Origin of the sequence: Clostridium sp. JN-1, assembly GCF_003718715.1 — a bacterium.
Taxonomy (GTDB): Bacteria; Bacillota; Clostridia; order Clostridiales; family Clostridiaceae; genus Clostridium_AV.
Genome location: NZ_CP033465.1, coordinates 1,384,118 through 1,441,788 on the forward strand (window position 1 = coordinate 1,384,118; position 57,671 = coordinate 1,441,788).

Below are 57,671 nucleotides of genomic sequence, written 5' to 3' on the forward strand. Positions count from 1 at the left end.
GAACCTTAACATAAGATGTATTTAAATGTTATTGATTTGATTTTTGCTTCTGCTTCGGTTTTGTTGAACCTTAACATAAGATGTATTTAAATCAATGAAAACAAAGAATCATGTAAAGATTGAAGAAAGTTGAACCTTAACATAAGATGTATTTAAATTAATATATAAATTTTACTTTATATCCAACACTTGGTTGAACCTTAACATAAGATGTATTTAAATATGTAAATACTGATAAAATAAATAATAAAGTATCTGTTGAACCTTAACATAAGATGTATTTAAATCAACAACCAGTATAAATACTGGAGCTGCTAAAAAGTTGAACCTTAACATAAGATGTATTTAAATGTATTTTTAGATGTATCTACATTTAGGCTATTGACAGGTTGAACCTTAACATAAGATGTATTTAAATGGGTAAAAAATATCCCAATAAAACCATATCAAATATGTTGAACCTTAACATAAGATGTATTTAAATTAAATATGGTAACGATTATTGTCATGGCAATCTTTTGTTGAACCTTAACATAAGATGTATTTAAATTTTACTCTTTGCATTACTGAGCTTATTGTTCTTCCTGTTGAACCTTAACATAAGATGTATTTAAATATACAAGGCTATAAAAGCATATCACTTTAGAAATAGTTGAACCTTAACATAAGATGTATTTAAATTATCTTTACCTCTAACTTTTATATTTAGAGTTGTATGTTGAACCTTAACATAAGATGTATTTAAATAGAATATAATTTTTCTTATACAGGGAATACATTTAGTTGAACCTTAACATAAGATGTATTTAAATGAGGAACAAATAATATTTAAAAATTTAACTATGGATAGGTTGAACCTTAACATAAGATGTATTTAAATTTAATACCTACATTTTCTTTTAACATATAATACATCGTTGAACCTTAACATAAGATGTATTTAAATTACAAAATTCACCTCCTTTCATTACAATTTTTATGGTTGAACCTTAACATAAGATGTATTTAAATTCTAATCCCTGAATTCTTTTTCTACCAATACATTGTAGTTGAACCTTAACATAAGATGTATTTAAATTAGTGTTATAGGATATAATACTACTAATAATAATGTTGAACCTTAACATAAGATGTATTTAAATTATGTTATTACCTCTTATTTATTTTATATATTTATGTTGAACCTTAACATAAGATGTATTTAAATGGATCACTGGCTTCATATAAAGCTTTTGCTTTATACGTTGAACCTTAACATAAGATGTATTTAAATTTGCCAAAAAGATCTTGAAAATATAATGGATATGACGTTGAACCTTAACATAAGATGTATTTAAATATTATTTTATTAATATCTTTGTTACGAACTTCAAGGTTGAACCTTAACATAAGATGTATTTAAATGTAATATAGCTATTATCTTCTTCAACATGTATATTGTTGAACCTTAACATAAGATGTATTTAAATAGTTTCTATCAACCATACCTTCTATAATACTAGTGAGTTGAACCTTAACATAAGATGTATTTAAATTTTAACATAAAACCCATCTCCCGTAAATTTTTATTAGTTGAACCTTAACATAAGATGTATTTAAATATTTCTTTTTTATTTTGAAGTGATTGAATTTTATTTGTTGAACCTTAACATAAGATGTATTTAAATTTTTGTTTATTGTATTTATCTAAGTCATCTATATTAGTTGAACCTTAACATAAGATGTATTTAAATACAAACATAGAACACTGATAGCAAAATTCAAGGTCGGTTGAACCTTAACATAAGATGTATTTAAATATACATGCTTTTCTTACACCCATCCATACAATTCCTGTTGAACCTTAACATAAGATGTATTTAAATTTTATTTTTATAACTTTTTAATCATCTTCTGGACGGTTGAACCTTAACATAAGATGTATTTAAATAGTATATACTGTATATATTCAATATGCACAGTTAAGTTGAACCTTAACATAAGATGTATTTAAATTATATAGCCTTTTGAGGCATTATTTATTTTTTATGTGTTGAACCTTAACATAAGATGTATTTAAATGCATAAAAGAATAAAGCATCCCCTACTTGTTGTTCAGGTTGAACCTTAACATAAGATGTATTTAAATTATATAGCCTCTATTATAGGCGTTATTTATTTTTTAGTTGAACCTTAACATAAGATGTATTTAAATTAAGCAAAGTCTGGCATATTTGCCTTAGAATATCTAGTTGAACCTTAACATAAGATGTATTTAAATTTAAATTAAATCTTTTTAAAGTTTCACCTAATATTGGTTGAACCTTAACATAAGATGTATTTAAATGATTTAAGAAAGCAGTCATTTTTGCATCGTTTTCTGTTGAACCTTAACATAAGATGTATTTAAATATAATTTCAACTTCATCTTGAATATCATAATATATGTTGAACCTTAACATAAGATGTATTTAAATGATGAAGAAATCAAAAAAGAAATAAGAGATATGGAAGTTGAACCTTAACATAAGATGTATTTAAATCAAAGTTCGCCATAACAGCAACCAATGTATAGTTTAGTTGAACCTTAACATAAGATGTATTTAAATAATATAAAATTATATCCTTTGCTACAATTATTAAATGTTGAACCTTAACATAAGATGTATTTAAATAAAGTTGATAGTGCAATGAAAGCTAATAGAGAAAAAGTTGAACCTTAACATAAGATGTATTTAAATTATCAAACAATACATTTCAATAGTGCCGCAATGGCGTTGAACCTTAACATAAGATGTATTTAAATGCATATGCAGGTGATAAGGCAGTAATTAGAAATGGGTTGAACCTTAACATAAGATGTATTTAAATTTTTTTGAAAAAGTAATCTGTTTCCATTTTCTCTTTGTTGAACCTTAACATAAGATGTATTTAAATTCAGAGAACATTCAGGATTCAACATATACTGATTCTGTTGAACCTTAACATAAGATGTATTTAAATAGATTTCTCTTTCAGGTAAACCGATTAATGATAAGGGTTGAACCTTAACATAAGATGTATTTAAATATATAGGAGCTATCACATTCTCTAATATTGTACTTTGTTGAACCTTAACATAAGATGTATTTAAATGGATATTTTTCTCTTGCTTTGTTAAGAAATTCATTTGTTGAACCTTAACATAAGATGTATTTAAATTATAATGGATATCTTAAAATTCTATTTTGTGAAAAGGTTGAACCTTAACATAAGATGTATTTAAATTATTTATATGTTTTTCATCCATAGGTATATTTATAGTTGAACCTTAACATAAGATGTATTTAAATATAGATAATATTTTATTTTTTAAATCAATCACTTTTGTTGAACCTTAACATAAGATGTATTTAAATGCTTTATATTGTATCATCTGAATAAAATGTTGATGAGTTGAACCTTAACATAAGATGTATTTAAATTGTTATTACCGTAAATTCGTTTAAAATAGCCATTCTGTTGAACCTTAACATAAGATGTATTTAAATAACTTTAGATAATGATGCTGAGAAAGTAAAACTTAAAGTTGAACCTTAACATAAGATGTATTTAAATTCCTTGATTCTGAATATATCTCTCTATTGTTTCTTTGTTGAACCTTAACATAAGATGTATTTAAATAAAATAAAGAGTTAATTACCTTAATTGATAATTTGTTGAACCTTAACATAAGATGTATTTAAATATATTTTCTATTAAGATTAAAAGCTTTTTCAATTGTTGAACCTTAACATAAGATGTATTTAAATACACAGTAATAGTTTACGAGAATCAATTTAAATCTTGTTGAACCTTAACATAAGATGTATTTAAATTTGCCTTTTTTATGGTTCCAGGCTTCAAAGGTAATCGTTGAACCTTAACATAAGATGTATTTAAATATTGTAAACCTCCTTTCTTTACAAAATAAAAAAGTGTTGAACCTTAACATAAGATGTATTTAAATGAATCATTAAAAAATTCTCCTTCTTTAACAAGAGGGTTGAACCTTAACATAAGATGTATTTAAATTCATAGATATTTTCATCTAATCCTTTTAGTTGTTCAGTTGAACCTTAACATAAGATGTATTTAAATAGCTTTTGCTTTTTTGTGCCTAAATGTTGACATACCGTTGAACCTTAACATAAGATGTATTTAAATGCATATCAATAATACTTTCTTCTAGTTCTCCATCTGGTTGAACCTTAACATAAGATGTATTTAAATAATTCGAAAAGTGTTGATATATTCATAGATACTAGGGTTGAACCTTAACATAAGATGTATTTAAGTTATTCAATCAGTCGAGATAATGGAGTAACATTTACGTTGAACCTTAACATAAGATGTATTTAAATTTTTTAAGAGAAATTATAGAAATACATTTAGATAGAAGTTGAACCTTAACATAAGATGTATTTAAATTTGCTCTATAGCTTTTTCCACACTTTTTAAAACTTGGTTGAACCTTAACATAAGATGTATTTAAATTATGTTGCTATAGTTGGTAGTCCCATGGAAGATAACGTTGAACCTTAACATAAGATGTATTTAAATTATGTTGCTATAGTTGGTAGTCCCATGGAAGATAACGTTGAACCTTAACATAAGATGTATTTAAATTAGCCTTAACAGATTTTATTTCCTCTGTTTTAGCTTTGTTGAACCTTAACATAAGATGTATTTAAATTCAGGTAGACTATCTAATGCTAATGTAATTTTTGCAGTTGAACCTTAACATAAGATGTATTTAAATGCCTGCAGATCTTGAGCTTTATCTCTCCCAGCTTTGTTGAACCTTAACATAAGATGTATTTAAATATATTAAGAGGTCAGACAGCAAGAGCAATAGTAGAGTTGAACCTTAACATAAGATGTATTTAAATACTATGCAGTAATGGATTCCATTTTTGTACAAAGGGTTGAACCTTAACATAAGATGTATTTAAATTGTGAAATCTTATCCAGAAAGTGCAGGGGCTATATTGTTGAACCTTAACATAAGATGTATTTAAATAGATATTAAGGAAAGTAAAACATCTATAAGAATTTGTTGAACCTTAACATAAGATGTATTTAAATAGATAAGTGTACTATATTTTGTTAATATTATATAATGTTGAACCTTAACATAAGATGTATTTAAATAAAGCTGTTAGTAAAAAAGGAGCAGTAGTTGAAAAGGTTGAACCTTAACATAAGATGTATTTAAATAAGTTGATCCTAAAGAACTTATGGATAGTTACTATTGTTGAACCTTAACATAAGATGTATTTAAATGCTTAAATATCTCCATTCTAAGCCGTTAGAAAAAGGGTTGAACCTTTAACATAAGATGTATTTAAATAATACTGTAGGAAATTTGGCAACGGCTTTTAGCAATGTTTAACCATAACATGGAATGTATTTAAATATATACAATGAAGTAGCTAATGTAGCTAGAGAGATGTTGAACCATAACATAAAATGTACACTTACAGTGGGTTTGGGCTTTAGCCCATTCATTCCCCAAGTAATAGTAAAGAATATTTGTAATTGAATATAAATGATATCATAAGAATGATTCTTTCCACTCTTAGTTGAAAACTTAAATTTTTACATAAATAAAGCAAGTTTGCTGCACAAAATGATTGCAAATATATTTTAATATCAACTAACTCTGGAAAGAACCATTCTTAAGTGGTAACCCCCGCCCTATGTGGTTAATATTATGTATTATAGCAATTTAATGGAGTAGTGCATGGTAAATGGTATACCAATTTATATAAATCAAGCTTTAGTGTTAGACTTGGCTGCATTAATGTTTGACGGATTTGAAGAAAGTAGAAATGTTAGGAATCGTGAAGAGGCAGAAGTTAATTTTAGAAAAACGCAAGAGAATAGATCTCAGGAAACTATACAAAAAAAAGCTGTTGTTAATAACGAAAATGATTCAGGAAATTTTCAGGGCGAAATAGAATTTGAAAAAGATGTTAATTCGAGAATAATATTTACGGATTTCTCTAGATTTAATAGAGTTAGAACTATGATGCTTGACAAAAATATGATTAAACCAATAATGGAACAAGATATTTTTGATAGTAAAATAAAGTTTGGGGAATATGTGGAATTTACTGCAAATATGATAACAACATCGCTTTTGTCATCGATTAATACATTGATAGGTGTAATAAAGTCCTATGATACTAAAATTTTAGATAACCTAATAAGGGAAAAGTTACCCGGGATAACTAATATTACATCTATGTTAAATCAATTAGAATTTTTAAGAAATTCTTTAAGTATGAATAATACAACTGATATAGTTTTAAAAATAAATTCTTTTAATGTGGTATTAACTGTAAACTTAAATAACTTTTCAAATAAAAATGCTTATGTATATGATTTAGCACATTCAGAATTAAGGGTTTTGGGGAAGGTTTCAAGAATTGTAGATAAGGATAATTATGTTGATTTACTAAGAAAAACAGCTATGAGCGATTATTATAATATATTTCTAGAATCTTTAGCCCCTTACTTAGCGATACTAAATAGTAATGGAATATTGGTACCAGATAATTTTACTACGAAGGTAAATGGACCAGGAATTAATGTTATACCTGTTGCCATTTATGTTTAATACTTAAAGTAGAGAGCGTGTTATATAAAACTCCCTGCTTTGTTGAAGTTGAATTGTTAAAAGCTCTTACATCATATTTCTTATCTACATGTTGATTTTAAATATTCATGTGGTATTATGGAAATATACTACAAAACTTCAAGTAAATTTAGGAATAATACACTGCAGAGGAAGTGAATATTTAATGGATTATAAATATATGTATGATAAGATCTTATTAACAAAAGGTGATATAACAAAACAAGATGCTGATGCAATTGTTAATGCAGCAAACAGCAGTCTGCTTGGCGGCGGTGGAGTAGATGGAGCTATACATGCAGCAGGTGGAAGGCAAATACTTGAAGAATGCACAGCTATTGTGAAAAAAATAGGAGAATTAAAGACTGGTAAGTCGGTTATAACATCAGGAGGAAATCTTAAATCAAAATATGTTATTCATACAGTAGGACCTATATGGAGGGGCGGAAATAATAATGAAGAAACCCTTTTAGCTAATTGTTATAGAAACAGCTTAAAGCTGGCAGCAGAAAATGGAATTGAAACTATTGCATTTTCTAATATAAGCACAGGTGTATATGGTTTTCCAAAAGAATTAGCTGCTAAAATAGCTTTTGACACTGTGAAGTCTGTAATGCCTAATTATAAGAGTTTAAAAGAAGTTAGATTTGTTTGCTTTAATGATGAAAATTATAATTTATATTTGAGGCTAATTAACAATGAAAATTCTGTTCATTCTGCACAGAAGTAAGAAACCATCACAAAATCATAGGTTTTGAATATCTGATTAATAAAAAGCAGAAATACTGTCTTTTTACTGCGGTATTTTTACTGTGGATAGTTACAGGGCAAACGCATCTTTATATTGAAAAAAATATGGAGATGTGTTTACCCTAATTTAATTTGAAGTTATTTTTCTAAATTATTTTAAAAGTTGATTTTGTAAATAGAAAAGAATATTATAATAAAAGTAAATGCTCATAAAATATTTACGAAAGTTGGGAATATAGCATAATGTTTATAATTGAATTATTAATAAAAACTTGTATAGAAACAGTATATTTTGTAGGAATAATTGTTTTAGTTGGATTGCTTCTTGAAGTGTTACGAAATAAGTCTATAATAAATTTCCAGAGAAGTTTTGGAAGTAAGGCAGTAATGATAACAGGGATTATTGGTGTTCCAATACATGAATTGAGTCATGCTATTTTTGCTTTGTTATTTGGACATAGGATTACTAAGATAAAACTAATTCAAAAGCCTGATGAAAACGGAGTAATGGGATATGTACAGCACAGCTATAAACAAGGCAGTGTTTATCAGCAAGTAGGGAACTTTTTTATAGGTACAGCACCCATATTTGGGGGAACTTTTTCTATAATAGCTTTAATGAGGTTTATAATACCACAAGCTTATAACAGGTTTATGAATATAATGGTTGAAAGTTTACATGTTACAGTACTAAATAAAAGCACAATTCAAGGAATAATAAATTCTTATTCAGGATTGTTGAAAGTTATTTTTTCTCCGAAGAACTTTGAAAATCCATACTTTTATGTATTTTTATTTATAGCTATATGTATATCATCCCATATATCTTTAAGTTCTGCCGATATAAAGGGAGCTTTTACAGGACTGTGGGTTATATTTCTAATATTATTTATCCTTAATGCTGTAAATTTATCAAAATATATATTAACCATTGATTTAATAAGATATAATATTTTAATAACAGGAGTTCTAATGATAGCAGTAATACTTTCTACCGCAACATTTTTAATAAGTTTGATTTCAATTAGTATAAATTAGGAATAAGAATGCCTCCTATTAATAGATAGGAGGCATATTTACACTCAATCTAATTTTTTAAATTTCTCTTGTATACACCTTTAACCAATCTCGCTCTTCGTGAGTTAAGTGAGGGGCTATTTTCTGGTATACAAGTTTATGATAGCTATTTAAATACAGTTTCTCATCACGATTAAGATCTTCTGGATCTATGGCATCTAAGTCAATTGGAGCATATGTTACAGTATCAAAGTACATGAACTGTCCGAATTCGTTTTCAATACCTTTTCTAACAATAAGTTCATTCTCTGTACGGATACCATGAGATCCATCTATATAAATGCCAGGCTCATCAGTTATAACCATGCCTTCTTCCAATTGATGGGTTTCGTGCTTGGATGGTACCACACACCATCTAAAGCCGGTAGGTGCTTCATGAATAGTTGACAAATAACCAACACCATGACCAGTTCCACACTTAAAATCCGTATTTAGATTCCACATAGGTTCTCTAGCTAATACATCCAAGTTGTAGCCTTTACATCCATATAAGAATTTAGCACGTGCTAGATTCATCATGCTTCTGGCAACAGCTGTGAAGTGATGCTTAAGTTCTTTGTTTACTTCGCCAAGGGCAATTGTTCTGGTGATATCTGTTGATCCTTCAAAGTAGTTTCCACCAGTATCTGTTAATAAGAAGTTTCCTTCTGCAAGTTCCACATCTGTTTCAGGTGTAGATGTATAGTGCATCATAGCTGCATGTTCCTTGAAAGCACAAATTGGTTCAAAGCTCTGCCACAAGTAATTATCCTGCATTTTTCTGAACTCTTCTAGTTTTTGAGAAGCGCTCATTTCTGTAATTTTCATTTTTCCTACATTTGTTTTTAACCAATGCATGAACTTCGTAATAGCAACCCCATCTTTAACATGAGCTTTTTCAATATTGGCAAGCTCCACAGGGTTTTTAATGGCTTTGAACAGTACAATAGGGTTTTCCATTTTTATTTTTTTTGTATAAGCTGGAATATCTTTATATAGCGCATAATTAATACGATCTGGGTCAATAAGTACTACATCTTCAGCCTTGAAATCTTTAACATATTCATAAATGTTGTTGTAAGGTCTTAGCATTACACCATCCTTAGTTAAAGTTTCCTTAACCTTAGCATCAATTCGGCTTTCTTCAATGAACAAATATACATTTTCCATGGAGACAACCGCATAACAAAGAATCAATGGTGAATACATAATGTCATTTCCACGTATATTGAGCAGCCATGCGATTTCATCCAAGGTTGCGAGGACATGATAATTTGCGCCTGCTTCTTTCATAACGTCTCTTACCCTGCCAAGTTTAGATGCAGTACTTTCGCCAGAATACTTTTCTTCAAGAAGAAAAACAGGTTCATTTGCCAACTTAGGACGGTTTTCCCATACCTCATTAACAAGATCATGGTTATACTCAACCACCACATTTTTATGAGCAAGTCTCTGAACGAACTCTTCCCCTTCTTGCATGGCAATGAGACGTCCATCAAATCCTAGTTTTCCATTATTGGGCATTTCAGCTTCCAAGTATTCCAATATAGTAGGTACGCCTGGATTACCCATTTTAAAGAGCTTGATTCCACTGTCTTTAAGCTGATACTCAGCTTGAAGGAAGAATCTTCCGTCAGTCCAAAGCCCCGCTTCATTTTTTGTAATGACAACTGTTCCAGCATCACCTGTAAACCCTGATACATAGGCTCTTGCCTTAAAAAATTCTCCTACATACTCACTTTGATGATTATCTGAAGATGGAATAATATAAGCATCCAATCCCTTTTCTTCCATAATCGCTCTCAATTTTGAAATTATCTCTTTTTCATTTTTCCCCATATTTATCCCCCTCTTTCATATTCTTTTAGAGTGTCTAGTTGAAAATTTTTAAAAGAATATATCTAAAATTCAGAATATAACTCTATTATATATCAATTTTAAGTTGTTTTGTGTAATTTTACAACAAAAGTTTGTTTAAAGTTTTAGTGGGCAATTTTTTTTGAAATTTCCAAGTTGTTTACATATTAACTTGATGACATTGGGAGTAGGCTAGGAAAGGTTAATATTAATGAATCTTTGCAAGGGGCTAGACCCCTTACAAAGATTGGAAGAATAATAATTGAGCTTTGTTTTTAGGAGACTATATCACATTGAGAATCATCTCATGCTGTGATAGATTAGTCATTTTTATTCAGCCATTTATTAAGAACTTTTATATATTTTTCATTTTCTTCTACAAATGGCATATGGCGGCTGAATTCAAATAATTCCCACTCTGAATTAGGAATTTTGTCATACATTGTTTTTGCAATAAGCGGTGAGCAAAGATCAAGTAAACCGCTTATAATTAAGCAGGGTTCTTGAATATCTTCAATCTCTTTCATAAAATCAAAGTTTTTTAATGTACCAGATGGAGTGAATTCATTTTGACCCCATGCAGTTATATAAGCCTCCGTTCCAGCAGCCTTTGGACGTCTTAGGCATTCTGGTGAATCTGGTCCTACTTGGCCTGCGCAGTGGCGGCGCATAAATTCTGCTTCTGCCTTTTGATATTCTTTTGACGAGTAATCTCCGGATTTTTCTGCTTTTGCAATAGCATCCTGCATTTCTTGCGGAAGGTATGCAACTCTTCTGCGCTGTTCTTTTTCCCATATTGCAGCAGATGGTAAAGTACTGGATAAAATATAGCTTTTTATTCCTTCTGGTTTGTATTCGCAAGCGTATTGAATTGCCTGCATTCCACCCCAAGATTGTCCTAATAAATGAATCTCGTCCAATCCTAAGTGCTTACGCAGCTGGATTAATTCTTCAATCCATGTCTTGGCACACCATAAATCAGGACGGGAAGGTGTTGTGGACAGTCCGCATCCTAGTTGGTCGTACATAATAACCGCACGTCCATCTTCTGAAACTTTATCAAGTAATTCAAAATAATTATGTGTAGAGCCAGGTCCGCCGTGTAATAAAACCAGCGGCTTCTTATTTCCAGTGCATTCACCCACTATACGATAATAAGTTTTATATTCTAGATATGGCATATAGCCTTCAGTAATCTTCATAAGTAACCTCCTTTTGTCTATTTGGATTCAGGAACAATAATTATGTCCTTTGGATATTTATTTAATACCTCGCAGCCGTCTTCAGTTGTGATAACAAGGTCTTCAATACGAACGCCTATTCCTTCTTCTGGAAGATAAATTCCTGGTTCAATAGAGAAGCATTGTCCTGGTTTTATAATGTCCTCATTTACAGAAGAAACATCACCGAATTCATGGTCTTCCAAACCACAGGAATGGCCAGTTCTGTGTGTGAAATATTTTCCGTATCCTTTTTCTTCAATGTACTTTCTTGCGGCTAAGTCTACGTCACACATTCTGTTCCCAGGTTTTGCAGCAGCAATACCTCTTAAGTTTGCTTCTAAAACAATGTCATAGATTTCTTTCTGTCTTTCGGAAATTTCACCGATAAATACAGTTCTTGTTATATCAGATGCGTAGTTCTTGTAGAATCCGCCGATATCAAGGATAACACAGTCTCCGTGATTTCCTTTTGAATCATCTGTTACATGGTGTGGATCTGCGGCTCCTTTAGCATATGCTGTAATAGGATCGAAAGATACTTCGTTAATACCATGTTTTTTGTAAATTTCACGAACCTTAGCGTTTAATTCTTTTTCGGACAAACCTTTTACCACCCATGGAATCAATTCATCCATTACGAGGTCATTCAATCTTGAAGATTCTCTTAAAAGGGCAATTTCTTTTTCATCTTTAATCATTCTCACATAATCAACGATTAAAGAGCCGTTTACGAATTTGCTTCCTCCGCCAAGTTCTTGTAATCTTAATAAGAATTTAGATGGCCATACTTTATCGATACCCATCACCTTATCTTTTTCTACAAACTTGGATAAAATTTCTACTCCGTCCTGAATATCATTATACCATACGATTTCCACACCAAGATCTTCTTCTTGTGGGAATAATTCATTAATAACGATTTTGTGGTTTCCGTTAACATTTAAATATAATGCTAATAATCTTTCTCCTGGAAGAATCCATTTTCCAGTTAAATAAAAAATAGTTGTTGGATCAGAGATAATCATTTGTGGAATCTCATGCTCCTCCATTGATTTTAGTATTCTGTTTAGCTTTTTTGTATCCATAGTTAGTTCCTCCTAATCAAGTTATTAAATACTAATATAATACTTTTAGTCATTGTAAACAATGGCTTGTTTATTAACTATGCCTGCAATTCTTCATGTTCGCTTTGTAATTCTTCATCTTTCACAACTAAACTGTTTAAAGTTTTATCTAATGACCAAAGAATAATGCCAGCTGCAATAGCAATACCTGCAATTACAAAGTATACAGTTGAAAATTTGAATTTTAATGTAAATTCATATAGCCATCCATAAGATTTTGCTGCAAAGAATACAGCAAGTACCCAGACACTCATCATTTGTGATAATAATCTAGGTGGAGCAAATTTACTAATAAAAGAGTTTCCAAGTGGTGAAAATACCATTTCACCAAAAGATAAAACTATACCAAATGCAATAATCCAACCTAGTGGTGCAAGATTGCTACCTCTTGTAACATCTGCCATTGCAAAGATTATATAAGATAAACCTAATAATAGCATACCTAAAGCAGTTTTCTTAAACATACTTAAGTCACCTTGAGGTCTCTTAGCTAATTTTGTCCACAATCCGCCAAGAATCGGCCCTAGCGAGATACACATAAATGCATTTAATGAGTCAAACCAAACTGATGGAACTTTAAAGTTGCCTATCATCCAGTTAGCAGCTGCATGGTCTCCATCCCAGTAGAAGTATACAGGCATATATGCTAAGTACCAGAATATCCAAAAGATTATAGAAAATACAGATATTAAAATAATGGCTGCAACTCTCTTTTTTTCCATTGTTGTAAGAGGTTTCTTTTCCTCTGTTTGTTGCTTTTCTTTTACTTTTTTGTGTTCATCAACCTTGAATGGTTTTTTACCTGTTTCTCCTAAGAATCTCCATCCAAAGATGAACCAAGCAGCATCAATAAACATCATAATTCCACAAATTAAGAAACAGAAGGCGTATCCTTTAGTCCCAGCAAGTACACCTATAATTGTTGTACCAAAGAAAGAACCGAAGTTAACGAAAGAGTATTGAGTAGAGAATGCGCTATCTAATTGTCTAGGGTCATCGAAAAGTCTACCTGTAATAGCATTTGTCTGACACTTGAATAAACCTGTACCTATAGAAACTAAAACAATCATTAAATTAATCATAGCAGCACTTGAAGCCTGCCATCCTACTAAGTAACCTGCTCCCATGAAAATCATTCCTATAGGAACAAGGTATCTAGCACCTATGATACGGTCAGAAATATATGCTCCAATTAATGGTGCAAGATAGGTGAATGCAACTAAGTTTGCAGACATTTTTGCTGCATCCCCGGCAGTAAGACCAAGTCCTCCATTTGCTACTTTGGCAACTACAAATACTGCAATTAACCATTTTGCTGAGTAGAATGCAAATCTTTCTAATGAGAAAGCGAATGAGCATACATAAAAGCCAAATGGTCTTCTGTTTGTGTTTTCCATTTTTTCATCCCCTTTGTAAAAATTTAAAATAAAAATATTAGATTTGTATTTTAAAAACCATGTGTTCCCATCTTTGTTAAGATGATGTGCAATAGTTTCAAATACCATAATTAAATCATTTCCTTTGAGAGTGTATAGTTGAAAATTTCATAGTGAAAATATAGTCGAAATATAGAATATGTTTCTATTATACATTAGTTTCAGAATTTTTTATATAATTTTTTAGAGAAATTTTGTGTTAAATTAAATTTTAAACTTAAAGTATAACTTTAGTAGGTAAAGATAGTAGTAATTACTGCTTAAAAAATAAAGTGAGATACAAAAAATACCTCACACATACATAAAAAATCCATTATAATGTATAATGAAGATTTTCAAATTATTTTCATTATTTTAAAATTTTTACTATAAATAGAACCGCATGTTATTTACTTTTTTGATGTAAGTTATAAAAAAGAGGTGTAATAAAAAGATTAAACAAAATAATAGTGCATTGATTTGCATAATTGTGAAAAAAGTATGAGTATATATGCAATAATTCTAAAATAAGATAGAAAAAATTTAAGTATAAGTAAAACTTTAAAAAATATATTGAAAAATTACAAATTTTATGAAACAATTGAATTGTGATTGTATCAAATGTAATTCAATACTAAGTTATACATATATGTAAAATAATCCGAGGATTGTATTGTAATAAAAACTAAAACAATCATATGTAATAGTATTTGTGATATGATATGAGCTTTTAACTCAGTCATTATTTATTATCTAGAACTAGAAATGGAGGAGTTTTTATGAATGGACAAACTACGCAATTAGAGCCGAAGCTAGCGCAGCCTAAGGCTCTGTACGGATTAGGATTAACGTTTACCTTTGAGAGATTTGCGTACTATGGAGGTAAACCAATCTTAGTACTTTTCTTATCATGGTCCATAGCAAGAGGCGGACTTGGTATTTCAAAGGCAGACGCAGCAATTATAGCAGCAAACTTAGGAGCTTTTACTTATCTAGCTCCAATATTTGGAGGAATAATTGCAGACAGATGGCTAGGAACAAGATATTGTATAATATTAGGTACAATTCTTATGGCTATAGGTTGGGCACTAGGTTATTTCGCTACCAGCGTTGCATGGATTAACGCACTTATCGTAGTAGTATCTATTGGAACAGGTTTCTTTAAAGGTAACTTAAATGCCTTAGTTGGTGATTTATATGAAAAAGATGATCCGCGTAAGGATATGGGATATTCAATTATTTACTCATTTGTTAATATTGGAGCATTCGTTGGTTCAATTGCATTAGGTGCACTATACATTACACACGGATTTAGATTATGTTACTTATTAGCAGGAATATTTGCTCTAATATCAGGAATTGTATTTTTATTTACCTGTAAGGGTCTAGGCGATCTAGGAAAAAGACCTAATAAATATGCTATTGCTTCTAGCAAAGGAAAAGAAGATATTAAAAAAGTAGATGCTAATAGACCATTAACTAAAAGAGAAAGAAATCAGGTTGTTGTTATATTAATTTTAGCATTATTTACAGTATTTTTCTGGGTATTCTATAATCAAACAGAAGGATCACTATTATTGTATATTGATCAGTATACTAACTTTAGTGTTGGCAGCCTTACGATACCTGCTACATGGACTACAACATCCTTTAATTCATTAATTTGTATAATATTAGCACCAGTGATGGCTGCATTTTGGATGAAACTTTCTAAGAAAAGAAAAAATGGAGACCTTACTATGACACAAAAAATAGCTCTAGGATATATATTACTAGGTATTGGATTCTTAGTTATGGCAATAGCTGAAATTGTAAGGGGTGGAAGAACAACTGCTAGCTTAAGCATGATGTGGATATTAATGTTTACATTATTCCAAAGCTTAGGAGAAATATGTTTCTCACCACTAGGAAATTCAGTAGTAAGTAAAAATGCACCACCTAAATATTTGGCATTACTAATGGGTGTATGGAGCTTAGCTACCTTTATATCTCAAAAGGCAGCAGGATATGTACAAGGAATTATGGAAAATCTAGGAACCTTGCAAGTATTTATAGCTATACCATGTATTCTTTTTGTTGGAGCAATTATATTGTTTGCTTGCAATAAGAAGATTACAGAACTTACTGATTAATTTAATAAATAGATGTACAAGCAATTTGTTAATATGTTAAGAACAAAATGAAAAGAACAGACAATTGAGGTTGTCAGCGGCGAAAGATGAATAATAGCAGAATGCTTATTAAAGAAATCATTGTTTACAATATATAAAATTTTTGATTAACCCAGGTGATTTTAAAAGCCTGGGTTTTCATTAAAAATGAAATGCTTGAAAGTTTACATATATTAAGATTGAAAAATTCTAGAGAGCCCTTTTCCTCTATTACTAATGCCTTTAGGGTTATAATAGAAATAAAAAATCGCTATTTTATGCAGGGGTTGAACCATAACATTTAGTGTATTTAAATTCAAACTATAATGGATAAGCGGTACACTCAACATGGAGTGTCCATATATAAAAAAGTTAGAAAAGCTAAGTAAATTAAAGAATAATGCGTATAGTTTTGGATAATAATAGTATTAAGAAATCCATAGGATAATGAAAGGTGATAAGATAACACATGTCGCTTGAGAGATTCGGGCGGCGAACCAAAAGAGCTTTTAATATGAAAATTAATAACTTTATGAAAGTTAAGAATAATTTTAAAAAAGTTCTTGACAGTTTGAAATTCACATGATAAACTGTAAAAGCTGTTTGAGTGAAACAGCGATGAACCTTGAAAATCAAACAGAGAAGAGAATAATAAACCAGCAATTCTTTTGAAAGCTGTGAAAACAGCTTAAAAGTATAAAAGTAAATGAGCTTAAATTGAACTTGAAACTCTGAAAAGAGTTTATATATAAGAAATTAAATTGAGAGTTTGATCCTGGCTCAGGACGAACGCTGGCGGTGTGCCTAACACATGCAAGTCGAGCGAGAGAAATTCCTTCGGGAATGGATCTAGCGGCGGACGGGTGAGTAACACGTGGGCAACCTGCCTCAAAGAGGGGGATAGCCTCCCGAAAGGGAGATTAATACCGCATAAAGTTATTTTATCGCATGGTAAAATAACCAAAGGAGAAATCCACTTTGAGATGGGCCCGCGGCGCATTAGCTAGTTGGTAAGGTAACGGCTTACCAAGGCAGCGATGCGCAGCCGACCTGAGAGGGTAATCGGCCACATTGGAACTGAGAGACGGTCCAGACTCCTACGGGAGGCAGCAGTGGGGAATATTGCACAATGGGCGAAAGCCTGATGCAGCAACGCCGCGTGGGTGATGAAGGTTTTCGGATTGTAAAGCCCTGTCTTTTGGGACGATAATGACGGTACCAAAGGAGGAAGCCACGGCTAACTACGTGCCAGCAGCCGCGGTAATACGTAGGTGGCGAGCGTTGTCCGGATTTACTGGGCGTAAAGGGTGCGCAGGCGGATATTTAAGTGGGATGTGAAAACCCCGGGCTCAACCTGGGGACTGCATTTCAAACTGGATATCTAGAGTGCAGGAGAGGAAAGCGGAATTCCTAGTGTAGCGGTGAAATGCGTAGAGATTAGGAAGAACACCAGCGGCGAAGGCGGCTTTCTGGACTGTAACTGACGCTGAGGCACGAAAGCGTGGGTAGCAAACAGGATTAGATACCCTGGTAGTCCACGCCGTAAACGATGAGTACTAGGTGTAGGAGGTATCGACCCCTTCTGTGCCGCAGTAAACGCAGTAAGTACTCCGCCTGGGAAGTACGATCGCAAGATTAAAACTCAAAGGAATTGACGGGGGCCCGCACAAGCAGCGGAGCATGTGGTTTAATTCGAAGCAACGCGAAGAACCTTACCTAGACTTGACATCCCCTGAATTACCTGTAATTAGGGAAGCCCTTCGGGGCAGGGAGACAGGTGGTGCATGGTTGTCGTCAGCTCGTGTCGTGAGATGTTAGGTTAAGTCCTGCAACGAGCGCAACCCTTATCATTAGTTGCTACCATTAAGTTGAGCACTCTAGTGAGACTGCCCGGGTTAACCGGGAGGAAGGTGGGGATGACGTCAAATCATCATGCCCCTTATGTCTAGGGCTACACACGTGCTACAATGGTGAATACAGAGAGATGCAAACCCGCGAGGGTGAGCCAAACTTCAAAATTCACCTCAGTTCGGATTGCAGGCTGAAACCCGCCTGCATGAAGCTGGAGTTGCTAGTAATCGCGAATCAGAATGCCGCGGTGAATGCGTTCCCGGGCCTTGTACACACCGCCCGTCACACCATGAGAGTTGGCAACACCCGAAGTCCGTGGGGCAACCGTAAGGGGCCAGCGGCCGAAGGTGGGGTTAATAATTGGGGTGAAGTCGTAACAAGGTAGCCGTAGGAGAACCTGCGGCTGGATCACCTCCTTTCTAAGGAGTCGTAAGATAGTTAATTCTATCTTAAAAGACTGGTTTTATTATACTCTGTTTGATTTTGAGGGGTTAAAAACTTAAATAGTTTTTAACGCATAATTTAGCTAAACGAAGTTTAGAGTTAAAATTATGCCGGGCCGAAAGGCTAAACCTAAATAGTTTTTAACAGATAATGAATTAATTATCTGTCATCACTCTCAAAATTGTTCTTTGAAAATTGCACAGAGAAAATAAGTTAAAAGTAAAGCATATTCATGTATATTTATTCCAAAAAGAATATTTATACTGAATAAAGATTAATATAATTAATCGTACTTTGTAGAATTAAAAGATTCTTATAGTTATAGTTGGTGTAATAATATATCAACTAACAAACAAAAATTAATAATAGTGTATAACTTATTATTAATGAAATAAAAATTGATAGAAACGAACAGTACAAGGAAATGCCTGAGCGAGGAACGGAGCTTACTTAAGGTAAGTGAGTACTGCAGGGATGGCATTGACGCAGTAATGTGAAGTTTATAGCAATTTTTAACTTAAAGGTCAAGCTACAAAGGGCGCATGGTGAATGCCATGGCACCAGGAGTCGAAGAAGGACGTGATAAGCTGCGATAAGCTTCGGGTAGGCGCAAATAGCCTGTGATCCGGAGATTTCCGAATGGGGAAACCCACATGACTAACGTCATGTACTTTAAACTGAATTCATAGGTTTATAGAGACAAACCCGGGGAACTGAAACATCTAAGTACCCGGAGGAAGAGAAAGAAAAATCGATTTCTTAAGTAGTGGCGAGCGAAAGAGAAAGAGCCCAAACCAGGAACTTGTTCCTGGGGTTGCGGGTAGATCATAAACACTTTTATTTCCTAATTGAAGAGAGCTGGAAGGCTCCGCCGCAGAAGGTAAAAGCCCTGTAAATAAAAAGAAATTTAAGTTAGATCTATTCCAGAGTACCACGAGACACGTGAAACCTTGTGGGAAGCTGGGAGGACCACCTCCCAAGGCTAAATACTACCTGGTGACCGATAGTGAAGCAGTACCGTGAGGGAAAGGTGAAAAGAACCCCGGAAGGGGAGTGAAATAGAACCTGAAACCGTGTGTCCACAACCGGTCGAAGCACATTTAAGTGCGACGGCGTGCTTTTTGTAGAACGAGCCAGCGAGTTGCGGTATGCAGCAAGGTTAAATACTTAAGGTATGGAGCCGAAGGGAAACCGAGTCTGAATAGGGCGACTAGTTGCATGCTGCAGACCCGAAACCGAGTGACCTATCCATGGACAGGATGAAGCGGAAGTAAAATTCCGTGGAGGTCCGAACCGCGTTGGTGTTGAAAAACCATGGGATGAGCTGTGGATAGCGGAGAAATTCCAATCGAACTCGGAGATAGCTGGTTCTCCTCGAAATAGCTTTAGGGCTAGCGTCGAGATTGAGTAATGGAGGTAGAGCACTGAATAGGCTAAGGGCTGAAAACAGTTACTGAACCTTATCAAACTCCGAATGCCATATACTCGTATCTCGGCAGTCAGACTGCGAATGATAAGATCCGCGGTCAAAAGGGAAACAGCCCAGATCATCAGCTAAGGTCCCAAAGTGTAAGTTAAGTGGTAAAGGATGTGGGATTTCTAAGACAACTAGGATGTTGGCTTAGAAGCAGCCACTCATTTAAAGAGTGCGTAATAGCTCACTAGTCGAGAGATCCTGCGCCGAAAATGTCCGGGACTAAAACTTACCACCGAAGCTATGGACTCGAAAGAGTGGTAGAGGAGCTTCCTGTATGGATTGAAGCTGTACCGTAAGGAGCGGTGGACTGTACAGGAGTGAGTATGCTGGCATAAGTAGCGAGAAATAAGTGAGAATCTTATTGGTCGAAAACCTAAGGTTTCCTGGGGAAGGCTCGTCCTCCCAGGGTTAGTCGGGACCTAAGCCGAGGCCGAAAGGCGTAGGTGATGGACAATTGGCTGACATTCCAATACCGCCAGCTTCCATTTGACAGATGGGATGACGCAGGAGGATAGGATGTGCACACTGTTGGATGTGTGTCTAAGTACTTAGACGTGCCCAGAAGGTAAATCCGCTGGGATTAGTTGAGGTGTTACAGGGATTTCTTTTCTAAGAAAGAAGTATCCGATTCCACGCTGCCAAGAAAAGTCTCTATGGAGGAAACTGGTGCCCGTACCGCAAACCGACACAGGTAGGTGAGGAGAGAATCCTAAGACCATCGGAAGAATTGCTGTTAAGGAACTCGGCAAATTGACCCCGTAACTTCGGGATAAGGGGTGCCGTCCTTACGGACGGCCGCAGAGAATAGGCCCAAGCAACTGTTTAGCAAAAACACAGGTCTCTGCTAAAGCGAAAGCTGAAGTATAGGGGCTGACGCCTGCCCGGTGCTGGAAGGTTAAGGGGAATACTTAGCACAAGCGAAGGTATGAACTTAAGCCCCAGTAAACGGCGGCCGTAACTATAACGGTCCTAAGGTAGCGAAATTCCTTGTCGGGTAAGTTCCGACCCGCACGAATGGCGTAATGATTTGGGCACTGTCTCAACAGCAAATCCGGCGAAATTGTAGTGCAAGTGAAGATGCTTGCTACCCGCAGTTGGACGGAAAGACCCCGTAGAGCTTTACTGCAGCTTAACATTGAGTTTCGGTATTGTCTGTACAGGATAGGTGGGAGACTTAGAAACTAGGGCGTCAGCCCTAGCGGAGTCATCCTTGGGATACCACCCTGACAGTACTGAGATTCTAACTGGAGGCCATGAAACTGGCCACGGGACATTGTTAGGCGGGCAGTTTGACTGGGGCGGTCGCCTCCTAAAAAGTAACGGAGGCGCCCAAAGGTTCCCTCAGAACGGTTAGAAATCGTTCGAAGAGTGCAAAGGCAGAAGGGAGCCTGACTGCGACACATACAGGTGGAGCAGGGACGAAAGTCGGGCTTAGTGATCCGGTGGTACCTCGTGGGAGGGCCATCGCTCAACGGATAAAAGCTACCTCGGGGATAACAGGCTGATCTCCCCCAAGAGTCCACATCGACGGGGAGGTTTGGCACCTCGATGTCGGCTCGTCGCATCCTGGGGCTGAAGTAGGTCCCAAGGGTTGGGCCGTTCGCCCATTAAAGCGGCACGCGAGCTGGGTTCAGAACGTCGTGAGACAGTTCGGTCCCTATCCGCTGCGGGCGCAGGAAATTTGAGAGGAGCTGTCCTTAGTACGAGAGGACCGGGATGGACTGACCTCTGGTGTACCAGTTGTTCCGCCAGGAGCACGGCTGGGTAGCTATGTCGGGACGGGATAAACGCTGAAAGCATCTAAGCGTGAAGCCCACCTCAAGATTAGATTTCCCATAGCGCAAGCTAGTAAGACCCCTTGAAGAACACAAGGTTGATAGGTCAGAGGTGTAAGCATGGCAACATGTTCAGCTGACTGATACTAATAGGTCGAGGGCTTGACCAAATTAACTTAAATCATTTAATTTGACTTTTAACTTAACTATACTGTGCAATTTTGAGAGAACAATTTCTCAAATCTGGTGACGATAACGTAAAGGCAACACTCCTTCCCATACCGAACAGGTAGGTTAAGCTTTACAGTGCCGATGGTACTTCAGGGGAGACCCTGCGGGAGAGTAGGTCGCTGCCAGGTATGTTAATAAAGACACTAAGCATTAAGCTTAGTGTCTTTTTGTGCATCAAGTATGGGAAGCTTTACTTAAAAGTATTTACATTAAAAAACATATTAAAAATGTTATAAATAATTGCTATTTATAAATAATAGTCATTTTATATAAAAAAATGTCACTTTTTATCGATAATATATTTGAAACATATGATCATTTGATTTAAAAAATTAAGTAATATGAATTTTCATTGTTTGAAGGGAGATATATATGAATAGCAAATGTTATATTAAAACTATAGAAGAAAAATGTACTGGCTGTAATCGCTGCATAAGAGAATGTCCTATATTTGGAGCAAATATTTCTTTTAAAGATTCCAATAAAAATAATAAGGTATTAGTAGATCAGGAAAGGTGTATAAGCTGTGGAAAGTGTTTAGAAGTATGTCATCATGACGCTAGAGTTTTTCAAGATAGTACAAAGGATTTCTTTAATGATTTAAAATCGGGAAAGAAGATTACAGTAATAGCAGCACCTGCAATATTAGTAAATTTTCCTGAATATAAGAAACTTTTTGGCTATTTAAAGAGTCTTGGAGTAAATACTATATATGATGTATCCTTTGGGGCAGACATTACTACATGGGCTTATTTAAAATATATGAAAGAAAAAAATGTTAAAACAATGATATCCCAACCATGTCCTGTAGTTGTAAACTATATTGAGAAATATAAAAAGGATATATTAAAATATTTAGCGCCTATACAAAGCCCTATGATGTGTACAGCTATTTACTTGAAAAAGTATAAAAATATAGAAGAAAATATAGCATTTTTATCTCCTTGTATAGGTAAAATGAATGAAATAAAATATGAAAATAATTTAGGACTTGTAGATTACAATGTGACTTTTAAAAAACTTAAAGAATATTTAGTTGAGAATCATGTAAATTTAAGTTCTCAAAAAGAAGTAAATTTTGATAATATACCTTCAAGTGTGGGATGTATTTATAGCACGCCAGGAGGTTTAAAAGCTAATGTAGAAGCTAGAAAAACTGATTTTTGGATAAAACAGATAGAAGGACAATTTGAAATTCAAAGGTACTTAGATTTTTTTGAAAAAAGAATAAAAACATCTAGTAATATGCCTAACATAGTAGATGTATTAAATTGTACAGAAGGATGTAATATGGGTACTGCTTCTTTAGAAAATCTAAACAGGTATGATATAGAATATAAATTTTTAAAATTAAAAGACAAAAAGTTAAAAGAAAAAGAAAATGTATTAAAGGGTAGAGTTAAATTTATTGATGAATATTTTGATAAAAACCTTAAATTAGAGGACTTTTCAAGAAGTTACTGTGAAGAAAATCTGCCAGAAATAAAAAATCCTTCTAAAGAAGAGTGTAATGAAATATTTAAAAGTATGTTAAAGTATGCAGATAACGATAGAAATATGAATTGTGCTGCATGTGGATATAATACTTGTAATAATATGGTCAAATCTATCTATAATAAAATTAATATAAAAGAAAATTGTTTGCATTTTGTAAAAAAGAAAGTAGAAGAAGAATTTTTAAAATCAGAAGAAAAGAATCTAGAAATAGAAGAAAATATTGAAAACATACAAAGATTAAATAATGAAAGAGAAATGAAAAGTGAAAAATTAAAGAGATATGTAAAAGATTTATGTGAATCCATAAATGAAGTATCAAAGGATAATGAAGAAAGTGCTTTAGCTATACAGAATATAGTATCAAAAGTTTCTAGTATATTAAATACTTCTAAACATTTAGGAGTAGGCGTAAATAAGATAGAAGATGCAGTAGGTAATTTTTCTAATGCATCCGAACAAGTTATAGGTATTGCTAACCAAACAAATCTTCTTTCATTAAATGCGTCAATTGAAGCATCTAGAGCTGGAGAAGAAGGAAAAGGATTTGCTGTTGTGGCAAATGAAGTGAAAAAATTAGCTTATAAGTCTAAAGAAGTAGCTGCATCGACAAAAAATGATGAAAATGCTATGAGTAATTTAGTAGAAGATATTAGTAAGATTTCTGAGGATTTATACAACAAAATGAATGAAATTAATTCTTCAATAGAAACTATATCAGCAGTTATACAAGAGTTAACAGCAAAAAGTGAAGAAATAGCTGCATCATCACGAATATTAATAAATGAATAAAATAGTTTGTAAAAAATAAACTAATTATATTATTTGAAGGTTAATTTATTAAAGATGATAGATAGAGAATAATTTTAAGTGTTTGACACATTCATCTTTAAAATGATATACTACTTTATGTTGATATTTTTAAAATAATTACATAAGTTTGGGGAGGCAGAGTTACTGCTTGAGAGGAAACTATTAGGTTTCGACCCTTAAAACCTGAATTGGATAATGCCAACGGAGGAAATTTATAATAGTCAATAAAATTCAATTTATATAAGACCTCTCTTCCATTGAGAAGAGAGGTTTTTGTGTGATTTAAGAAAATTGATATAGGATGTGTGCATTAGATGAAAAATGGTTATCGTTACAAGCCGACTTATAAAATTGCGGCTGTTATTTTTCAATTTATATTAATATTTTTATGGCAAATAGCTGTAGATAGAGGAGGAATACCTAAATATATACTTCCATCTCCTAAGGATATAGTAGTAACTTTTTTTAGAATTCTTCCACAACTAAAGCCTCATATTTACATTACGTTAGAAGAGGCAATGATAGGCTTTTTAATTTCTATAGTATTTTCAATAGTAATTGCACTGCTTATGGATAATATAAAAATCATAAAGGCATGCATTTATCCAATACTCGTTATATCTCAGACCATACCCACTATAGCGCTTGCTCCAATATTTATAATATGGTTTGGATTTGGAATACTTCCTAAAGTTATAACTGTTGTACTAGTATGTTTTTTCCCAATTGTCATAAGTCTTGTAGATGGATTGGACAGTGCAGATAAAGACATGTTAAATCTCATGGACATAATGAAAGCTTCAAAAATACAAAAGTTTATCTACGTAAAGTTTCCTAGTTGTTTGGGTTCATTTTTTTCAGGACTTAGAATAGCAGCTACTTACAGTATAATGGGAGCTATAATAGGAGAATGGCTTGGAGGAGAAAAAGGACTTGGCATATTTATGGTTAGGGCAAAAAATGCATATGCCCTTGATCAAATATTTGCAGCTATAATAGTGGTAATAGTACTTAGCATGTCACTATTTCTATTTATGTACGTGCTTCAGTACATATTTATGCCGTGGCAAAGAAAAGATAAAGAAAATATCAATAATTAGTATCTTTATGAGGGGGGGACGTTGGGAATTTATATAACCCAACAATATTTTAATATGGATAAAAAAAGAATTTTTAAGATTTTAACATCAAGTGCACTAATAGGTATATTGCTAATGGGGTGCTCTAGTGGAACTCAAACATCAGAAAAAAAGGATAGTAAAAGTTTAACTAAGGTTAAGGTAATACTTGATTGGACACCTAATACCAATCATACTGGATTATATGTGGCTAAAGACAAAGGGTATTATAAGGATGAAGGGTTAGATGTACAAATAATTCAACCTTCTGATGGAGCAGTTGGAAATTTGATAGCTGCAGGTAAGGGCGATTTTGGAGTAAGTTATCAAGAAGATGTAACTTATGCAAGAACGTCAGATAATCCACTTCCCATAAAAGCTATAGCAGCCATAGTTCAGCATAATACTTCTGGATTTGCATCACCTGCAGATAAAAACATAAAGTCAGTAAAGGATTTTGAAGGAAAGACTTATGGTGGATGGGGTTCACCTTCTGAAAAAGCTGTAATAGAATCAGTTATGCAAAGTCAAGGAGCTGATTATAGTAAACTCAAAATTGTAGATATTGGAACTCAAGATTTCTTTGCAGCTACAAAAAAAGATGTAGATTTTGCATGGATATATGAAGGATGGACTGGAGTAGAAGCAAAGGTTAAGAATGTACCACTTAACTTTATAGAAATTAGGAAGTTAAATCCTGATTTAGATTATTATACTCCTGTTTTAATAGCAAATGAAAGTACGCTTAAAAATAAACCTGATTTAGTTAAAAAATTTATGAAAGCAACTTCTAAAGGATATCAATATTGCATAGACAACCCTAAGGATGCAGCAAATATATTAGTTAAAAATGCACCTGAAATTGACAAGAAGCTTGCACTTGAAAGTCAAGAATATATGAAAACTAAGTATAAGGATGATGCTCCAAGATGGGGTGAAATGAAGGTATCTGTTTGGGATAACTATACTAAGTTTCTTATGAGTAAAAAGCTTATAAATAAGAATATGAAGGCAGAAGATGCATTTACGAATGATTTCCTTCCAGCTAAGTAGAAGTAAAAGGAGATAAAGGTTTTGGATGAAAGAAATATTTGCAAAAAAATTGTACTTAAAAATGTGTCAAAATCCTTTGATGGAGACAAGATATTAGATGATATAAGTTTTGAGGTAGATGATGGAGAATTTGTAAGCTTACTTGGACCAAGTGGGAGCGGTAAGAGCACTATATTAAATATAGTATCTGATATATTAAAACCAGATAGTGGAAGCGTGCTTGTAGATGGAGAAATAAGTTATATGCATCAAAAGGACTTGCTTCTTCCTTGGAAAAAAGTCATAGATAATGTTGCACTGCCGCTTTATATAAAGGGAAAACGTAAGTCTGAAGCAAGAAGTGAAGTCATAAAATACTTTGAAATGTACGGCTTAAAAGGTTATGAATACAAGTATCCCTCTAAGTTATCAGGTGGAATGAGGCAAAGAGCTGCCTTCCTCAGAACTTATATGGATTCGAGTAATATTATGCTTTTAGATGAACCATTTGGTGCACTAGATGCTATAACAAGGACAAAAATGCAAAACTGGCTTTTAAGTATAATTAAGGATTTAAAAATAACTATATTATTTATAACACATGATATAGAAGAAGCTATATATCTTTCTAATAAAATTTATATACTTTCAGATAAACCTGCATGCATAAAAAGTTGTATAAATGTTGATTTGCCAAAACAAAGGACAAGAGATATTACAACTTCAGATGAATTTTTAAATATAAAAAGAAAAATACTTGCTTTATTGTAAAAGTAAAAGGATATCATTAGAATTTATCTATGAATGATATCCTTTTATGTATTATAATTTATATTGAGAATTAAATAAGAATTATAACAAGGGTGGAGTGATACTTTGAAAATTATTCATACCTCAGATTGGCATTTGGGTAAGACATTAGAAGGAAACAGCAGATTAGATGAGCAAAAAAAGTTTATAGACGAATTCGTTGATATAGTTAATGAAAAAGAAGCAGATTTAGTTATTATAGCTGGAGACGTATATGATACAGCAAATCCTCCAGCAAGAGCAGAAAATTTATTCTGTGATGCTATAAAGAGAATATCAAAAAATGGGAATAGAGCTGTTTTGATAATTGCAGGCAATCATGACAGTCCTGAAAGATTAGAGGCTATAAGACCACTTACAAGAGAACAGGGAATAATTATACTTGGAATGCCTAAGAGTACAATTGAAAAGGGCAGATGTGGAAAGTTTATGATAGTTGATTCAGGTGAAGGTTATATTGAATTAAAGATAAATGGTGAAAATGCAGTTATAATAACAATTCCATATCCGAGTGAAAAGAGACTTGGAGAGATAATCTCTGAAGAAAGTGACGAGAAAAAAATTCAAAAAAGTTATTCTTGTAAAATAGGAGAAATATTTAATAAACTTTCTCAAAAGTATAGGGAAGATACTATAAATATAATGACATCACATATTTATATTTCTGGAGGAGAAATTTCGGATTCAGAGCGTTCTATTCAACTTGGAGGAAGTTATGCAGTTGCAATTGATTCTCTTCCTAGCAAAGCTCAGTATATAGCTTTAGGGCATTTACATAAGACTCAAAAATTTAATATAGGGGATACACCTATAATTTACAGCGGTTCTCCAATTCAATATAGTAAAAAAGAGAGAAATAACAAGGCAAGTGTCTACTTTTTAAATATAAAAGCTTCTGAGGCAGCTAAACCAGAAAGAATATATTTATCAAATTATAAACCTATAGAAGTTTGGCACTGTGACAGCATAGAAGAAGCAATTGATAAGTGCAAAAATGATGGAAATAGGGATATTTGGGTATACTTAGATGTAGATTGTGATAGGATAATAACTCAGCAGGAAATAAAGGAAATGAAGGAATATAGAAAGGATATAATTGAGATAAGACCAAATCTCATGGGAGAAACTGATAATGATATAGTTTATGAAAATTTAACTGAGAGAAATATAGAAGATGTCTTTAGAAAATTTTACTTATGGAGAAATAAAGTTGAACCAACACAGGAAATAGTTGAATTATTTTTAAGTATTGCAGGAGAGGGTGAGGAGTAATGAAACCAATAATCCTTGAAATAGAAGGCTTCAATAGTTTTAGAAGTAAGCAAATTATAGATTTTAGAAAGCTCACGCAAAATGGTTTATTTGGAATATTTGGACCAACTGGAAGTGGAAAATCTTCTATACTTGATGCTGTTATATATGCTCTTTATGGTAAAATAGCTCGTGATTCTAGTGGATTTATAAATATAAATGAGAATAAGGCTTCTGTTAAATACACTTTTGAAATAGGAAGGGGAAGTGAAAGAAAAACTTATCACATCCACAGAGTATCTAAAAAGGGTAAGGATAACTCTTACAGAACTTCTATATTAAAACTGTATGAAGTTAAAGGTTCTATGGAAAACTTAGATATCATTTGTGAAGGAAAGACAGCAGTAGATAAAAAAATAAATGACATTATAGGGCTTAAGGAGACCGACTTTACAAGGGCAGTAGTTTTGCCTCAAGGAAAGTTTAGTGAATTTTTAAAGACAAGTCCAAGAGAGAGAAGTGAAATGCTTGAAAGGTTATTTGCACTTGAAAAGTATGGAAGCAAATTAACTGAAAAAATAAGAAGACAGGCAATTAAAAATAATAATGAACTAATAAGAATAAGAGGAGAATTAAATTCTTATAAGGATATAAGCTGCGAAAATTTAAAAAAATTAGAAACGGAAGTTGAGAAGCTGAAAAGAGAAGAAGAGATTTTGCATGATAAAAAGATAACTGAAGAAAAAAAGCATGAAAAGTACAAAAATATATGGAACCTACAGTTGGAATTGGAAAGTAAACTAAATATAAAACAAGATTACGAAAAAAATAAATCTTTAATCGAAAATAAGAAAGTGAGAGTTGAGAGAGCAGAACTGGCTGCACTTATTAAACCATTTATAGATTCATTGGAAGGTGTTGAAGCTAAATTTGAAAGTATAGGCATAGCTTTAGATGATAGACAAAAAAACTTTGCAGGAGTGGAAAGTAAAGTCAATAAATTAAAAGAAAGATATGAGAAAGTTTCTTTGCTTAAAGATAATAAATTGCCGCAGTTTAATAAAATTGAGGCAAATCTTTGTGAGGCAATAAAGCTTAAAGAAGAACTAAGAAAGTATGAACAAGATGTAGTTTTGCTTGATAAAGAGTATAATTTAAAAATCAAGGTTTTAAGTGAACTTAAGATGAAGATAGAGGAAAAAAAGCTTGACTTAAATCAAAATAAAAAGCTTATAAATTTAAAACAAGATGAAATGAATGAACTTCTTGTAACATCAGAGGAAAGGCAAGAAGTAAATAAAGCACTGGATATTCAAAAAAATATTAAACGTGTTTATACTGAATTAAGCAGTTTAAAAGAAGAAAATCAATTAAAAAAGTCAAGTTTGAAAGATGAAAGCAGCAATTTAGATAAGTTACTTAAAGAATTTACATGCATATCCAAGAAGGTTAATACTTTAAACAGCAGGTTAAATGAGCTTGACAAGGAATGTCCAGGAGATAATGACATTGTAATAAGCAAATTTGAGAAATACAATATCAGAATGAAAGCGTTTGAAGCAAATGAAAAAAAGTATAATAATATGCTTGAAAAGAAAAGACAGCTTAATGAAATCGAGTTAAATTTAGAAAGATTAAAGGTAGAAAGAAAAAAACAAAATGAGGCTTTAAATGGATATTTAAATAAATTGTCAAATGAAAAGAAAAAATTTGAGGAAGCAAAGATGCATAACTTAGCAGGCTTTATAGCTTCAAAACTTGGCAAAAATGATCCATGTCCTGTATGCGGAAATATACATAAAATTAAGTTAGCAGAAATTATTGATAAGGATTTACTAGAAAATCAGAAAAAAAGTGTAGAAAAATTAGAAAAACTGTGCAGGAGTATGCAAGAAGGATATCAAAAACTAGAACTTGATTTTACAAAGATGGATGTTATATATAAAAGTTTACAAGATGAAGTTATGGATTTAAATGAAATCTTTGGAGAATTTAATTTAGAAGATGAAAGATTAGTTTTAAATAAGTTAAAAGTTGAATATAATGAATTGAGAATTTGTATAGATAAATGGGGTACTCAAAGAGAAGCTCTTATTAAGAATATAGATAGTGAAGAAGGAAAAAAGAAAAGTATTGAAATTAAAATAGCGGCACTTAAGGAAACTGTTAAAAATAGTAGAGAAGTTATTTATAAAAATGAAAGCATTTTAAATAAGGACAAGAGCATTTATGATGATTTACAAAGAGAATACAGCAAATTTAAAATTGAAAATCCAAAAACAAAATATGATGCAATAGTTAAAAAAGATAGAGAAAGAGTTATACTTGAAAAAGAACTCAAAAATTTGAGAGATTATATTGAAAAATATGACAACTTGATTAAAATTAAATATGATGAGATACAAAAAGATGATAAAGAATTATCTAAAATATTAGTTGAAAAGAATCAAAAACATGAATTTATTAAAAAGCAAATTGATAAAATAAATGCTTTATCTCAAAATAGGAATCCAGAAGAATATATTCTTGAAGTTAAAAAAGAAGTGGATTTTATTATAAATGATGAGAAAAATATAAGACAATTGTTAGATGGACAATTGGACATAAAATGTGAATTAGAAAAAGAAATAGTTTCTTTAAGTAATCAAAAACAAAGCTTATTTGAAGATTTAACTACCCAAAGAAAAAAGCTTAATGATATAATGGAAGAAAGTAAGTTTAATTCAAAAGATGAAGTTAAGAATTCTTATATTATAAGAGATGAGATTATTAAACTCAAGGCACAAATAAAAAAATATGAGGAAGAGTTTTATAAGGTAAATAATGATATTAAGGAAATTAATATGAAATTGGATGGAAATAAAATTGATGAAAAAGAGTGGATAGAAGTACAAGAAACGGTTAAAAATCTTGAAAAAGAATTAAATTATAAATTAAAGAACATGGCTGCAAAGGAAAATGAAAGGGATAAAATGCAGAAGGACATTGAAAAGTTTAAGCAAGTTAAAGCTGAAGAAGATAAGTATTTACATAATAAAGACTTGCTGGATGAAATAGAAAAACTATTTAAGGCCAATAGATTTGTTGAGTTTGTAGCACATGGTCAATTAAAATATGTTACAGCGGAAGCTTCAAAGAGACTTTCAAGTATAACGAGTGGGAAGTTCGAACTTAGACTTTGCAAAGATGGACAGTTTTACATAAAGGATAACTTCAATGGAGGACTCCTTAGATCAACCAACTCTCTATCGGGAGGTGAACTTTTTTTAACGTCGTTATCTCTTGCACTTGCTCTATCATCACATATTCAACTTAAAGGTTCTGCACCGCTGGAATTCTTTTTCCTTGATGAAGGATTTGGAACACTTGATGATGAACTCTTGGATACTGTTATGAATTCACTTGAAAAACTTCAAAATGAAAATTTATGTGTAGGTATAATAAGTCATGTTAAAGACTTAAGAGATAGGGTACCAGTTAAACTAATTGTAACACCTTCATACACTGGAGATGGAAGTAAGGTTAGAATAGAAAATAGTTAAATACGGGAGCAATACTGTTGAAAAATGCTAAAAATAGATGTATAGTTTTGTATAAAAGACGTAATAGTTTAAATTTAACATTCATAATTTGTTAATAAATCTGTCACTAAAGTGTCATTTTACAATTGTAATATTTACTCATACATTATTAAAGTATAGGTATGGATATTAGATAATGCTTTTTGTCATTTTTATATTAGTAATATAAATAGGGGTGGTGGATATATGTCGAATGAAGTAGATATTCAAAAGTTTAGGAAGCTATCTTTAGATGTTATAATTATAACTACTGCATATTTTATATTTAACATAATAAAAGTGTGTTTGCTATAAATTATTATGTTTATATCCAATGTATGAATTATAAATAAACTTCCATAATTAATAAAATGCTGTTGAATTATTGAATACCTAAACAATAATTCAACAGCATTTTATTAATTATCTACTTATATTTCCATGTTATAGTTTAAGTTCACTTCCTTAATCTTAATGCATACAAATCTCATTATATTTTTAATGTTTATAATAAATACTATTACAATAAAAAATTATAAATATATGAAAATTTACAAGTATCAAGAATTATTCCTTAGCTTAGCTCATATGATTATGATAAATAATATAAGCTTATAAGGAGGATATATGCCTGGAGATATATCAAAAAATACTAAGTTTATGGCTAAGAAATCTTATCCTGAACCAAAAGTAGAAGGAAAAAATATTTTCTATGCTAATTTACTTCTTCAAGACTATGCAGGAATGGTAAGTGAATTTACTGCGGTAAGTCTTTATGTATATCAGCATATTGTTTCTGAAGATGAGTATGCTGACTATTCTTATCTTATTGGTAAAATATCAATAGTTGAAATGAAGCATCTGGATCTTTTAGGTGACACTATAAGACTGCTAGGCACAGCTCCAATATACACAAATTCTGTTTATCCATGTAACAAATTATGGACTGCAGCATACGTTAACTTTGACTGCAGAATAGAAAATATGATTAGAGAAGATATTAAATCTGAATGTGCTGCAATTGAACAGTATAATAAGCATATTTGTATGATTAACGACACGTATATAAGAAAGTTACTTAAGAGAATTGTAATGGATGAAGAAATACATTTAAAGTATCTTAAAAAATTTTATGAAAAGCTTAAAAGATAACCCTAATAGGTTACCTTGGAATATAATCCAAGGTAACCTATGTTTTATTATATTTTCTAGGAGATACTCCAAACGTCTTTTTAAATGCTCTTATAAAATTTGAGTAGTCTTTGAAACCGCACTCCATACAAGCATCGGTTATACTTTTACCACTTTTTATTAAAGTATTTGACATAATAAGTCTTTTTTGAAGTATATAATTATGAATTGTATATCCTGTTTGACTTTTAAACTTATGCATAAGATAGTACTTATTTACATAAAACTTTGAAGCAAGAAAATCTATCGATAAATCATGATTTAAATTTTTATTTATATAATTTAAGATATTACTTATACTTTCATTGTATTCAATGTCAGACAATTCCTTAATATTTTTTTGATTTAAGAATAACCTATTGATATAAACTATAAACTCAAGAAATAAGGAAGTTCTAAGTATTTTATAACCTAAACTCTTGTCGTTAAAGGTATCTTCAATATTAAGGAGTATTTTTTTTATGTTTTGAAGATATTTGTGATCAAGTCTTAGTAAATTAAACTTTTGTTTAGAAGCCAATTCAAAACAGCTTAATAAATTACATCCGTCATTGTGTTTTATTAAAAAATCTGAATTTACCCATATTATTATACGTTCATAAGTTTTACTTGGATCTATTATTGCCTTATGTATATCATTATTATTTACTAAAAGTATATCCCATGGTTTTAGTTTATAAGACTTACCTTCTATTAAGTAAGTTACATTGCCAGATATAAAAACAACTATCTTATTAAAATTATGATAGTGAAACTCAAACTTGATATCTTTTTTATCTTTTAAGTGGAATATTTCAAAATCAGTTTTTAAATATCCTCTTTTTATTTTTAAGATTGTATCTTGCGACATTAATACCTCACCTTACTTTTTAATGTTTATGTATATATGCTAAAGCATTTTTTGTAATGTTTCAAGCATTTTTAGCAGTAAAACTAGTAAAAAATAGAGATATAATAAATATGTAAATTGATAAAAGATATTACAGTTGATCAGGAGGTAAAAATGAAAAAACTTTTTAAAAATTATGGTTTTTCTATTATATTATTAAGCTCAATAGTATTGGGTGCAATTATAGGTATTATTTTTGGTTCTAAAGCTTTAATATTGAAACCATTTGGGGACTTATTTTTAAATTTGATGTTTATGGTAATAACACCACTAGTATTTTTTAGTGTGACATCAGCTATAGCCAATATGAAAGGCATGAAAAGGCTTGGCAAGATTATGGCAAGTACCTTTTTAGTATTTATATGTACTGCTCTTGCAGCAGCAATAATTGCTTTTATAGGTGCTGCGATAGTAAATCCTGCAAAAGGAATAGATTATTCATCATTAAAAAAGATTGTATCAAATAGTGATGCAGTAAAACAAGTTAAACAAGTTGGAATTTTACAGCAGCTTGTAAATACAGTTACTGTTTCAGATTTTGTATCGCTGTTTTCTAAGAGCAATATGCTTCAACTTATTGTATTTTCAATTTTATTTGGAATTTCAACTGCCATGGTTGGAGAAAAAGCTAAACCAGTTGCGAAGTTTTTAGATTCTGCATCAAATGTTATGATGAAGATGGTTAAGATAATAATGTACTACGCACCAATAGGCCTTGGATGTTATTTTGCTGCAGTAATAGGTACACTTGGACCACAGATACTTCAAGGTTATTTGAGAGTATTTATCCTATATATAGTTATAGCAATTGTGTATTACTTAGGTTTCTTTACATTTTATGCGTTTTTATCTGGAGGGAAGGCCAATATAAGATTGTTTTGGAAAAATGCAGTAGCTCCAACAGTTACAGCACTTGCTACATGTTCGAGTGCTGCAAGCATACCAGTTAATTTGGAATATGCAAAAAAAATGGGTGTATCAGAGGATATAGCAGAAACCGTTATTCCACTTGGAGCAAATATTCATAAGGATGGTTCAGTAATTGGTGGAGTTATGAAAGTTACTTTTTTATTTGGTTTATTTGGAAGAGATATGACAAGTATTTCTGCCATATTATCAATAATTTTTGTATCATTTTTAGTTGGTGCTGTAATGGCCGCTATCCCAAGTGGCGGTATGATAGGTGAGATGCTTATCTTAAGTGTATATGGTTTTCCACCAGAATTACTTCCTATAATTGCTGTAATAAGTGTAATTATAGATGCTCCTGCCACTGTTTTAAACTCTACAGGAAATACAGTATGCAGTATGGTGATATCAAGGCTTGTTGAAGGGAAAAAATCAAGTATAAATAATCAAGTAGAAACTGAAAAAAAGATTCAATAGTGTTATAGAAAATCTTAATAAATAAGCTTGTTTTGAATTTTTGTTCTATATAAATATAATGTGCTGGTAAGTTTTGATACTTTGATAAGTATTAAAAATATCAGCACATTATTTAATATAAAATTAAAAGTTGTAAGTTTGTTTAAATAAATAATAAATATGAAGATATTGTATTGACAAACTAAAGAATAATTGTATAATGATCTGGAATGGTAGAAGTTAACTTTTCATCTTCTGAGATGAAAGTTTTTTTAGTTTGAGTGAATTACAGGGGGATAGTTTAAAAAAATGAAAGAGAGAATAATTGATTTAAGAGAAAAAGTATTTGACCTAATTGTTATTTTATGCGCTATTTTTATATTTTCACTTACATTAAATGTATTTTTTTCTCCTCACCAGATTGTACCTGGAGGAGTTTCTGGATTGGCAATTGTACTTGAAAGTGTATTTCATATCAAGAAGTCTATCATAATAGGATTCTTAAATATTCCTATTTTTGTATTAGGATTATTAACACTCGGTAAAAGGTTTGTAATAAATACTATGCTGGGGGCTTTTCTAGTACCAGTTTTTGTTGAGCTTACAAGTAATGTACCATCCGTTACCAAAGATCCACTTCTTGCTGTATTAGTAGGAGGAGTGACGACAGGAATTGCAATTGGAATGCTTTTAACAAAACAGGCTTCAGTTGGTGGTACTGATACAGTTGCAAAGATGCTTTCAAAATTGATAAATAAACCAGTTGGAAGAATAATGATGTGTATTGATCTTTCGATAGTGTGCTTATCCGTATGTGTATTTGGAATAGAAAAAGCCTTATATAGTCTTGTTACGGTATATATAACCGGAAGAGTTGTTGATATATATATTAAAGGATTTAGAGATTCTAAGTCAGTACTCATAATATCAGATAAAATTGATGAAATTAATACTCTAATTTTAACTAAGATAAATGGAAGGACAACCAAACTTGAGGCAAGGGGCGGCTATACGAATCATGAACAGGTGATTTTAATGTGTGTTATAACAAGTAAGCAGTTAATACGTCTTAAAAGGATAGTAAAAGATATTGATAATAATGCATTAGTGCTCGTTCAAGACTCATATGAAGTATATGGAAAAGGATTTAGTATAAATTAATCTCCTAAATTTATAGTCTCTTTAATTTACTCATTAAATTGAGAAATTGAGGAGATTTTCTTTTTAAAATCATGCAATACTATAGTATTACAAATATTATAGTATTAATATTTGATAAAATAAGTATACTATGTTATGATAAGACTTGTTTTTATTATAAAAAGAGAAAGAGGAATTTACATGAAAGATATAAAGTTTAATGATTTAAATATTGATGATAAAGTATTGCAGGCCATAGATGCTATGGGATTTGAAGAGCCTTCACAAATTCAAGCTGAGGCAATACCAGTAGTTTTACAAGGAGTTGATGTAATAGGTCAGGCTCAGACAGGTACTGGTAAGACTTTAGCATATGGTGCTCCTGTAATAAGTATGATAGATAAAGGCAGCAAATTATCTGCATTAGTACTTACACCAACTAGAGAACTTGCAATACAAGTAAATGATGAACTAACTACTATTGCAAAGTTTAAAAAAATTAAAATAATGCCTATATATGGTGGCCAGCCTATTGAAAGACAAATAAAAGCACTTAAAAGGGGAGTAGAAATAGTTGTAGGAACTCCTGGAAGAATTCTTGATCATATAAAAAGACATACCATAGATTTAAGTAATATAAAATTTTTAATATTAGATGAAGCCGATGAAATGCTAAACATGGGTTTTATAGATGATATTGAAAGTATAATTAAAAATTTAAGTAAAGACAGACAGACAATGTTATTTTCAGCAACAATGCCTGATCAAATAAAGCGACTTGCAACTAGGTATATGAAAAAAGAAACTAAACACATAAAAATAGTTAGAAATACTTTAACTGTTGAAAAAATAAAACAATATTATTATGAAGTAAAAGCTAAGGATAGATTTGAAACACTATGTAGAATTTTAGATGTTGATGAACCATCAAGTGCTATAATTTTCTGTAAAACTAAAAGGGGTGTAGATCAGTTAGTTGAAGCTATGCAAGCCAGAGGATACAATGTTGAAGGTATGCATGGTGATATGAATCAAAATCAAAGACTTAATACCCTTAGAAAATTTAAGGAAAATAATCTTGAATTTTTAGTAGCTACTGATGTTGCTGCAAGAGGTATTGATGTTGAAGATGTATCACATGTAATAAACTATGAACTGCCTCAAGACATGGAATCTTATGTACATAGAATAGGAAGAACAGGTAGGGCAAATAAAGAAGGCATTGCATATTCTCTTGTAACCCCAAGAGAGTATATATTATTAAAACAAATAGAGAAGTTTACTAAAAGTAAGATAAAGAGAAATGAGATACCTACAGTAGATGAAATTTTTGAAACTAAATATAAACATATATTAGAAGATGTAAAACAAACTTTGGATAATGATGATTATAAAAAGTTTATTCCAATGGCTACTCAATTAGATGATGAATATAATTTAGTAGATGTGGCTGCAGCACTTATGAAGATGAACTTTGACAATGAAATTAGTTTTGATTACACCGAAAATTCTATAGGTAATGAAAATAGTGTTAGGTTATTCTTTACCATAGGTAGAATGGATAAGATTAATCCTAAGGATTTACTAGAATTTTTAAAGGAAACTGCACACGTAAATGCAGCAGAAATAGGAGACATAGATATACTTGATAAATTTACATTTATAAATGTGCCTGAGGAATTTGTAAATTCCATATTGAGTAAGAGTGCAGGTAAGAAACTTCATGGTAGAAAAGTAAATATAGAAGTTGCAAAAAATAAAAAAGGAAGACATTAAATAATTTTTAAGTAGATTATATACTCGTTAAATGACCTTTAACGAGTATATAATCTACTTAAATTTTCAAAATACAAAAAATTTTAAATTGCTTAAGTTTATCATACCATGGCTCTTAGTTTGGTGAAAAATTTGGATTTTCAGGCAATTCATCTAAACTTTTAAATGTATAACCTTGATTTTCGAGCTCTGTTATAACACTATCCAATATTTGAGTATTTGTCTTTGAAACAGCGTGTAAGAGCATAATTGAACCATTGTGTACTCTAGAAAGTATCTTATCTTTTGCAAATTCTGCTGAAGGTTGGTTATCGATTTTCCAATCATCATATGCTAAACTCCAAAAAATTGTTTTATAATTATAATCTTTGGTATATGAAAGTGATAATTCACTGTATTTTCCCATAGGCGGTCTAAAATATTTTGGCAGTTTCTTTCCTGTTACTTTTTCAAAGCTTTCTTCCACTTCGGAAAGTTCCTTATTAAACTCTTGTTTATCTTGTATAGAAGCCATAGAACGATGATGGGAACTATGATTGCATACAAGATGCCCTTCATTTGCCATTCTTTTTATCAAATCAGGGTTTGAAGTTATATAGGGCTTTACAACAAAAAAAGCAGCTTTTATGTTATGCTTTTTTAGTATATCTAAGATATTATTTGTATATCCATTTTCATATCCTTCATCAAAAGTTAAATATAGTACTTTAGATGATGTATCACCAAGATAATAACATGGATATTTACATAAAAATTTACTAGTTTCCTTAGGTGCTTCAGGAAAAGCAGCACCTTTTTGGCGATAAGAGTACCATTCATATTCTTTTGTACTTAAATTATCCTGGGAGCTATTGAAGATATTTAATTTTTTAAAAAATGGGAAATTAATTTTATTTTCAATTGAACTTTCTACCTTGTTATTAAGAGATATAGTATTTAAATTCTTATTTAAATTAAATCCACATAAATTATTTAAAATCAATATTGAGGCAACAGCACTATTTAAATTCACGTAAAATTATCTCCTTTCAAAATGAAAAATGGTTATATAAATAGTATGTTCAATGTGTTTGTATTAAATGAATGTAAATATAGGAAGTAATTACTTACAAGCGTTTACAACGCATGTTTAAATAATATATATTATGTAAATAAAATAAAAAGTAAACAAAACAAACTTATAATAAAAAAAGCAAATTAACCTAAATAATTTTAAATTAATTTACTTTTGATATAAATATAAGTTTATTTATTATAATTTGGATTAGTTAAAAACTCCTTAACCATTTGTTCATATTCATAAGAACTTTCCATTATATAATCATATTCTTTTTTTGTAAGTTCTCTTATGACTTTTGCAGGAGAACCAAAACACATAACTCCAGATGGAATTTCCTTATTTTTAGTCACCATACTATTTGCACCTATTATTGTATTTGAACCTATTTTTGCTCCATCTAGGATTACTGATCCCATACCAATTAAAGTATTTGATGATATTGTACACCCATGTATTATTGAACCATGTCCAATAGTTACATTTGATCCTATTACTACATTGTTGTTATCTTTGCTTGAATGTATTACACAATTATCTTGTACATTTGATGATTTCCCTATGTAAATTGAATTAGCATCACCTCTAACTACAGAACCATACCAGAAGCTAGAAAATTCGTCTGCATAAACATCACCTATTATATCTGCTGATGGAGCTATAAAGCAGCTTTTGTGAATTTGTGGTTTTTTATCTTTAAAGTAGTATATCATTTTTTTACCTCCCTATATAAATATCTATATATATTGTACCAAAGTATTTGCAATATAATTGAGTAAATGTAATAAAATTCATTGAAATTATTTTAATCATACCTGCTGCTGTATTCATAACATCTGAAATTTTGTTTTTTTTGTATATTATAATATAATTATAAATGTAAAAAATAAAGGATTTTAATATATGAATACCTTAAATTTAATAAAGAGGAGATAAATATGAATAAAAAAGATTTGGCAGATATAAGAAAAGAATTCAAATTAAATAGTTATATGCTAAAAATAAAAGAAGTTTATAGTGTATACTTAAAAAAAGACAATGGACAGATAATAACGAAAGAAAAAGTAAATTTTAAAATAGAAAGCGATGAAGTAAAGGAACTTTATTTAAATAATTTTAAAAAAATTTTAACTGGTTCTATAGATTCTAAAGTATTTGAATTAAGTTTTAAAAATCAAAATACAATAGAAGATCTTGAAAATGAAAATTATACATTAAATACACAGCAAATTTTATATAATACATTAAAGTCAGACGAAGATATCAGTGATTTTGTAGATCAATTTGTGGATAAGGTTGCTAAAAACTTTAATTATGAAAATGACGTAGTCATAAATTTTGTAAAAGCAGGATACTACAAGGCAGATAAAAAAGTAAATAATCAAATAGAAGCTGATGAAGATCCTGAAGAATATGTGCAAGCTATAGATTTCATACTATGCAGCATAAATAAAGTAGATATTCCTAAGAAAGTATTAAAATTTGATTACTCAGAAATGAAATTCAAGTCAAATTCAGTGTTAGATTTAACTATAAATTTAAATTCGCCGTTGGATGGTTTTATGTTTCCAAGTTTTTGCTCGGATTATGTTGATGTAAATAAATTAATATACTATTCTTCAAAGTCGTCTCAAATAAATTCTAATTTTATTGAAAATATACTTGAATGTAGTGTTAAACCTTCTGCAACAGAGGAGAAGGAAAGTTTTAATGTTATAATGGAGACAGCTCTTGGAAAGGTTAAACCAAACACGATACAAAATATGTATGAAAGTATATATGAAAAGTTAGATACTGAAGATGATGAAGATACAGAAGAACTCACTTTAGATATGAAAGATGTATCTGAAGTACTTGCGGAAAATGGAGTAGAAAATAATGAAGTTGTAAAAAATGCTTTTGAACAAGTATGCGGTGGAGACTACAATTTTAAGGTCAAAAATGTATTACCTGACTTTGAAAAAAAGTCAATAAAAATAGAAAATGAAACCATAAGTATAGCTATTCCACCAGATATGCTAAGTAGTATTAAGCAAATAAGAAATAAGGAAGGTAAAAAGTGTCTCCTCATAGAATTAAATGAGGATGTCGTGATAAATGGAATTAACTTACAAACTGAAGAAGAATAAATATCAAAATGGGAGTGACATCAAATTGGATTTAAAAAAGAAGAATATAGTCATAGCAATAATGGTTGCAATGTTTTTAGGAGCTGTTGAAGGTACAATTGTAACTACTGCAGTACCAACTATCGTTAAAGACTTAAATGGATTTAGCCTAATAAGTTGGGTTTTTTCAGCATATTTATTTACATCTGCAATATCTACACCAATCTACGGAAAACTTTCGGATTTGTATGGGAGAAGGGATGTACTTTGCATTGGTATAATAATTTTTTTAATTGGGAGTTCACTTTGTGGTGTATCGAGAAATATGTATGAGCTTATAGCTTTCCGTGCACTTCAAGGAATAGGATCAGGTGCAATATTTACAGTTACATATACAATAGTAGGAGATATATTTGATATTTCAGAAAGAGCTAAAGTACAGGGATGGTTGAGTACTGTTTGGGGTATTTCAAGTCTAGTAGGACCATTTTTAGGTGGATTTTTAATAGATACGCTGTCATGGCATTGGGTATTTTTTATAAACTTACCATTTGGAATAATATCTATAATATTACTACAAAAAAATTTAAAGGAAAAACCTAAAGATGAGACTTTAAATGTAAGCATGGATTTTGGTGGAATTATAGTATTGTCATTTGCAATTGTAAGTCTTTTATATTGTGTGTTATATGGACAAAAACACAGTTTTTATTCAAGTTACGTTTTAATAACCTTTTTATGTGCAATTACTTTATTGTTTATATTTTACTTTGTGGAAAGAAAAGTAAAACAGCCAATTATGCCATTTGAAATTTTTACAAAGACAAATACAGTTGACAATATAATAAGTTTTTTAGCATCAGCTTCTTTAATGGGATTGGATGTTTATATGCCAGTATATCTTCAAAATGTTCTTGGGTTTAATGCAACTATTTCTGGACTCTCAATGGCACCAATGTCAGTTGCATGGCTTATTGCGGCAGTTGTTTTATCAAATGCAATTATAAAGTATGGTGAAGGAAATGTAATTATAGTGTCATCTGCTGTTTTACTCATAAGCATGTTGTTTTTACCAACACTTACAATTAGTTCTCCATTGATTTTGGTTATAATTTATGTTTCAATGATGGGATTTGGATTTGGAGGATTACTTACTATTTTAACTATAATAATACAGGAATCAGTTGATTACGGTAATAGAGGAGCAGCAATGGCCTGTAATTCATTATTAAGAACTTTAGGGCAAACTATAGGTGTTAGTATTTTGGGAGGTATATTTAATTTAAGTATGTCAAAAAATCTTTCTAATTTTAAAATTAGGAATATAGATATAAATAACATATATTCTTCAATGAATTTAAAAGATGCAGCATATATAAGTCATGTAAAAATGTCTATAAATTCAGGACTTCATTCTGTATTTATATCATTAATTGTATTAAGTATATTTTGCTTTTTATTATCTTTTATGCTTCCCAATAATTTAAAGAATAAAAAATGATTTTGTAAAAATGCTTGAAGGTTCCTAGAAAGGTATTCTAATATTTGATTGTTGTAAAGTTTATGATATAATTTAACATGTGTGGTTTAACTATACATGTTAAATGTATGGTTGAACTACTTTTTATGTTAAGAAACTCATAATATACATATATAGTTAGGTTGGTGATGTTTGTGAATATATCTTTTTTAGGCGGGGCATACGAAGTAGGGGCAAGTTGTATACTGCTAAATATCTATAATAAAAATATATTGTTGGACTGTGGTATAAGGCAGGGAAGCTCAAAAGACCCACTGCCTGATTTTAGAACCATACAAGATAAAGGTGGAATAGATGCTATAATTATAAGTCATGCACATATGGACCATATTGGTTCACTGCCTATAATAAGTAAGGAATATCCCAATGCCAAAATATATACAAATAATATGACCAAGGATCTCATGAAAGTACTTTTATATGACAGTTTGAAAATAATGAATAATAGAGAAGCTGAAATACCACTGTATGCTGAAAATGATGTGGTAAATATGCTTGATAGAATTTTTACAATTAATTACTCAGTTGAATTTTCGATATTTACCGACGTAAAAATAACTTTTTATTCTGCAGGACATATAGCAGGTGCTTCATGCATTTATATTACTACACCGGATGGTTCATTATTTTATTCAGGCGATTTTTCTATATTTTCACAAAAAACTGTAGAAGGACTAAAGGTACCTAAACTTAGACCTGATGCTGCAATATTTGAAACTACATATGGTGATAAGCTTCACTCAAATAGACAGGTTGAAGAGGAAAAACTTTTAGAATTAGTAAAGATATGTGAATTAAACAATTCGAAGATGTTAATACCAGCTTTTGCACTTGGAAGAGCACAGGAAGTACTTCTTATAATTAAAAAAGCCATAAATAAGAAATATATAAAAAATATAAAGATATACGTGGATGGCATGATTAAAGATATAAATAGAGTTTATAAGTTTAATCCTCTATATTTAAAAAATTCTTTAGGAAAAAAGATACTAAGGGGAATAGAACCATTTTATGATGATAATATAATAGCTATCAAAAATAGTGAAATGAGAGAAAAGGTATTAAAAAATAGTGAAGGCTGCATAATAGTTTCTAGTTCTGGAATGCTCACAGGTGGGCCAAGTCAATATTATGCAGAAAAGATAGCACCTATGGAAAATGCTTATATAGTTATAACAGGCTATCAAGATGAAGAATCTCCTGGAAGAAAGCTTTTAAATTTACTTAATCCAGATGTTAAGGACAAAGTTATTGAACTAAACGGTAAAAGTATTCCAGTTAAATGTAAAGTTAAAAATGTAGGACTATCCGCACATGGAGATAAAAATGAAATAAAGTCTGTTATTGATTTACTTACACCTAACAACATATTTTTAGTTCATGGAGATCCAAAGGTTATAGATAGTTTTGCAAGAGATATAATTGGAAGTGTTAGATCAAAAGTTTATGTACCTAAATCAGGCGAAACTTATGAAGTAAATATAAGAAAGCCTAGGAAACAGTGGAAAAGGGATTTAGAAAGTACTATGAATTCCATAGAAAAAATAGATGAAAAAAATATTGCAAAACTATGGGACTTTGTACTAAATAAATATGGACAAAAATTGTTTACACTTGAGCAATTATCATATATATGGAGTGGAAAAAGTGAAATTAAAAACTGTGATTTGAGTAATTTGCAGCAGATTGTAGTTAATTCGCCTTATTTTGAAAGTGACAATAAAAGGCTATTTTTATTTAGAGCTATAAGTAAGGAAGAAGCAGCTGAACTTACGAAAAAAAGAGAATTAAAACCAAATGAATTAAACGACATCATAAATGAATACTTTGGCTGTTACAAGTTTAAAAAAGCAAGTTTGATATACGATGATAAAAAGGTAATTTTAAATTTTGATTTTCCTTATGTAGTTGATAAAAAAATAGATGAGTCTATAGAAAGTTTTACTAAAAAAACTAAGTGGAATGTTGAAATAAGTAAAACCGTAAATATAAATGCAGTTGACACACTTGTAAGACAGTTTTTAATAGATGGAGATATAAAGAAGATATCATATAAACTTCAAGACAAAAAAGTTATTGTTATTATGAATTCAACATTTTATTTGACTAAAGAATTAGAAGATAAATTTAAAAATATGACTGGACTCAATATTGTAGTTCAAAATCCTGGAAGAAAGTCTGAAGTTAAAAATGAGATTATAGAATGTATGGAAAGTACAAAGCAAATTGAACAAAATCAAGCTTTAAATTATATAGATGAAAGCTTCAAAAATGAAGAGATTAAACCTTATAAAAAGAGTATAAAAGTTAGTGAAAAAAATAAATATATAGAACTCACTTTTATATCTCCCGAAGTTGGAAAAAGATATATTAAAAAGTTAGAGTATTTAGCACAAAAAATTGGATGGAACATAAGTTTATCAAAATCAGTTAATCAAAATGAAATAATTAAATTTGCAATTATACTTTGTAATCGTGAAGAAATACCTTTAAAGAAAAATCCTTCATACAATCCTTCAGAACTATCTGTAGAAATTAGACCGTTAAATGGAGAAGAAAGAATAGAAAATTTTAAGTCAGAATTTGAATATAAAACTGGATGTAAATTAGTTAAAAAAGTATAAACAACAATATGTTAAATGCACATTCTATAAAAGAACGCTGGGGTTAGATTTATGTTTTATAAGTTTAACTCTAATTTCTTATGTATCATTTTACACTTATGTTTTTAACTTTATACATATTTATAATTTTAAATTTATAGTATAATAATGATATGCTACATTATAAAGGAAACTAGGAGGATAATAAATGGAAAAAGATAATATGAGAAATATGGGAACAGCAGTATTCATGTCATTAATTTTAACAGCAGCTTTACCTGGCATGCCAGTTAAGGCTCAAGCTGGACAGGTTACGAGAACTGGAGAAGCAGATAGATATGAAACTGCAGCTAAGGTTGCTGCGACAAATTGGACAAGTGCTAAAGATGTAGTATTAGTTTGTGGTAATGGTTACGCAGATGCAGTTAGTGCTTCTGCACTTGCTAAACAATTAGGAGCACCAATACTTTTAACTGAAACTGAAAAGTTAAGTGACAGTACCTACGATGCTATTACTGCTTTAAAGCCTCAAAATGTATACATTGTAGGAGGAAATGCTTCTGTATCACAAGCAGTACGAAATAAACTTAAAAATTCAAATTACAATTTAGTTGAGTTATATGGAAAAGATAGATATGAAACAAATATTGCAGTTGCTGATGAGTTGATTAAACTAGGTGTAAAAGCAGATGATGTAATGTTAGTTAGCGGCGAAGGATTTTCAGACGCACTGTCAGTTGCACCTGTAACAGCAGCTAAAGGTCAAATACTTTTACTTGGAAGCAATGACAAGGATTCTATGAAATCGACACTTGATTTTGTAAAAACTCATAACTCTAAAGTTACAGTCATTGGAACAACTTATGCAATAAATGACAGTATGTATAATAAGCTGGGTGCAGTTAAGAGGGTAAATGGAGGCTCTGATAGATTTGAAACTAATTTAAATGTACTAAATGAGTTTGAAAGTGAGCTGAAAGCTGACAAATTATATGTAGCTAATGCAAGTGGAGATGGATATGCAGATGCCCTGGTTGCTTCGTCACTAGCTGGAAAGTTTGATGCACCACTTGTCCTAGTTGATAGTGAAAATTCTGAGTCTACAAGTAAAGCCATAGATTATATTAAAAATAAAGCTAACAATTCAACTGATTTAAATGTAATAGGTGGAAAGCAGGTAGTAACGGATAATACAATTTCAAGGATAAATAATGCAGTTGCAAATCATGAGCAGCCTGATACACCAACTGTAAATTCAGTAACTACAAATGGATTAAATCAAATTAGAATTTTATTCAATACAAAAGTTGACGAAAATAGTGCAGAAAGTATAGACAATTATCAAATTGACGGAACGACTATATCATCTGGTGCCGGAGAAGCCGAACTTCAAGACGATGGCAGAACTGTTGTAATTACATTTGCAAAGCCTTATTCACAAGGCAAGGATGTAAACTTTAAAATTAAAAATGTCATATTAGATAAAGACTTAAATAATACCATACCTAAATTTGAAAAGAAAATAACCTTTTCTTCAACTACCGTACCTACTCTTAAATCTGTAACACCTAGAGGAGGAAATAAGTTAATAGTTGAATTTTCACAGCCTATAAGATTAAATGAAGATTATCTACACTTGATGAAAATAAATAGGCAGAGCGTTATAAATTATGGATTAGATAAGTCAGATACTACATTTCATAACAAATGTGGAGAATGGACTGATAAAGTTGAACTTTATTTTGATTCTCCACTTCCATCAGGTAAAAGCACATTTACAATTCCAGATGGAACTTTAAATAAGTGTTATGATAATGCAGCTGGTTTTTCTACTGTATCATCTTCATTAGATTTTACAGTAAATAATGAGTCAGGTACACCTGAGGTTACAAATGTAACAGGAGATAGTTCTGGAGATGTATATGTAACATATGATAGACCTATGGATCAAGAAACTGCCCTTGAAGATAGTAACTATAAGATAAATGGTACTACTTTAAGTTTGAGTTCAGATGATATAAGTTTTGATAGTGATTCAAATGATACTGTTGTAAAACTTGAAGGTGTAGATTACCTATTAAAAGATGGAGAAAATAAAATTGTAATAGATAATGATGTATGTGATACTTATGGGAATAGAATAAAAGAAACCAATATAAAGTTCACAAGAGGAGATGATACGGTTAAGCCTAAAGTTTCAACTGTAAGTAAACTTGATGATTATACAATACGTGTCAAGTTTAATAAAGATGTTAGCAATAGTTCAGCAACAAGTAAATCCAATTATACGCTAGTTGATGACTATGATGGAGACGATGTAAGTTATAAAATTGATCGTATAAATGAAGTTTATGGTTCTGGAAGTGACAGCGATAGAACATATGATATTAAAATTGACAGTGGCGAATCATTAAAGAGTTCGGCGTATACTTTGACTATTAAAAATATCATGGATAAGAGTTCGATACCTAATGTAATGGACACTTATACAACTAAGATTTCTGGAGAAGGAGAAGATGGTCCAGCTATTTCTTCAGTAGTAAAGACAAAGGATACAGACAATGAATTAGTGGTATTTTTTGATAAAGTTATGGATGAATCTTCTATGACAAACGCTGATAATTATCGCTTTATGGATGGAAATGGTGATACCCAAAAGTTGCCTAACAGTACAACTTTAATTCCAGGTATTGATAGTAAAAGTGTAATTATAGATTTTCCTTCAGGATATATAATTGGTGGAGGAAATACTGGAAATTATGTAACAAAATTAAGTATTTCAAATGTCAAAGATACAAATGGTACTGTTATGACTGCACCTTTTGCAGATGTAATAGATCAGAATTATAGTAATGGTCCTAAAATCATATCAAATAGTTCAAAATTAACTTTTGATGGCAATGATATAAATGTAAAAGTTTCACTTACTGCACCTTTAGATATTATAAGTGCTGACGATTTTTCTGTTAATGGACAGCATCCAGATAGGGCCAGAATTGATGGAGATAATGTAACTTTAACGTTTTACGGAAGATCAAATGATGACGATGATGATAAAGTGCAAAATATAAAAGATGCAGGTGCAACTACTACTATATATGCATCTCGAGGAAAATCTGTTGATGCAGCTGGACGAGATTTGAGATCTAGTTCAGATACACTCTTAATTCCGCCATTTACTGAATCTAATTTCTTTAGAGTAAATAGCAATAAGTCAACAGGAAATAATTCTACTGTAAGTTTACAGTTTAATCAGAGGATAGATGATGATATAGAATCATCTTATATTGATGATTTTACATTTAAAGATGAAACAACTAACCAAAAACTAACTCCTCTCTCAGTAGATGTAGATGGGGATGACGTTGTATACAAATTTAATAATGGATTAATAAACGTTGGAGATAAAATCACCGTTACTGCAAATAGTGTATCTTCTAGTATTAATATAAGGGGAGAAGAGCATAATGATAGCTATGCTGTATACAGTCCATCGAGAGATGACTTAGATGGTATAACTATAACAGCAAAATAAAACAAGGGGAGATACTCCCCTTGTTTTATTATATCAATTTATTAAGCTTTATTTTATAATATGTATATGATGCAATCACAGAAGAAAAGGAAGTGAGAATTTGGGTAAACAAAATCCACAAAAAAAATCAATAATTAAAAAAAGATTTATGATTATCTTCATACTTATAGCTGTGATTTTTTTAATGATTATAGTAAGGTTAGGATATATAATGATAAAAATGGGACCAAAATATAAAGTAATTGCAGAACAGCAGCAGAGAAGTGAAGTTAAAATTAATGCCAAGCGCGGAAGAATTCTCGATAGGAATGGAAATGAATTAGCTGTAAACTCAGATGCTTATCAAATTGATTTGGATTTAAAAACACTTAGAGAAACACTAAAGGACAAGAAAATGACATTTAGTGACTTAGCAAATGAGCTAGCTCCTATACTTGGAATGAAATCTGATGATGTACTTAAGGCAATGAATACGACACTGCCAAATGGATTACCGACAAGTTCTGTTGTACTTAAAAGACAAGTTGAAAAATCACAAGCTGATAAGGTAAAAGCTTTAAAAATAAGGGGAATTATATTGTCACCAGACACTAAAAGATATTACACAAACAATGATTTCTTATCAAGTATACTTGGACAGGTTAATCTTAATGGACAGGGTACATCTGGAGTCGAATTATCATATGATAAAGAATTATCTGGAACTCCAGGGGAAAGTACTTATGAAAAAGATACTAAAGGAAACCAGCTGCCATATGGGGATTCAGATTATGTAAAACCTGTGGATGGCAAAGATGTAGTTTTAACTATAGATGAAGTTGTACAAACTTACGTAGAAGATACTGCAAAAAAGGCTTTAACTAGTAATAATGCCAAATCTGTTAGCATTGTTGTAATGAATCCAAATAACGGTGAAATACTGGGGATGACAAGTAAGCCGGATTTTAATCCTAAGGATAATACGCTTTACAAAGATAGAAATGTTGAAGACACTTTTGAACCGGGCTCAATTTTTAAGGTTATTACATCAGCTTGTGCACTGGAAAATAATATAGGTGTTGATGATGGATATGTTTGTAATGGAAGCCTTAAAATAGGGAATACTACAATTCACTGTTGGGACTGGAATGGACATGGATATGAAACCTTTGGTGATATAATTAAACATTCTTGCAATGTTGGTTTTATGGAATTAGGTTCAAAAATAGGGAAAGATAAGCTTGTTGATTTTTCAAAAAAGCTTGGAATAGGACAAAGAACTGGAATTGATCTTCCAGGAGAGTCTGCAGGAATTTTAAGGGATCCATCTAAAATGAACAGTGTAGATTTGGCAACAATGGCTTTTGGACAGGGAGTTGCTGTAACTCAAGTTCAATTTATGGCTGCATTTAATTCAATTGCAAACAGTGGTACTTGGATAAGACCTCATATCATGAAAAGCATAGGACATGCTGATGATAACAATAAGTTAGTTGAAGACAGAAAGTTTAATGACTATGGTAAAAGAAAAGTATATGATCCAAAGATAGCAGCAACTTTACGCCAGTACTTAGAAAAAGTTGTTACTGAAGGTGTTGGAAAAAATGCTTATGTAGATGGTTTGGATGTAGCAGGTAAAACTGGAACTGCACAGGTAGCTGATTCGGAAACAGGAAGATACGTTGAAGGAAAGTATATATCTTCCTTTGTTGGAATGGCACCAGCTTCAAATCCTAAGATAACAGTTTTAATAAGTATAGATAGTCCGAGCAATGGAAGCTATTATGCAAGTGATACAGCGGCACCATTTGCCAAGGAATTATTTAGTGAAGTTTTTAATTACATGTCAATTAAGGGAGAACAAAATTTACTTGATAAGTAAAATTATAAAGTGGAAAGCAATTTATGCATGCTTTCCACTTTATTTTAGATGTTTAATATATGTATAGTTTATCAATATAAATTAGATATTTCCTTTAAAATTTCAGCATTAGAAGATAACTCCTGAAGTAAGGCATTTATTTCTTGAAATGAACTAGCTTGTTTATCAAATGTACTTGTAATTTCAGTCATATTTTTAGATACACTTGATACTGAAGATTGAATTTGTTTTAATGTGTCATCAATTTTTTTTATAGAATCAGTGCTTGAATTTGAAAGTTTTCTTATTTCCTGAGCAACAACGCCAAAACCTTTTCCCATTTCACCAGCACGTGCTGCTTCTATAGAGGCATTTAAACCTAAAAGATTAGTTTGTTTAGCTACGTTTTTAACAAATCCTAATATTTGATCTGTATTTTTTACTTGATCGTCTGTTTTTTGAATATCATCGCTGATTTTAATGTTTGACTCTGACATATGTTGTATGTTAGCAGCCATTTCATTTGTATTACTACTTATCTTTTCCAAGGCATCGGAAAGGCTTTTGGATAAACTTGAAATTTTGTACTTCTGGTTTAAATTTTTTACAATTGCAATACAGCCTATTACAGTACTATTATCAAAAATTGGAATTGATATTGATTCTACTTCCATACCAAATATTTCCTCGGGAATTCTTTTTTTGATAATCTTGCCTTCTAATATACATTTATAATTGGATCCTTCAGATGAAATTGAATCACCTTCTTTTACATTCAAGTTAAACTTTTCATTACCATAAATTTTAAGGTACTTTTCTTTGTTTGACATAGAAAATAGTACATCATAGTTAAAAAAGTGTTTGATGTAAGGTATTAATAATTCATAGGAATGCATTATTTCATTAGTTAAAGTTTGTTCAGACATAATCAGTATTACCACCTTTTATAAAAATATCCATAGATATTTAAAATATATGAATTTATAGGATAAAATTATTATAACATAAATTTAATGGAATAATTTTATATTATATAAATAAAGTATTAAAAATTAATAAATTATTAATACTTTATTAAGTGATATGAAATACTATCTTTTTAAAATATGATATAATTATTTAAAGCATGTTATATTGATAGGAGAGATAAATGAAAATGGATATTGTGTATAGAAAGTTTTTACCAGTTTTGAAATTACTAATAGTGTTAGTTTTAATAAGTATATTCATGCGTATACTACCAATACTTGTAATCGCTGGAGCTGTATCATGGGGAATATTTAAACTTGTAAGGTACTTTAAAAGTATAAAAAAAGACTCTTTTCAAAATGCGAAAAAAGAGATGAAATATGATACTGAAGATGAGTTTAATCTTCAAAATAAAAAAGTTGTGGATGTAGACTATGAGAATGTTTCTTCAAATGAAAGAGAAGATTGAAAGTATATAAAGTATCTTTAAATAATTTAAAGATACTTTATAATTTTTTATCTAACTTTAACATCGAGCAGATCTAATATAAACATTACAAGAGGTATACCTATAAGTAATCCCCAAAAACCAATAAAGTGTTCTGAAGCTATGAGTATTATAAAAGTAAAAAATATTGGTAAGTGTACTTTAGATGACATAAGTTTTGGATTTAAAATATAACTTTCTATTGAATGTACTACTGCAATCATTATAAGTATATAAAGTACCTTAGTTAAACCACCTATTTTAAAAGCTATAATTGAAAGTGGAATTAGTGAAATTATTACACCTGCTACTGGGATCAAGCTTAAAATGAATATCATAAATCCAAGTGTTATAAGCTGTGGAAATTTCAATATAAAAAGTACCGTTACAGATATTGCTGTATTTACAAAAGCTATTATTATTTGAGCTTGTATAACTTTACCAAATGAGTTTAAAAAGTTGTTCCCAAAGAAACAAAAATATTTGTAAAACCCAGAGATTTTGCTGTCTTCAAACTTTTTTAAAAAAGATATAATTTTTCTCTTTTCAAGTATAAAAAATAAACTCAGCATAATTGCAATAAATGAATTTACACTCCATTTTCCTATATTAGTAGCTAGCTCAATTGTTGCATTTACTCCAGATTTAAGATAATTGCTTAAATTAATTTGTGCAGTATTTAAGTATTTTTGCATTATATTTGAACTATATTTTGATGCTGTACCAAAATCAGCAGCTTGATTTATAAGAGTTTTACTTTGAATTATAATTTGCGGTACATATCTTACAATTATAAGTACTATGGATAAAAATAATATTGAATATATGCAAATAGTAATGACTTTTTCCTTTAAAATTGTAACTTTCTTGAAATAACCTAATATAAATTCTTGTAAACTATTCATAAGATAAGTAAACAAAAATGTTAATAAAAATAGGTCTAATAAAGATCTGCAAAGATAAAATATAATTATTAATCCTATAAAAAATAAAAATCTTTTAAAGGATTCTTTAGCCCAAAGTTCTTTAAAAAAATCCATTCAGTTAATCTCTCCTTGTTATAAATTAAGTTCTCTCATTATTGTTATTCCAATGAGCCCAGGTCCCGTATGTACACCTGCAACTGGACCTATATTTCCAAAACCTAAAAATGTTATATTGTCAATTCCTTTGAAGTGCTCATATAAACGCTTTCCTTCGGATTCAGCACCACCATGAAGTACCCAGACTCTTGCTTTTGCTGTTTTTAATATATCTTGAATTATTTCAATCATTTTGTGCATGGCTTTCTTTTTTCCTCTTACTTTTGCATAAGTATAATATATACCATCTTCATTTATGGATATTATAGGTTTAATACTCAAAAGTTCTCCTACGGTACCGGAAACTTTTCCTATTCTTCCGCCCTTTATTAGATATTTTAACGTATCTACAATATAGTATATTGATATACTATCTCTTATCTTAGGAAGATATTCTAAAATTTCTTCATAAGTTTTTCCTTGATTTATTAGTTCCCCACATTTTATTATTATAGCACCTGCACCTAATGTTAATGCTTTTGAATCAAACACAGTTATTTTCATATTAGTATAACTTTCACTTACTAGTTTCAACGTATTATATGTGCCCGATAATCCCGAAGATATACAAACAGCTATAACATGAGTATACCCTTCTTTTTCTAAGCTATTAAATAAGTTTTCTATATCAGTTATGGAAGGAAGTGAGGTGTGAGGAACTTCTTTTTCCAAGTTATCATACACCTCTTCAGGTGTTATGTTAACCCTATCTATGTATTCACTGTCTTTATATATTATTCTTAGCGGTAGTATTTTTACATTAAACTTTTTTATAGTTTCTTCATCTAGATCTGATGTACTATCTGTTACTAAAGCAATTTTTGACATTTAAATAACCTCCTTGCAATCATCAAATATAATTATATATCAAATATTATGTAGTTATCAATACTAGTATGTCGATAGTTATAATATAAATTTAAAATGATGATTTAGTTTATAATAAATTGCATAAGATATTAGTATACATATTTACAATTTAACTTGTTAAATGCTAAATTATATCTAATAATTATTATTATACATTTATTAAATATAATTCAAATAGGGGATTTAGTATGAAAAATAATAAAAAGATAAATTTAATATTAATCATGTTGTTTTTAATAATATTTATATTTAGTATACAGTATACCAAAAGTAAGCCTTCTTATCAGTATTCATGGGATAACTTTGAACATATAGTAAATGATTTCCCAAGTTATTCTAAAGACAACTTAGTTAAAATAGCTTCTAAAGTAATAGATAATAGAAATAGTAATACAATAACATTTGAATTTATAACTGATACTCACTATGACCAAAAGTGGAGTTCTAGAAAAACTGCATTAAGGCATCTTGATGAAGTAAAGGAACTTGGAAATATGATAGATACAAGTTTTATTGCAGTTGGAGGAGACATAGTTGATGGATATTCTCCAAAGTATAAGTCAATTGAAAATTTAAACAAGACAGTTTCAGAACTCATGTATGGAAATAATATGAATGTTTTTTTAGTTAAAGGAAATCATGATGATAATACTTATTACAATATAAGAAATACACCTCGTTCTGTTGATAATGTAATTTTCCCAAAGGAATTTTATAATTGTACAATAAGTAAAATAAAAAATAATGTGGAAGTAGATAATGAAAATCCATATGGTAGTTATTATTATAAGGACTTCCCAAATCAAAAATTGAGAGTAATAATACTCAATACAAATGATTTACCAGTTATATACAAAAAGGATGGCTCATTAAAATATAATGGTATAAATAAGTATGCAGTATCAAATGATCAATTAAACTGGGCTGCACACAAAGCTTTAAATTTTTCGGATAAAAAAGACAAATCCAAGTGGAAAGTCATATTTTTTAGCCACGCGTGTTTTGAAGAGGATATAAACCATCGCAAAAAAATAATAAATGGTGATGTAATGATTAATATTATTCAAAGTTTTAAAAATGGAGAGTCATATTGTTCAAAAAATGATTATGGTGATTTTGCTGAAAATGTAAATGTTGATTTTAGAAAACAAGGTAAAATGGATGTCATAGCTATGATAAGTGGTCATGTACATAAAGATGCATTAGAAAAGAAAGATGGAATAACTTATATAACTACATTAAATTCAGTTCCTATAAGAATGAATCCTAATACCCCAATTAGGTGTCCTAATTCAAATACTGAAAATGCATTTGATGTTTTTTCTGTAGATGTAAAAAATAGGGATGTAAATATATACAGGCTTGGTGCAGGCACAGATAGAAAATTTTCATATTAGACTAAAGCAAAACCCCATTATGCTTAAAAATAAGCTTAAAAAATAAATGATTTACAAAAATAAAAAAATGCTTGAATATTTATAAATTTAATTGTATAATTATAAAAAACAAATAAGGGGGAAAATATTATGAAAAAATTTAAAATAGCGTCTGCAGTTATGATAAGCGTGATGGTAGTTTCACTGTTTGCAGGATGTGGAAGTAGTAATAATTCCAGCAGCAGCTCTAAATCAAAGGTAAACTCACTGCAAAGAGTTAAAGATTCTGGTAAGCTTACGATAGGATTAGATGATTCTTATCCACCAATGGAATTTAGGGATGATAATAATAACTTAGTAGGTTTCGACATAGATCTTGGAAATGCACTAGCTAAAAAATTAGGAGTTAAACTTGAAGTTACTACTACAGATTTTAACGGAATTTTATTAGCACTAAAGTCTGGAAAGTTTGATGCCATAATTTCAGCTTTAAGTATGACAGAAGAGAGAAAGAAGGAAATAGATTTCGTTGGACCATATATAGATGGCGGACAGATAATTGTAACTAGAAAAGGAGATGATTCAATAAAAACTAAAGATGATTTAAAGGGAAAGATATTGGCAGCTCAATTGGGATCTACAGGTGAGCAAGCTGCCATGAAAATTCAAGGTGCTAAAGAAGTTAAAAAATATGATAAGGTAACAGAAGCATTTCATGATTTAGCTATAGGAAGAACTAACGCTTTAATAGTAGATGGTCAAGTTGGCGGCTATTATACTAAGAAAGATAGCAGCAAATATAAGATACTAAGTGAAAGACTGACTAAGGAACCTGAAGGGATAGGTGTTAAAAAAGAAGATAAAGAACTTAAAGAAGCTCTTCAAAAGGCTTTAGATGAGCTTAAAGCAGATGGAACTTTATCAAAACTTTCAATAAAATGGTTTGGATATGATATTTACAAAATGTAATTAATGTACTTAAAGAGTGGGGCTTTTGCACTATAGATTTCATCAACAAACACTTAACATGTGTCTGTATATATGTTAAATGTTTGGTGCAGATGTATCTAGTGCAGAGAAGCTCCCTCTTATTTTTTATTTAAGAATATAATATCATTTTATAACTTGACACAAACACGATATCATTGCTAAATTTACATTAATGTAGTTATAATATAATATAATATTATATATGATATACTATAATTAGTGAATAGAACAAAAATGTGAACTTGGAGTTTATCATATTTGGATAAGAGGGGAGTTTCTATGATAAATCAAATACAAGACGAATTGCAAGCAATAGCTGAAACCATAAAGGCTGTTATAGGTATAGATATAACTATTATGAATAAAAATTTACTTAGAATAGCTGGAACTGGTAAGTTGAAAGAAAAAGTAGGATATGCTGGTCCAAAAAATTCTGTGTTTCAAAAATGTGTTTTAACAGGAAAACCTTATTTTATAAAAAACCCTAAAGTTTGCAAAGAATGTGTTACATGTGATGGAAGGGAAAAGTGTGATGAGAAAGCAGAGGTATGTTTACCTATAATTATAGACGGAAAAGTAGAAGGTGCTATGGCAATGATAGTTTTTGATGAATCACAAAAAGAAAACTTTCTACAAAAAATAGACAGCTATAAAGATTTTGAGAAGAGACTAAGTGAGCTTATATCTTCACATATAAGTGAAAAAAATTTTAGTAACAAGCTTGAATATAAATCTAAAGAACTCTTAACTGTTATAGATTCAGTTAATGAAGGAATTATAAT

The 57,671-nt window shown here is 30.7% G+C and carries 33 protein-coding genes, 3 rRNA genes, 1 CRISPR repeat array and 1 riboswitch (2 of these 38 running past the window's edge); of the genes, 26 read left to right on the top strand and 10 right to left on the bottom strand.

The genetic code is table 11. The annotated features are described in order from the left end of the window. A CRISPR array of direct repeats spans positions 1 to 5,481; the repeat unit is 30 nt; unit sequence GTTGAACCTTAACATAAGATGTATTTAAAT; it begins 2,496 nt to the left of the window's first position. 262 nt (positions 5,482 to 5,743) lie between these two features. From EBB51_RS06725 to EBB51_RS06735, 3 genes are all read left to right on the top strand, one after another. After that, positions 5,744 to 6,622 (top strand): hypothetical protein, encoded by an 879-nt coding sequence (locus EBB51_RS06725; RefSeq protein WP_123053756.1) that lies wholly within the window; start codon positions 5,744 to 5,746, stop codon positions 6,620 to 6,622. Between the two features lie 184 nt (positions 6,623 to 6,806). Beyond that, positions 6,807 to 7,370: an ADP-ribose-binding protein gene (locus EBB51_RS06730; RefSeq protein ID WP_123053757.1), complete on the top strand. Its 564-nt coding sequence runs from the start codon at positions 6,807 to 6,809 to the stop codon at positions 7,368 to 7,370. 260 nt (positions 7,371 to 7,630) lie between these two features. After that, positions 7,631 to 8,428 (top strand): M50 family metallopeptidase, encoded by a 798-nt coding sequence (locus EBB51_RS06735; RefSeq protein WP_190285353.1) that lies wholly within the window; start codon positions 7,631 to 7,633, stop codon positions 8,426 to 8,428. Between the two features lie 57 nt (positions 8,429 to 8,485). Here EBB51_RS06735 and EBB51_RS06740 read toward each other — a convergent pair whose 3' ends face one another. The 4 genes from EBB51_RS06740 to EBB51_RS06755 form a co-directional block, all read right to left on the bottom strand. After that, a complete protein-coding gene (locus EBB51_RS06740; protein WP_123053759.1) occupies positions 8,486 to 10,285 on the bottom strand; it encodes an aminopeptidase P family N-terminal domain-containing protein in 1,800 nt (599 codons plus the stop codon). Positions 10,286 to 10,623: 338 nt separating this feature from the next. Continuing rightward, the gene (pepI, locus tag EBB51_RS06745) at positions 10,624 to 11,505 is read right to left on the bottom strand and encodes a proline iminopeptidase (RefSeq protein ID WP_123053760.1); all 882 of its coding nucleotides are present in this window, start codon (positions 11,503 to 11,505) and stop codon (positions 10,624 to 10,626) included. A 17-nt stretch (positions 11,506 to 11,522) separates the two neighbouring features. Beyond that, positions 11,523 to 12,611, bottom strand: coding sequence for a Xaa-Pro peptidase family protein (locus tag EBB51_RS06750; protein ID WP_123053761.1), 1,089 nt, complete (start codon positions 12,609 to 12,611; stop codon positions 11,523 to 11,525). Between the two features lie 77 nt (positions 12,612 to 12,688). Continuing rightward, positions 12,689 to 14,047 carry a peptide MFS transporter gene (locus EBB51_RS06755; protein ID WP_123055002.1) on the bottom strand — a complete coding sequence of 453 codons (1,359 nt, stop codon included), beginning with the start codon at positions 14,045 to 14,047 and terminating at the stop codon, positions 12,689 to 12,691. A 797-nt stretch (positions 14,048 to 14,844) separates the two neighbouring features. Between EBB51_RS06755 and EBB51_RS06760 the strand changes: the two genes are divergently transcribed. From EBB51_RS06760 to EBB51_RS06810, 11 genes are all read left to right on the top strand, one after another. Next, positions 14,845 to 16,197: a peptide MFS transporter gene (locus EBB51_RS06760; RefSeq protein ID WP_123053762.1), complete on the top strand. Its 1,353-nt coding sequence runs from the start codon at positions 14,845 to 14,847 to the stop codon at positions 16,195 to 16,197. Positions 16,198 to 16,972: 775 nt separating this feature from the next. Continuing rightward, positions 16,973 to 18,485: ribosomal RNA gene (locus tag EBB51_RS06765) — 16S ribosomal RNA — on the top strand. Positions 18,486 to 19,032: 547 nt separating this feature from the next. After that, positions 19,033 to 21,932: ribosomal RNA gene (locus EBB51_RS06770) — 23S ribosomal RNA — on the top strand. 72 nt (positions 21,933 to 22,004) lie between these two features. Then, a 5S ribosomal RNA gene (gene rrf / locus EBB51_RS06775) occupies positions 22,005 to 22,121 on the top strand. The 16S, 23S and 5S rRNA genes sit together here, the layout of an rRNA operon. A 244-nt stretch (positions 22,122 to 22,365) precedes the next feature. Next, the gene (locus EBB51_RS06780; protein ID WP_123053763.1) at positions 22,366 to 24,279 is read left to right on the top strand and encodes a [Fe-Fe] hydrogenase large subunit C-terminal domain-containing protein; all 1,914 of its coding nucleotides are present in this window, start codon (positions 22,366 to 22,368) and stop codon (positions 24,277 to 24,279) included. A 139-nt stretch (positions 24,280 to 24,418) separates the two neighbouring features. Further along, positions 24,419 to 24,527, top strand: a riboswitch (TPP riboswitch). An 87-nt stretch (positions 24,528 to 24,614) separates the two neighbouring features. Then, positions 24,615 to 25,400: an ABC transporter permease gene (locus EBB51_RS06785; protein WP_123053764.1), complete on the top strand. Its 786-nt coding sequence runs from the start codon at positions 24,615 to 24,617 to the stop codon at positions 25,398 to 25,400. Between the two features lie 21 nt (positions 25,401 to 25,421). Continuing rightward, on the top strand, positions 25,422 to 26,471 hold the full coding sequence (locus EBB51_RS06790) for an ABC transporter substrate-binding protein (protein WP_347560928.1): 1,050 nt from the start codon (positions 25,422 to 25,424) through the stop codon (positions 26,469 to 26,471). Between the two features lie 21 nt (positions 26,472 to 26,492). Beyond that, entirely contained in the window at positions 26,493 to 27,221 is a 729-nt protein-coding gene (locus tag EBB51_RS06795) for an ABC transporter ATP-binding protein (RefSeq protein WP_190285237.1), read from the top strand. Between the two features lie 105 nt (positions 27,222 to 27,326). Then, the gene (locus EBB51_RS06800) at positions 27,327 to 28,532 is read left to right on the top strand and encodes an exonuclease SbcCD subunit D (RefSeq protein WP_123053766.1); all 1,206 of its coding nucleotides are present in this window, start codon (positions 27,327 to 27,329) and stop codon (positions 28,530 to 28,532) included. Further along, positions 28,532 to 32,053 carry an AAA family ATPase gene (locus EBB51_RS06805; RefSeq protein WP_123053767.1) on the top strand — a complete coding sequence of 1,174 codons (3,522 nt, stop codon included), beginning with the start codon at positions 28,532 to 28,534 and terminating at the stop codon, positions 32,051 to 32,053. Before EBB51_RS06800 ends, EBB51_RS06805 begins: the two co-directional genes overlap by 1 nt. Positions 32,054 to 32,698: 645 nt before the next feature. Beyond that, entirely contained in the window at positions 32,699 to 33,223 is a 525-nt protein-coding gene (locus EBB51_RS06810) for a ferritin-like domain-containing protein (protein ID WP_123053768.1), read from the top strand. A 37-nt stretch (positions 33,224 to 33,260) separates the two neighbouring features. On the opposite strand, the gene EBB51_RS06815 is transcribed toward EBB51_RS06810, so the two are convergent. Next, the gene (locus EBB51_RS06815; RefSeq protein WP_123053769.1) at positions 33,261 to 34,112 is read right to left on the bottom strand and encodes an AraC family transcriptional regulator; all 852 of its coding nucleotides are present in this window, start codon (positions 34,110 to 34,112) and stop codon (positions 33,261 to 33,263) included. Positions 34,113 to 34,265: 153 nt separating this feature from the next. On the opposite strand from EBB51_RS06815, the gene EBB51_RS06820 reads away from it, so the two are divergent. From EBB51_RS06820 to EBB51_RS06830, 3 genes are all read left to right on the top strand, one after another. Continuing rightward, entirely contained in the window at positions 34,266 to 35,537 is a 1,272-nt protein-coding gene (locus EBB51_RS06820) for a dicarboxylate/amino acid:cation symporter (RefSeq protein WP_123053770.1), read from the top strand. A gap of 288 nt (positions 35,538 to 35,825) precedes the next feature. Further along, on the top strand, positions 35,826 to 36,677 hold the full coding sequence (locus EBB51_RS06825) for a YitT family protein (protein ID WP_123053771.1): 852 nt from the start codon (positions 35,826 to 35,828) through the stop codon (positions 36,675 to 36,677). Between the two features lie 180 nt (positions 36,678 to 36,857). Further along, positions 36,858 to 38,432 carry a DEAD/DEAH box helicase gene (locus EBB51_RS06830; protein WP_123053772.1) on the top strand — a complete coding sequence of 525 codons (1,575 nt, stop codon included), beginning with the start codon at positions 36,858 to 36,860 and terminating at the stop codon, positions 38,430 to 38,432. A gap of 115 nt (positions 38,433 to 38,547) precedes the next feature. Here the strand turns inward: EBB51_RS06830 and pdaA are convergent, their stop codons facing one another. Together pdaA and EBB51_RS06840 are read right to left on the bottom strand one after the other, a co-directional pair. Then, positions 38,548 to 39,444 carry a delta-lactam-biosynthetic de-N-acetylase gene (gene pdaA, locus EBB51_RS06835; RefSeq protein ID WP_123053773.1) on the bottom strand — a complete coding sequence of 299 codons (897 nt, stop codon included), beginning with the start codon at positions 39,442 to 39,444 and terminating at the stop codon, positions 38,548 to 38,550. A 233-nt stretch (positions 39,445 to 39,677) separates the two neighbouring features. Then, on the bottom strand, positions 39,678 to 40,202 hold the full coding sequence (locus EBB51_RS06840) for a gamma carbonic anhydrase family protein (RefSeq protein ID WP_123053774.1): 525 nt from the start codon (positions 40,200 to 40,202) through the stop codon (positions 39,678 to 39,680). Between the two features lie 225 nt (positions 40,203 to 40,427). Between EBB51_RS06840 and EBB51_RS06845 the strand changes: the two genes are divergently transcribed. The 5 genes from EBB51_RS06845 (at position 40,428) to EBB51_RS06865 (ending at position 51,136) form a co-directional block, all read left to right on the top strand. Further along, the gene (locus EBB51_RS06845) at positions 40,428 to 41,618 is read left to right on the top strand and encodes a DUF4317 family protein (protein WP_123053775.1); all 1,191 of its coding nucleotides are present in this window, start codon (positions 40,428 to 40,430) and stop codon (positions 41,616 to 41,618) included. After that, the gene (locus tag EBB51_RS06850) at positions 41,587 to 43,098 is read left to right on the top strand and encodes an MDR family MFS transporter (RefSeq protein WP_123053776.1); all 1,512 of its coding nucleotides are present in this window, start codon (positions 41,587 to 41,589) and stop codon (positions 43,096 to 43,098) included. Before EBB51_RS06845 ends, EBB51_RS06850 begins: the two co-directional genes overlap by 32 nt. 173 nt (positions 43,099 to 43,271) lie before the next feature. After that, the gene (locus tag EBB51_RS06855) at positions 43,272 to 45,761 is read left to right on the top strand and encodes an MBL fold metallo-hydrolase RNA specificity domain-containing protein (protein ID WP_190285238.1); all 2,490 of its coding nucleotides are present in this window, start codon (positions 43,272 to 43,274) and stop codon (positions 45,759 to 45,761) included. A 187-nt stretch (positions 45,762 to 45,948) separates the two neighbouring features. Further along, complete coding sequence (locus EBB51_RS06860) at positions 45,949 to 49,275, top strand: cell wall-binding repeat-containing protein (RefSeq protein WP_123053778.1); 3,327 nt, start codon at positions 45,949 to 45,951, stop codon at positions 49,273 to 49,275. A gap of 100 nt (positions 49,276 to 49,375) precedes the next feature. Then, positions 49,376 to 51,136, top strand: coding sequence for a stage V sporulation protein D (locus tag EBB51_RS06865; RefSeq protein WP_243103811.1), 1,761 nt, complete (start codon positions 49,376 to 49,378; stop codon positions 51,134 to 51,136). 71 nt (positions 51,137 to 51,207) lie between these two features. Here EBB51_RS06865 and EBB51_RS06870 read toward each other — a convergent pair whose 3' ends face one another. Next, positions 51,208 to 52,041 carry a methyl-accepting chemotaxis protein gene (locus tag EBB51_RS06870; protein ID WP_123053779.1) on the bottom strand — a complete coding sequence of 278 codons (834 nt, stop codon included), beginning with the start codon at positions 52,039 to 52,041 and terminating at the stop codon, positions 51,208 to 51,210. 224 nt (positions 52,042 to 52,265) lie between these two features. On the opposite strand from EBB51_RS06870, the gene EBB51_RS06875 reads away from it, so the two are divergent. Beyond that, positions 52,266 to 52,553, top strand: a complete 288-nt coding sequence (locus EBB51_RS06875) for a hypothetical protein (RefSeq protein ID WP_123053780.1) — start codon at positions 52,266 to 52,268, stop codon at positions 52,551 to 52,553. A 47-nt stretch (positions 52,554 to 52,600) separates the two neighbouring features. On the opposite strand, the gene EBB51_RS06880 is transcribed toward EBB51_RS06875, so the two are convergent. Then, entirely contained in the window at positions 52,601 to 53,611 is a 1,011-nt protein-coding gene (locus tag EBB51_RS06880; protein ID WP_123053781.1) for an AI-2E family transporter, read from the bottom strand. A gap of 18 nt (positions 53,612 to 53,629) precedes the next feature. Then, a complete protein-coding gene (locus EBB51_RS06885; protein WP_123053782.1) occupies positions 53,630 to 54,481 on the bottom strand; it encodes a DegV family protein in 852 nt (283 codons plus the stop codon). A gap of 230 nt (positions 54,482 to 54,711) precedes the next feature. Here EBB51_RS06885 and EBB51_RS06890 point away from each other — a divergent pair, with 230 nt between their 5' ends. The 3 genes from EBB51_RS06890 to EBB51_RS06900 all read left to right on the top strand — a co-directional run. Next, positions 54,712 to 55,920 carry a metallophosphoesterase gene (locus EBB51_RS06890; protein WP_123053783.1) on the top strand — a complete coding sequence of 403 codons (1,209 nt, stop codon included), beginning with the start codon at positions 54,712 to 54,714 and terminating at the stop codon, positions 55,918 to 55,920. Positions 55,921 to 56,049: 129 nt separating this feature from the next. Continuing rightward, a complete protein-coding gene (locus EBB51_RS06895; protein ID WP_123053784.1) occupies positions 56,050 to 56,868 on the top strand; it encodes an ABC transporter substrate-binding protein in 819 nt (272 codons plus the stop codon). Between the two features lie 300 nt (positions 56,869 to 57,168). Continuing rightward, positions 57,169 to 57,671, top strand: partial view of a sigma 54-interacting transcriptional regulator gene (locus tag EBB51_RS06900; protein ID WP_123053785.1) — the beginning only. 1,270 nt of this gene lie beyond the right edge of the window; the window shows 503 of its 1,773 coding nt (coding positions 1-503); its start codon is at positions 57,169 to 57,171; its stop codon lies beyond the right edge, outside the window.

Excerpts from the sequence above, each read along its gene's own strand:
- EBB51_RS06725 (WP_123053756.1), top strand. The coding sequence starts at position 5,744 with ATGGTAAATGGTATACCAATTTATATAAATCAAGCTTTAGTGTTAGAC.
- EBB51_RS06730 (WP_123053757.1), top strand. The coding sequence starts at position 6,807 with ATGGATTATAAATATATGTATGATAAGATCTTATTAACAAAAGGTGAT.
- EBB51_RS06740 (WP_123053759.1), bottom strand. The coding sequence starts at position 10,285 with ATGGGGAAAAATGAAAAAGAGATAATTTCAAAATTGAGAGCGATTATG.
- pepI (WP_123053760.1), bottom strand. The coding sequence starts at position 11,505 with ATGAAGATTACTGAAGGCTATATGCCATATCTAGAATATAAAACTTAT.
- EBB51_RS06750 (WP_123053761.1), bottom strand. The coding sequence starts at position 12,611 with ATGGATACAAAAAAGCTAAACAGAATACTAAAATCAATGGAGGAGCAT.
- EBB51_RS06755 (WP_123055002.1), bottom strand. The coding sequence starts at position 14,047 with ATGGAAAACACAAACAGAAGACCATTTGGCTTTTATGTATGCTCATTC.
- EBB51_RS06760 (WP_123053762.1), top strand. The coding sequence starts at position 14,845 with ATGAATGGACAAACTACGCAATTAGAGCCGAAGCTAGCGCAGCCTAAG.
- EBB51_RS06780 (WP_123053763.1), top strand. The coding sequence starts at position 22,366 with ATGAATAGCAAATGTTATATTAAAACTATAGAAGAAAAATGTACTGGC.
- EBB51_RS06785 (WP_123053764.1), top strand. The coding sequence starts at position 24,615 with ATGAAAAATGGTTATCGTTACAAGCCGACTTATAAAATTGCGGCTGTT.
- EBB51_RS06805 (WP_123053767.1), top strand. The coding sequence starts at position 28,532 with ATGAAACCAATAATCCTTGAAATAGAAGGCTTCAATAGTTTTAGAAGT.
- EBB51_RS06810 (WP_123053768.1), top strand. The coding sequence starts at position 32,699 with ATGCCTGGAGATATATCAAAAAATACTAAGTTTATGGCTAAGAAATCT.
- EBB51_RS06815 (WP_123053769.1), bottom strand. The coding sequence starts at position 34,112 with ATGTCGCAAGATACAATCTTAAAAATAAAAAGAGGATATTTAAAAACT.
- EBB51_RS06820 (WP_123053770.1), top strand. The coding sequence starts at position 34,266 with ATGAAAAAACTTTTTAAAAATTATGGTTTTTCTATTATATTATTAAGC.
- EBB51_RS06825 (WP_123053771.1), top strand. The coding sequence starts at position 35,826 with ATGAAAGAGAGAATAATTGATTTAAGAGAAAAAGTATTTGACCTAATT.
- EBB51_RS06830 (WP_123053772.1), top strand. The coding sequence starts at position 36,858 with ATGAAAGATATAAAGTTTAATGATTTAAATATTGATGATAAAGTATTG.
- EBB51_RS06840 (WP_123053774.1), bottom strand. The coding sequence starts at position 40,202 with ATGATATACTACTTTAAAGATAAAAAACCACAAATTCACAAAAGCTGC.
- EBB51_RS06845 (WP_123053775.1), top strand. The coding sequence starts at position 40,428 with ATGAATAAAAAAGATTTGGCAGATATAAGAAAAGAATTCAAATTAAAT.
- EBB51_RS06850 (WP_123053776.1), top strand. The coding sequence starts at position 41,587 with ATGGAATTAACTTACAAACTGAAGAAGAATAAATATCAAAATGGGAGT.
- EBB51_RS06860 (WP_123053778.1), top strand. The coding sequence starts at position 45,949 with ATGGAAAAAGATAATATGAGAAATATGGGAACAGCAGTATTCATGTCA.
- EBB51_RS06870 (WP_123053779.1), bottom strand. The coding sequence starts at position 52,041 with ATGTCTGAACAAACTTTAACTAATGAAATAATGCATTCCTATGAATTA.
- EBB51_RS06875 (WP_123053780.1), top strand. The coding sequence starts at position 52,266 with ATGAAAATGGATATTGTGTATAGAAAGTTTTTACCAGTTTTGAAATTA.
- EBB51_RS06880 (WP_123053781.1), bottom strand. The coding sequence starts at position 53,611 with ATGGATTTTTTTAAAGAACTTTGGGCTAAAGAATCCTTTAAAAGATTT.
- EBB51_RS06885 (WP_123053782.1), bottom strand. The coding sequence starts at position 54,481 with ATGTCAAAAATTGCTTTAGTAACAGATAGTACATCAGATCTAGATGAA.
- EBB51_RS06890 (WP_123053783.1), top strand. The coding sequence starts at position 54,712 with ATGAAAAATAATAAAAAGATAAATTTAATATTAATCATGTTGTTTTTA.
- EBB51_RS06895 (WP_123053784.1), top strand. The coding sequence starts at position 56,050 with ATGAAAAAATTTAAAATAGCGTCTGCAGTTATGATAAGCGTGATGGTA.